Origin of the sequence: Actinotalea alkalitolerans (assembly GCF_023369855.1) — a bacterium.
Classification (GTDB): Bacteria; Actinomycetota; Actinomycetes; order Actinomycetales; family Cellulomonadaceae; genus Actinotalea.
In genome coordinates, this window is sequence record NZ_JAMBPP010000013.1 from 1 (window position 1) to 56,746 (window position 56,746).

The following is a 56,746-nucleotide window of genomic DNA, read 5'->3' on the forward strand; positions in this document are numbered from 1 at the left end:
GTCCCAGACGCCTCCGCCCCACCGCTGCGGACGCGGCAGGCCCAGGTGCACCCCGATGTCGAGCACCACCCGGGCGGTGCGCAGCCGCTGCCCGTCGAGCATGCCGAGCCGGTCACCCGGGTCGTCGAGGAAGCCGAGGTCGGCCATGAGCCGTTCGGCGTACAGGGCCCAGCCCTCACCGTGACCCGGCACCCAGCAGGCCAGCCTGCGCCAGCGGTTCAGGACGGCCCGGTCGTGCACCGTCTGCGCGATCTGCAGGTGGTGGCCCGGGACACCCTCGTGGTAGACGGTCGTCTTCTCGCGCCAGGTCGTGAAGGTCGTCACCCCGGCCGGGACGGACCACCACATCCGCCCCGGCCGGGAGAAGTCGTCCGAGGGTCCGGTGTAGTAGATGCCACCGGTCTGGGTCGGGGCGATGCAGCACTCGAGCGTCAGCACGGGTCCGGGGATGTCGAAGTGCGTCCCAGACAGGGCCGCGACGGCCACGTCCGAGGTGGTCTGCATCCAGGTACGCAGCGCTGCGGTGCCCTCGAGCACCCGGCTCGGGTCGGCATCGAGCACCGCGACGGCCTGCTCGATCGTCGCTCCCGGCCCGGCGACCTGCGAGGCGACGGCCTCCTGCTCGGCGATGACCAGCTCGAGCTCGTCCAGGGCCCAGCGATAGGTCTCCTCGAGGTCGATCGTCGCGCCCAGGTGGAACCTCGACCACAGCGCGTAGCGCTCGGAGCCCACGGCGTCGCGCTGCGGAGCCTGGGGCAGCAGCTCGTCGCGCAGCACGACCACGAGGTCGGCGTAGGCCTGGCAGGCGGCGTCCGCGCCGGCACGCAGGTCCCTGCGCAGCAGGTCGTGCGTGCCGGCGAGTGCGGCCTCGACCGCGGGCCCGGTCGTCAGCGTCGTGAAGAAGGACGTCTCGGGGTCGGCGAGCTCGAGCGCCTGCTCGACGCACGCGGTCACCTGGCGGGCTGCGGCGACCCGTCCACGGGCTGCTGCCAGCCGCAGGGACTCGAGGTAGCCGGCCATGGCGGCCGGGAGGGCGGCCAGTCGTGCGGCGACGTCCTGCCAGTCCCGGGCCGTCGTCGTGGGCATGATGTCGAAGACCTCGCGCAGCGCCTGGACCGGGGAGGCGATGACGTTGAGCTCGCCGAGCAGCTCGTCGGACTCGATCATCTCGAGCTCGACGCCCACCCGCTCCTGCATCGCCGTCAACGTGACCCGGTCCACGTCGTCGACCGGGGTCTGCGCAGCGAGCTCGGCGAGCACCGCGCGGGCGGCGTCGGCGCGTGCCTGCCAGCCTGCCGGAGACAGGTCGGTCATCAGGTGGTCGTACCCGTCGATCCCGTGGGCGGTCGCCCAGAGAGGGTGCAGCGTGGCCGACGTCGTGGTGTAGGCGTCGGCCACGGCGTCGATGGCGGTGGGCACCCGGGGGGAGGCGGTCGAGGTCATCCCCGGACCCTAGCGCCGAGGCACCGCGAGCTCCGACGGCACGGCAGCGGCCGACCGGCCGTGCACCGGTCGCGGTCAGCGCAGCGTGCTCCACCGCCAGGCGTCAGGGCCCGGGGTCAGCGGGGCGAGGCGCTCTGCGCCGTCCCGCCACCGGCGGTGCCCCGAGCGGGCGGCCTCCTCGTGGTCGTGGCCGCGCGCCTGGTCGTGGCCGTTCGCGGCGTTGGCCGCCAGGCCCGCGACCAGGGCCGCGAGCTCGTCGTCGTCGGGCGCGCCGCGCACCACCTGGACGTCGGGGGGCGTCACAGCGGGATGTTTCCGTGCTTCTTGACCGGCAGCGCCGCACGCTTGGTGCGCAGCGCCCGCAGCGCGCGGACCACCTGGACCCGGGTGGCCGAGGGGGCGATCACCGCGTCGACGTAGCCACGGTCGGCCGCCTCGTAGGGGTTGACCAGGGCCTCCTCGTACTCCCGGGTCAGGCGGGCCCGTTCGGCCTCGACGTCCCCGCCCGCCTCCGTGACGCGCTTCAGGGCCCCGCGCTGCAGGATGTTGACCGCGCCCCCGGCGCCCATCACGGCGATCTGCGCCGTCGGCCAGGCCAGGTTCACGTCGGCACCCAGCTGCTTGGACCCCATCACGATGTACGCCCCGCCGTACGCCTTGCGGGTGATCACCGTGACGAGCGGGACGGTGGCCTCGGCGTAGGCGTAGATGAGCTTGGCCCCGCGTCGGATGATGCCGTTCCACTCCTGCTCGGTGCCGGGCAGGAAGCCCGGGACGTCGACGAAGGTCAGCACGGGGATGTTGAACGCGTCGCAGGTCCGCACGAAGCGGGCGGCCTTCTCGGCGGCGTTGATGTCCAGGGTGCCGGCCATGTGCGTGGGCTGGTTCGCCACGACGCCCACCGGCCGGCCCTCGACGTGACCGAACCCGATCAGCACGTTCTGGGCGTAGAGGGCCTGCACCTCGAGCAGCTCGCCGTGGTCCAGCACGTGCTCCAGGACCGTGCGCATGTCGTAGGGCTGGGAGTCGGAGTCCGGGACGATCGCGTCGAGCTCGAGGTCGACGTCGGAGATCTCCAGGTCCGCCTGCTCGTCCTCCCAGACGGGGGGATCGGCGAGGTTGTTCGAGGGCAGGTATCCCACCAGGGCCTTGACGTAGTCGATCGCGTCGTCCTCGTCGGCGCCCAGGTAGTGCGCGACCCCCGAACGGGCGTTGTGGGTGTGGCCGCCGCCGAGCTCCTCGAACCCGACGTCCTCGCCGGTGACCGCCCGGATGACGTCGGGGCCGGTGATGAACATGTTGGAGGTGCCGTCGGCCATGACGATGAAGTCCGTCAGGGCGGGGGAGTAGACGGCCCCGCCCGCGCTCGGCCCCAGGATCAGCGAGATCTGGGGGATGACACCCGAGGCGGCGACGTTGCGCCGGAAGATCTCGGCGAACTGGGTCAGCGCACCGACGCCCTCCTGGATGCGGGCGCCACCGCCGTCCAGGATGCCGATCAGGGGCACCCCGGTCCGCAGGGCGAGGTCCATGACCTTGGTGATCTTCTCGCCGTGCACCTCGCCGAGCGACCCGCCGAAGACGGTGAAGTCCTGGCTGTACACCGCGACCTGTCGGCCGTCCACGGTGCCGTGACCCGTGACGACGCCGTCACCCGGGACCCTCTTGTCACCCAGGCCGAAGGCTGTCGAGCGGTGCCGGACGAAGGCGTCGAGCTCGACGAAGCTGCCCTCGTCGAGCAGCGCGGCGATGCGCTCGCGGGCCGTCTTCTTGCCGCGGGCGTGCTGCTTGGCGGCGGCGCTCGCCTCGGGCCCCTCGACCGCCTGCGCGGTGCGCCGGGCCAGGTCGGCGATCTTGGCGGCGGTGGTCGCCGGGGCGTCGGTGGCGGGTGCGTCGGTCACGGGAGCGTCGGTCACGGTGTCGAGGGTAGTTGTCGGGTACCCACATCCTCAGTGCGACATCCGACCGTGTCCCCGGTCCGACATGTGCGACACCCGACAATCGCTACCGTGACGACGGTGACCACCGACCCGGACCCGTCCTCGCGTCCCCCGCTCGATCCTGCTCTCGCGGTGCGCGGTGTGCGGGCGGCGCTGCAGGCCGTCACGGGCCACGACCTGGACAGCCGGGTCGAGGTGGTGGGTCGGACGGCGTCCACCTCGAGCGACCTGGTCCGGGCGGTCTCGGCCGATCCTGCCGGCTGGCCCCACCTCTCGGTGCTGGTGGCCGACCACCAGGCGGCGGGCCGGGGTCGGGCCGGGCGCAGCTGGGACACGCCTGCGGGCGTCGCGCTGACCGTCTCGGTGCTGCTACGCCCCCGCGAGGTCCCGGTCGAGCGGTTCGGCTGGGTGCCGCTGCTCGCCGGTCTGGCGGTGGTGCGGGCGGTCGAGCAGACGACCGGGCTGCGGCCGGGCCTGAAGTGGCCCAACGACGTGCTGGCGGAGTCGGTCGACGGCGTCGTGCTGCCGGGGTGGGGCACACGACGCAAGCTCGCCGGGGTGCTCGGCGACCTGGTGGTGACCGACGACGGGCCGGCGGTCGTCGTGGGGATCGGCGTCAACGTGTCCCAGTCGGCCGACGAGCTGCCCGTACCCAGTGCGACCTCGCTGGCTCAGGTCGCGCCGCGGGTGCCCACGCGCGAGGCGCTGCTCGGGTCCCTGGTCGGTCACCTCGCGCGGGTGGTCGTGCCGTGGCAGGAGGCGCGGGGCGACGCCGTGGCGGCGGGGCTGGCGGAGCGGTGCGCGGCGATCTGCACGACCCTGGGTGAACCGGTGCGGGTCGAGCTGCCCGGGGGTGATGTGCTGGACGGGACGGCCTCGGGGATCGCGGCGGACGGTGCACTCGAGGTGACCGAGGCGTCCGGTCGGGTCCGCACGGTGCACGCGGGTGACGTGCGTCACGTTCGGGTGAACTAGCCTGGGCCGGTGCCCGACGACCTGACGCCCAGCGACGATCCCGGTCTGCGGGACTCGACGCTGGCGCGCATCGAGGAGCAGCTCCTGGGCGGGCCACGCTGCCTCGACCTGGACCAGGTCGCCGCGCGCGCCGAGGTCAGCACCGACGAGGTGCGCCTGTTCTGGCGCGCCCTGGGCCTGCCCATGCCGGCACCTGACGCGGTGGCCTTCACCGAGGAGGACGCGACGGCGCTGCGTCGGGTGGCCCGGGTCGCGCGCGAGCACGAGGTCGGGGAGCGCACCGCGGTCTCGGTGATCCGGTCGCTGGGCCACACCACCGAACGGCTCGTGCTGTGGCAGGTCGAGGCGATCGTCGAGCACCTCGCCGAGCGGTACGACCTGGACGACACCAGCGCCCGGCTCCTGCTGCTGGACCGCCTGCCCGACCTCGCTCCCGTGCTCGAGGGCCAGCTCGTGCACGCCTGGCGCCGCCAGCTCGCGGCCATGGCAGGACGCTTCGCGGCCGAGTTCGGGCAGGCCCGGGTCACGACCGACGGCGGGGACCGACTGCCCCTGGTGCGGGCGGTGGGCTTCGCGGACATCGTGTCCTTCACGACCCGGACGGCCGGGCTCGGCTCGCACGACCTGGCGGACTTCGTGCAGCAGTTCGAGTCCCAGGCCCGCGACGTCGTGACGGCGGCCGGCGGCCGGGTGGTCAAGACCATCGGGGACGCCGTGCTCTTCGTCGCCGACGACGCCGTCGCGGGGGCGCGCGTGGCGCTCGGGCTCGCCGACGCCTTCGGCGACGGGCGCGGGGTCGCCCCGGTGCGGGTCGGGCTCGTGTGGGGGCGTGTCCTCTCGCGCTTCGGCGACGTCTTCGGGCCGCCCGTGGCGCTCGCCGCCCGGCTCACCGACCAGGCCGAGCCGGGCACGGTGCTGCTCGACCACGCGACAGCCGGCCTGCTGGCGCCACGACCCGAGCTGCGCCTCACCGAGCTCCCGGAGCGGGAGACGAGCGGGTTGGGCTCGGTCCGGCGGTTCCGTCTCGAGCACGCGAGCGGGTGAGCCCCGGGTCGACGACCGGGCTCAGATCGGGCGGATGAGCTCGGGGCCGTCGGTCCCGACCCGGTTGACCAGGGTGGGTACCCGTTCGGCGAGCAGCTCGGGGTTGGGTGCGTCGAGCAGCGCGACCGCCTGGGTGGGGTCCTGGAGGGCGGGGTCGAGCCACGCGTCCCACCGCTCGGGCGGTACCACCACGGGGGTCCGGTCGTGGATCGCTGCGATCTCGGGCTGCCCGGTGGGGGCCGCGCCGGTCACGACGGTGGTGCTCACGACCCACCGGAGCGGGTCGTCGTCCGGCCGGCTGGGGTCCCGCCAGAAGGCGTACAGGCCCGCGAGGGCGAGCGGTGCACCGTCGGGCCGGTGGATCCAGAACGGCTGCTTGGGGCTCCTGGCGGGGGACCCCGGAGGTGGCGGCTGCCACTCGTAGTAGCCGTCGGCCGGGACGAGGCAGCGTCGGGTGGCCACCGCCCCGCGGAAGGCCGGCTTCTGGGCGAGCGTCTCGCGGCGGGCGTTGATCATCCGCGCACCGACGGACGGGTCCTTGGCCCACCCGGGCACCAGCCCCCAGCGGGCCAGGCGGAGCGAACGCACCGGGGCAGGGGCGTCGGGGTCGTGGTGGCTCTCCCGCTCGACGACGATCCGGACCGGGTCGGTGGGCGCCACGTTCCACGCGGCGGGCAGGTCCAGGACGTCGTCGTCGACGTCCTGGGGTGCCACCCGGAAGGCGTCGGCGAGGTCCTGGGCCTCGCGGAAGGAGGCATAGCGTCCGCACATAGGCCCAGCATGCAGGACGGGGCCGACAGTGGCGTGGGTCGGCGGCGGCCGATGGGGTCGAATCGATTTGATCCAGGTGCGACACTGGAGATGTGACTCAGCGGACCACCCCCGGCGACCACGGTGAGCGCGGCGCTCCCGCCGCCACGACCGCGCCCACCACGACCACGCCCACCACGACCACGCCCGTCGCGCGCACCCAGCCGCCGCCCGCCAAGCGCAGCAGCGCCCGCTTCGTGCTGCTCGTCGGCTCGATGGCCCTGCTGCCGGCCGTCACCACAGACATGTACCTCCCGTCCCTGCCCGACGTCACCGCCGAGCTCGCGACGACGACCGCGGCGGTGCAGTTCACCATCACCGGGATGCTCATCGGCGGGGCGATCGGCCAGCTCGTCGTCGGGCCGCTCTCCGACCGCCTGGGGCGACGGACGCCCGTCCTGGTCGGCGTGAGCATGCACATCGTGCTGTCCCTGCTGTGCGTGGTCGCGGCGACCATCGAGCAGCTCATCGCCTTGCGCATCCTGCAGGGTCTGGGCAGCGCCGGAGCCACGGTCATCGCGATGGCCGTGATCCGGGACCGCTACACCGGGGCCGACGCCGCCCGGCTCATGTCCCGGCTCATGCTCGTGATCGCAGCGGCCCCGCTGCTCGCGCCGACGATCGGCGGCCTCATCGCCGACCGGTGGGGCTGGCGCTCGGTCTTCCTGGCGCTGGCCCTCTTCGGGGTCGCCCTGGTGATCGTGGTCGCGCGCTTCCTGCCCGAGACGCTGCCGCCCGAGCGTCGCCTCGTCTCGGGCATCGGCGCCTCGATGCGCGGCTACCTGGTGCTGCTCAAGGACCGTCACTTCGTGGCCCTGGCCGCACTGCCCGGCCTGAGCATGGCCGTGATCATCAGCTACGTCGTCGGCTCACCCTTCGTCCTGCAGGAGGGCTACGGGCTCGGGGCGCAGCAGTTCGCGCTGGTGTTCGCGATCACCGGCACCTCGATGGTGGTCAGCTCGCAGGTCAACGCCGCCCTGGTGCAGCGGGTCGGACCGCTGCGGCTGCTGCGCGTCGCCCTGCCCGCCGGGGTCGTGCTCGGCTGCGGCCTGCTGGCTGTGGCCGCGACCGGTGCCGGCGGGGTCGTGGGGATCGTCACGATGCTCTGGCTGACCATGGGGATCATCGGGTTCGTGATGGCCAACGCCTCGGCACTGGCCCTCAGCCGGCACGGCGAGCGGGCCGGCACGGCCGCCGCCACGATCGGCTTCCTCCAGGCCGGCGTCGCCGCGGTGATCAGCCCGGTGGTCGGCCTGCTGGGCTCGACCGCCGTCGCGATGGCCATGGTCATGCTCGCGAGCCTCGTCGCGGCCCTGCTGGTGCTCGCCCTGGTCACCCCGGCCTACCGCGCCGGTGGCTGGCTCGGGTAGTGGCCGCCGGCCCTGCCGCCTCTAGCCTGGGACGATGAGCCCGTCGACGGTCCCCGGCCGCTGGAACGACGTCGCCCGCGGTGCGGGACTGGTGGATGCGCACGGCGCCGTCCGGCAGACCGTCTTCGCCGAGATGTCTGCGCTCGCGGTGCGCACCGGTGCGATCAACCTGGGGCAGGGGTTCCCGGACGTCGACGGCCCCGACCACGTCGCCCGTGCGGCCATCGAGGCGATCGCCGCGGGTCACAACCAGTACCCGCCCGGCACGGGCACACCCGCGCTGCGGCAGGCGGTCGCCAGCCACCAGGAGCGCTTCTACGGGCTCTCGCCCGACCCCGACACCGAGGTGCTGGTCACCACCGGGGCCACCGAGGCCCTCGCCGCGACGGTCCTGGCCCTGGCCGGCCCGGGGGACGAGGTGCTCACCCTCGAGCCCTTCTACGACTCCTACGCCGCCGTGATCGCGATGGCCGGGGCCGAGCACGTCACGGTCGGGCTGGTCGCCGGGGAGGTCGGCCCGCACGGACGACCTGCCGTGGGAGGCCGTGACGCGGCCTTCAGCATCGACGTGCCCGCCCTGGTGGCGGCGTTCTCCGACCGCACGCGCCTCGTGCTGCTCAACACGCCCCACAACCCGACCGGCACCGTGCTGACCCGGGCCGAGCTCGAGCTCGTCGCCAGGCTCGCCGCCCAGCACGACGCCGTCGTGGTGACCGACGAGGTCTACGAGCACCTCACCTTCGACGGGGTGCAGCACGTCCCGATCGCCACGCTGCCTGGGATGGCCGCGCGGACCCTGACCATCTCCTCGGCGGGCAAGACCCTGTCGTTCACCGGCTGGAAGATCGGCTGGGTGACCGGGCCGGCGGACCTCGTCGCTGCCGTCCGCACCGTCAAGCAGTACCTCACCTACGTCTCCGGGGCGCCGTTCCAGCCTGCGGTCGCCGCAGCCCTGACCGACGCCGACGGACGCACGGACGCCTACGTGCGTGACCTGGCCCGTTCGCTCGCGGCCCGCCGCGACCTGCTCTGCGACGGGCTGACGGAGGCGGGCTTCCGGGTCACGGTGCCGCAGGGCACCTACTTCGTGGTGGCAGACGGGTCGGCGCTCGGCCACACCGACGGTGCCGAGCTGTGCCGCGAGCTCCCCGAGCGGGCCGGTGTGGTCGGCGTACCGGTCTCGGCGTTCTGCCGGGCGGGATCGGCCACGGCGCGCGCGCTGGCCCCCGCGGTGCGGTTCACCTTCGTCAAGCAGGAGCCCGTGCTGCGTGAGGCGGTGTCCCGCCTCACGCGTTGGCGATCATGATTCCCCAGGCTTATCCACGGGCTGTGGATTGCGGTGGTTCGGGGCGGAGTGTCCGGTTCTGGTGTGCGGCCGGGTCGTCTGCGGGCCGGTCCGACAGGCCGGGGCAGCGGCTCAGCGGGCCAACGGGCACCCCGCGCAGGTCGGCGGAGCCGCCTGATGTGGCGGGCAGGTGCCGCACCCTCGGGCCGACGCAGCGGGAGCCGCGACCCCGACGGCACGGAGCTCGTCGATCATGGCCTCGGCGAGGTCGACGGGGATCCCGAGGCGGGCGGCCACCACCTGCGCGGTGACACCGGTCCTGGCCTCACCGACAACCCGTCGCAGGGTCGTCGGCGCTGCCGCAGGTGCCCGTGGCGCCTGCGGCACCGAGATCGGCGTGGTGCGGCGGGCCGGGCGCCTCACAGCAGCCTCGCGACCTGGAAGACCAGCACGGCGAGCACCCAGGCGACGACGAGCTGTACGCCGACGGCTCCCAGGGTCCACGCGGCCCCGAACCGACGCCACTGCTCGGCAACCGTCGCCAGGCACGGGGTGTAGCCCAGCACGAAGACCATGAAGGCCAGGGCGGCAGCGCTCGCGTGGCCGCCCGAGGTCTCCTCGAAGGTCGTGCGGAGTTGGTTGCTGAGCGTCGGGGCACCGGCACCGTCGCTCTCCTGGCCCACGGCAGGACCGTCGGTCCCGGCGACGGCCTCGGAGGTCGGGACGGGCTCGGGTGCTGCGACGGCGTCGGGAGCACCGACGTCCTCGGGCTCGGCGACCGCGTACGACTGGGCGAGCGCCCCCACGACCACCTCCTTGGCGACGAAGCCGGTCGCCAGGGCTGCGGTGAGGTGCCAGTCGCCGAAGCCGGCAGGGGCGAAGACCGGGGCAGCCCCCTGGGCCGCACGTCCGTAGAGGCTCTCCTGGACCGGGACGTCACCCACCGGGTGGTCGCCCGTGGCGGGCACGGCCATCAGCACCCACACGACCGTGAGGGTCACCACGATGATCCGGCCGGCCTTGGAGGCGAACGAGCGCACCCGGGAGGCCACCGAGGTCAGGATCGGGCGGAGCCGGGGTCGCTGGTAGGCGGGGAGCACGAGCAGCAGGGGCTCGTCGGTGAGATCGCGGAACAGCGTCCTGCGCAGCAGCAGCCCGCCTCCCACGACCAGGACGACGCTCAGCACGTACATCGCGAAGATCGCGGTGCCCGCGTGCTCGGGGAAGAAGATGCTCGCCAGCAGGATGTACACCGTCAGGCGGGCGGCGCACGACGTCCACGGGACGAGCAGCCCGGTGAGCAGTCGCCGACGGGCGTCGGGCAGGGTGCGGGTGGCTGCGAGCGCCGGGACGTTGCAGCCGAAGCCGATGATCAGGGGCAGCATCGCGCGCCCGTCGAGCCCGATCGCGCGCATCGCGCGGTCGGCGAGGAAGGCTGCTCGGGCCATGTAGCCGCTGTCCTCGAGCAGGGCCAGCGCCGTGTACACGATCGCCATGAGCGGCAGGAAGGTCAGCACCGTCCCGACCCCGGCGAGCACCCCGTCCACGACCAGGCCGACCAGCCAGGACGGCGCCCAGCCCTCGAGGAGGGCCCCGGCCGCGGTCAGCACCGGACCGTTGATGACGCGGTCCACCAGGTCCATCACCGGGGTGGCCGCACGGGTGGTGAGCTCGAACAGCGCCCACAGCGTCGCCAGGAAGACCGGCAGGCCGAGCCACGGGTTCAGCAGGGCGCGGTCGACCCGGTCGGTGCGGGTGCGTCGCACCGTCGGTCGTCCGCCGAGCGAGCCGACGACCTCCTCGACCCAGGCGAAGTGCACCTCGGCCGCCGCGAGCTGGGAGGTGAGGTCGTCCGTCGGTGCCGTGTCGGCCCCGGGGTGGATCCCGCGGACCCGGATCCCGCCGTGGTCCCGGACAGCGCGGGCGAGGTCCTCGAGCCCGCTGCCCGTGCGAGGGTCGACCGCGGCGACCGGTACACCGATCCTGCTCGCCAGCGCGGCCACGTCCACCGGGGTGCCGTGTGCCCGGGCGACGTCGAGCATCGTCACGGCGACCACCACCGCGACCCCGGTGCGGGCGACCTGGGCCAGCAAGTACAGCGAGCGGGACAGGGCCGTGGCGTCCAGGACGACCACGGCGACCCGGAGGTCGGGCCCCCCGGGCGTATCGCCCCGCAGGGCGTCGCAGACGACCTGCTCGTCGGGTGACCGCGCGACGAGGCTGTAGGTCCCGGGGAGATCCACGACGTCGAGCGGCGCAGCCGACCCCGTCGGGTGCCACGACCCGGTGCTCAGCTCGACCGTGGTGCCCGGGGCGTTCATGACCCGCTGCCGGGCACCGGTCATCGCGTTGAACAGCGTCGACTTGCCCACGTTCGGGTTGCCCACGAGCAGCACCCGGGTCTGTGCCTCACGGGAACCGGGGGCGCCCGCGGGCGAGGTCTCGTGGCAGGCGGTCACGGCCGGACGGCGACGTCGATCAGCCCCGCCGTCGAGCTGTCGAGCGCGATCCGGGACGCACCCACGGCCACGACCCGGCCGCCGAAGGGTGCGACATGGGTGACCCGGACCGTCGCGCCGGCGCGCAGGCCCACCTCGTGCATCCGCAGGTGCAGGGCCACCGGGGTGAGGACCGAGAGCACCTGCAGGTCACGATCCATGGGGCACCGGTCCAGTCGCATGCCTCCACGCTAGGCCCGGAGGTTAGGCAATCCTAAGAGACCAAGGTCCCGTCCGTGGGTCCCACACCGAGCAAGCCGGCCAGGCGCTGGGCGTCAACAGGCGCGCGCACCTTGACGTCGTTGTCGAAGTACACCAGGACGTCGTGGCCGGCCTCGGCCCACGTGCGCACCCGCGCCGCCCACCGGTCGAGCGCGACGTCGTCGTACCCGCTCACGTACAGCTCCTTGTCGCCGTGCAGGCGGACGTAGACCAGGTCGGTGGTCACCTCGGTCAGGAAGGGCCACCTGCCCGCCGTGTCGGCCACCACGAGGCCGATCCCGTGCCGTCGCAGCAGCTGCGTGAACCCCGGGACCTCGTAGGACGCGTGCCTGACCTCCAGGACGTGCCGGATCGGCCGGTCGACCTCCGTGCGCACCCACGCCCTGCCCTCGACCTTGGCGTCGTGGGCAGACGCGAGCCGGACGGCATCGGCCGTCGTGCGGGGGAGCAGGTCGAAGAACGCGGCCAACCGGTCCGGCTCGTAGCCGAGCGTGGCAGGGAGCTGCCACAGGATCGGGCCCAGCTTCGCCTCGAGCGCCAGGACCCCCGAGGCGAAGAAGTTGGCCAGCGCCTGGTCGGCACCGGCGAGCCTGAGCATGTGGGTCACGTAGCGACCACCCTTGACCGAGAACAGGAAGTCCGGCGGGGTCTGCGCGGACCACGTCCGGTAGCTCTCGGGTCGTTGCAGGGCGTAGAACGAGCCGTTGATCTCGATGGTCCGCAGCAGACGCGAGGCGTGCTCGAGCTCGCGGCGCTGCACCAGCCCCGGCGGGTAGAAGGTGCCCCGCCACGGCGCGTAGCGCCACCCGGAGATGCCGATCCGGACCTGTCCCACCTGCCGACCCTAGGCACCCTGGCCGTGCGACGCACGACGGCCCGACGTCCGCGGGCAGGAGGTCCGCGGTGCCCGGGCCGCGGGGGCTCTACGGTGGTCCCCGACGCCACAGCGGGAGGACGACCAGTGACCACCACACCCATCGACGCCACCACCACGAGTGCCTGGGCCGGGCTCACCGCCCACCAGGGTGAGCTCGTCCCTGACCTGCGCGGCTGGTTCGCCGCCGACCCCGAGCGCGCCACGCGCCTGAGCCGCTCCGTGGCAGACCTGCACGTGGACCTGTCCAAGAACCTCGTCACCGACCAGACCCTCGAGCTGCTCGTGGGACTGGCCGACGAGGTCGGCCTCGCCGGTCGGATCGGCGCCATGTTCGCCGGTGAGCACATCAACGTCACCGAGGACCGCGCCGTCCTGCACACCGCGCTGCGTCGTCCCGCACCGGCCGACGGCGCCGCGCCGGCCCTGGTGGTCGACGGCCAGGACGTCGACTCCGACGTCCACGCCGTGCTCGCCAAGGTCTACGACTTCGCCGAGCAGGTCCGCAGCGGACGGTGGACCGGTGTCACCGGCGCGGCCGTGCGCACGGTGGTCAACATCGGCATCGGCGGTTCTGACCTGGGCCCGGTCATGGCCTACGAGGCGCTCAAGCCCTACGTCGCCGAGGGCATCGAGGTCCGGTTCGTGTCGAACATCGACCCGACCGACGTCGCCGAGACCCTGGCCGGCCTCGACCCGACCACCACGCTGTTCATCGTCGCCTCCAAGACCTTCACCACCCTGGAGACCCTGACGAACGCGCGCCTGGCCAGGACCTGGCTCTGGGACGGGCTCACGCGGGCCGGGGTGCTCGAGGACACCGAGGAGGCCCGTGCGCGAGCCGTCGCACGGCACTTCGTCGCGGTCTCCACGGCCCTGGACAAGGTCGAGGCCTTCGGCATCGACCCCACGAACGCCTTCGGGTTCTGGGACTGGGTAGGTGGCCGGTACTCGGTCAGCTCGGCGATCGGGACCTCGCTGGCGGTCGCCGTCGGCCCGCAGGCCTTCGCCGACCTCCTCGAGGGCATGCACGCCGTCGACGAGCACTTCCGGACCGCTCCCTTCGAGCAGAACGTCCCTGTGCTGATGGGCCTGCTCAACGTCTGGTACGTCAACTTCCTGGGTGCGCACACCCATGCCGTGCTGCCCTACGCACAGCACCTGCACCGGTTCCCGGCGTACCTGCAGCAGCTCACGATGGAGTCCAACGGCAAGTCCGTGCGCTGGGACGGGTCACCGGTGACCGCCGCCACCGGCGAGGTCTTCTGGGGGGAGCCCGGCACCAACGGCCAGCACGCGTTCTACCAGCTGATCCACCAGGGCACCCGGCTGGTCCCGGCCGACTTCATCGCCGTCGCGAGCCCCGCGCACCCGCTGCAGGACGGCGAGGCCGACGTGCACGGGCTGTTCCTGGCCAACTTCTTCGCCCAGACCAAAGCCCTGGCGTTCGGGCGGACGGCCCACGAGGTCCGCGCCGACGGGGCTGCCGAGGACGTCGTCCCGGCGCGGGTGTTCAGCGGCAACCGGCCGACCACCTCGATCATGGCTCCCGCGCTGACACCGTCCGTGCTGGGGCAGCTCATCGCCCTGTACGAGCACATCACCTTCGTGCAGGGGATCGTCTGGGGCATCGACTCGTTCGACCAGTGGGGGGTCGAGCTCGGCAAGAAGCTCGCGATGGAGATCGCACCGGCCGTGGCGGGGGACACCGCCGTCCTGGCGGAGCAGGACCCCTCGACCCAGGGCCTGGTGCGCTACTACCTCGAGCACCGCCGGTAGGTCGGGAGGGACGCACCGGCCCGCTCGGCAGGCCGGTTCGGGCCAGGCTTCGTAGGGTTCGGTGATGGACGCTCACCGGCCCCGGACCTCTCTCTGGCACGACAGCCTCGGGCGTGCGGCGACCCGGAGCGCGCAGCTCCTGCTCGTGCTGATCCTCGTGAGCATCCTCGTGTGGGGGCTGCGCCAGGTCACCCTCGTGGTGATCCCGGTGATCATCGCCACGATCCTCGCGGCGGCCGTGAGCCCGGTGGTGAGCTTCCTGCGTCGGCGGGGGGTGCCGAGCGGTCTGGCCACGGTGCTGTCGATGGCGGTCGGGCTCGGCGCGCTGGGCACCGTGCTGTGGTTCGTGGGACGCGCGGTGCGCGACGAGTGGGGTGAGCTCGTCGCGGCGGCAGGGGAGGGGCTCGACCAGCTCCAGGAGTTCCTGACCCAGGGGCCGTTCGACCTGGGGGAGGAGCCCTTCGCCGAGCTGCGCGACCAGGCGACCGAGCTGGCCACCAGCGACGCTGTGCAGACCGGTGCGGTGGCCGGGGTCACCGCAGCGGTCGAGATCGCCACCGGCACCGTGCTGGGCCTGGTCGTGCTGTTCTTCCTGCTGCGCGACAGCCGCACCATCTGGTCGTTCTTCCTGCGGCCGCTCGACGCCGCGCACCGGGCGCGGGCGGACCGGATCGGCAGCGAGGCCGTCGACGTGCTGGGCGGGTACGTGCGCGGGACGGCGATCGTGGCTGCGGTCGACGCGACCGTCATCGGCGCGGCCCTGTTCATCCTGGGCATCCCGTTGGCCCTGCCGCTGGCCACGATCGTGTTCCTGGGAGCGTTCATCCCGCTGCTGGGCGCCACGCTGGCCGGCACCCTGGCGGCCCTGGTCGCACTCGTCTCGGACGGTCCGGTGACCGCGCTGATCGTGGTGGCCGTGGTGATCGGCGTGAACCAGCTCGAGGGGAACCTGCTCGAGCCCGTGGTGCTGGGCCGCGCGCTGCACCTTCACCCGCTCGCGATCTTGCTGGCACTGACCGCGGGCACCATCCTCGCCGGCATCGTCGGTGCGCTGCTGTCCGTGCCGATCGCCGCGGTGGCCTGGACGGTGGTCAGCGCGTGGCGAGCGCCGCAGGACGAGCCCGACGAGGCCGGAGCCGACCCGGGTGAGCCCGGTAGGAGCGACGTGGCCGTGGAGTCGATGGGCAGCACGGTCGCCGACGGCTGAGGCTGCCCATGGTGTGGCGGGCGGGCGAAGGCCCCGGTGGACGGTGTCCTCAGGGGTGGACGACGTCCGGTGCGCTGCGGAACCGCTCGGCCCGCTCGACCACGCGACCCACACCCGACGCGGCGTCCCAGCGGTAGACCGTGCGGCCGCCGATCAGCACCTGCTCGGCGCGCGAGTGCACGTCCAGCGGGTCGCCCGACCACACCACGACGTCACCGTCCAGCCCCGGCTGGAGCGACCCGACGCGCCCCTCGAGCCCGAGGAAGGTCGCGGGGTTGACGGTCAGGGCCTCGAGGGCTGTCTGCGGGGGCAGCCCCTCCTTGACCGCGAGGGTCGCCTGGTGCACGAGGAAGTTGATCGGGACCACGGGGTGGTCGGTGGTGATCGCGACCCGGACCCCCGCGGCGGCCAGGGTCGCCAGGTGCGAGATGTCCCGGTCCCGCAGCTCGACCTTGGCACGGTTGGTGAGCATCGGGCCGAAGATCACGGGGATGTCCCGATCGGCCAGGACGTCGGCGATCTTGTGCGCCTCGGTGCCGTGGTTGATCACGAGCCGGTAGCCGAACTCGTCCGCGAGACGGATCGCGGTGGCGATGTCGTCGTGCCGGTGGGCGTGCTGGTCCCAGGCCAGCTCCCCGTCCAGCACACGGGCGAGCGTCTCCAGGGCGAGGTCGACGGCGAACGGCTCACCCTTCTGCTCGGCGGCCGCCCGTGCCGCGCGGTAGTGCTGGGCCGCGGTGAACGCCTCGCGGATGACCATGGCGGTGCCGAGCCGGGTCGAGGGGGTCTGCTTCTTCTCCGCGTAGACACGCTTGGGGTTCTCGCCCAGCGCGGACTTGACGCTCACCGCGTCGCTGATGACCTGCTCGTCGACGGTGCGTCCGCCCCACGACTTGAGGGCGACGGTCTGCCCGCCGATGGCGTTCCCCGAGCCGGGCTTGACCACGATCGAGGTCACGCCGCCGAGCAGCGCGTCCCGGAAGCCCTCGTCGTCGATGTTGATCGCGTCGATCGCCCGGACGCCGGCCATCGCGGGGCCGGTCATCTCGTTGACGTCGTCGCCCGCGACGCCCTCGCCCTCCTCCCAGATGCCGACGTGGCCGTGGGACTCGACGAAGCCCGGGAGCACCCACCTGCCGGTGGCATCGACCACCTCGGCGCCCTCGGGCACCGCGACATCGGCGCCGACGGCGGTGATCCGCCCGTCCACGATGAGGACGGTGCCCCCGGGGACGGGCGCACCCACCACGGGGACCACGTGCCCTCCGGTCACGGCGACGACGGACGGTGTGCGAGGGGGCGCAGGAGTCATGGGACCACCGTAGGCCGAGGTCGCGTCGCGCGGTCGGGCTTAGGCTCGGGCAATGGCGACGGACGGCACGGTGGGCACCACCCGGGTCGACCGCTGGGTGTGGGCCGTGCGCCTCTTCCGGACCAGGTCGCTGGCCGCCGCGGCGTGCCGGGCGGGCCACGTGCGCGTCAACGGCGACCGGGCCAAGCCCGCCGGTCACGTCAAGGTCGGGGACGAGGTACGGGTGCGGGTGGGCGGCACCGAGCGGATCGTCGTGGTCGCCCGGGTGGTCGAACGCCGGGTCGGGGCGACCGTCGCGGTCGACTGCCTCGTGGACCGCACCCCACCCCCGCCGCCACGCGAAGAACGGCCCGCGGTGCCCGTGAGGGACCGGGGCGCCGGTCGCCCCACCAAGCGGGAGCGACGCGAGATCGAACGGCTCAGGGGCCACTGAGCCGGGCACCTCGCGTTCGGGGCGGTGAGGCGCCCCGTCGATCAGTGCGCGCCGGCTCCGGCCGGTCGCGGGAACCAGCTCACCGGGCCGACGATCCGTACCCCGACCATCTCGGTCTGCGGGAGATCGCCCTGGGTGCGGCACATGACCGGCAGGAGCACGTCACCCGGGCACCGCACCTCGAGCAGCACGTTCGCGTCGTGGCCGTAGAACACGGTGTCCAGGACCCGCGCGGGCAACCCGTCGCGCTCGTCGACGATGATCACCTGCTCGGGGCGCAGCACCGCCGTGCCCACGCCGTCGGCCGCGACGTCGATGATCGGCAGCGACCCCAGGGCGGTCCACACCACGCCGTCGCGCACCGTCGCCGGGATCACCACGGCCTCACCCACGAAGCGGGCGACGTCAAGGTCCTGCGGCACGCGGTACACCTTCTGCGGGGTACCGGCCTGGACCACCACGCCGTCGCGCATGACCGCGACCAGGTCGGCGGTGGACAGCGCCTCCTCCTGGTCGTGGGTGACCAGCACACCCGTGGCACCGGTGGCGTGCAGGGCGGCGCGGACGTCGGCCCGCACGCTCGCCCGCAGCCCAGCGTCCAGGGCGGAGAACGGCTCGTCGAGCAGCACGACCTGCGGGTCGGGGGCCAGGGCTCGAGCCAGGGCCACCCGCTGCTGCTGCCCGCCCGAGAGCTCGGCGGGCATCCGCCGCTCGTAACCCTCCAGCCCGACCAGCTCGAGCAGCTCACCGACCCGCCCCCGGCGAGCCGGGTCACGGCGACGCAGCCCGAAGGCGACGTTCTCCGCGACCGACAGGTGCGGGAAGAGCGCACCCTCCTGCGGGACCACGGTGATGCGTCGCTTCTCGGGCGGGACGTGCGTCCCGGGCCCGACGATCTGCCGGCCACCCAGGGTCACGGTCCCCCCGCCGGCGCGCTCGAAGCCCGCGACGACCCGGAGCAGGGTCGTCTTGCCGCAGCCCGACGGGCCGAGGACGGCGGCCAGGGCCCCGGAGGGGATGTCGAGGTCCACCCCGCGCAGCACGGCCTGGCCGTCGAAGGACTTGGTGATGCCGCGGAGCTCGAGCAGGCTCATCGTGGTCCTCCTTCGGTGCGGTCGGGCAGGTCGGTGCTCGGCACGACCGGACCGACCTGGCCACCCTCGGTGGCGCGCCGGGCCTGAGCCCCGGTGAGCAGGAAGGTCGGCACGGCGGCGAGCAGGACGAGCACCACGGCGTACGGGGCTGCGGCAGCGTAGGCACCGCTGCCCGTCTCCGTCCACAACCTCGTGGCCAGGGTGTCCATTCCGGTGGGGCGCAGGAGCAGGGTCGCCGGGAGCTCCTTCATGCAGGCGAGCAGGACCAGGGCGGCGCCGGTGGCCACACCCGGCCCGGCCAGCGGCAGGGTCACCCTGCGCAGCGTGGTCCACTGCCCGGCGCCCAGCGAGCGTGAGACGTCCTCGAGCCTGCGCGGGCTCTGCGCGACCGACGCGCGGACGGCGCCGACCGCTGCCGGCAGGAAGAGCACCGCGTAGGCGATCACCAGCAGCGGGGTGCGCTGGTAGATCGGCTCGGCGTAGCGGATGCCGAAGAAGACCAGGGCGAGTGCCACGACGATCCCCGGCAGGGCGTGGCCGGCATAGCTCGCGTGCTCGAGACCGCGGACGACGGGGCCGCGGTAGCGGGCGGCCAGGACCCCGACCGGGATCGCCAGGGCTGTGGTGAGGACGGCGCCGAGCACCGCGACACCGACCGTCGCCCCTGCGGCGTCGACCAGACGCGTCGGGTCGAGCGACGCCGACGTGCCCCGGAGCAGCCAGTAGCCCAGCGAGACCAGCGGGAAGCCGAGGGCGACCGCGGCGACCACGACGGACGGGCCCACCGCGACCGCCCGAAGCCGACCGAGCCGGACCGGGGTGACGGCGCGCGGCACCCCGCTGCCGACCCTCGCATGACCGGCCCGGCCCCGTGACCGCGTCTCGGCGACGGTGATCGCGACCGTCAGGACCACCAGGAGCAGGGACAGGACGGCCGCGGGCGTCCGGTCGAAGCTCGATCGGTACGAGGCATGGATGACCCGGGTGAACACGTCGTAGCGCATGAGCGAGGGGGCGCCGAAGTCGGACAGCACGTAGAGCGCGACGAGCAACGCGCCGGCCGCCGCGGCGGGGCGGACCTGCCGGACGGTCACCGCGAGGAAGGTCTGCCGCGCCGAGCGGCCCAGTGAGCGGGAGACCTCCTCGAGCGAGGGGTCGGTGCGGCGCATCGCCGCGGCGACGGGCAGGTACACGTAAGGGTAGGTGCATGCCGTCAGGACCAGGAAGGTGCCCCAGAAGCCCGCGAGCGCGGGGAGCGCCGAGATCCAGGCGTAGGCGGCCACGTAGCTCGGCACGGCCAGAGGGAGAGCCGCAAGGACACCCAGGCCACGCCGGCCGGGGACGTCGGTGCGGGTCGTCAGCCAGGCGAGCGTGATGCCGATCACCAGGCAGGCGAGCGTGACGCTCACGGCCAGGCCGACGCTGCGCAGCACGAGCCAGAGCGTGCGTTCCCGCAGCAGGATCTCTGCGGCGGTTCCCGGCCCGCCCTCGGTGGCACGGACCGCGAGGTAGACCAGCGGGAGCAGCGCCACGGCCGCGGCGAGTGCCGCGAGCGCGACGAGGACCGCGGGGGGCCGCTCGGCGTCCGAGCGACCACCCGCGGCCCTGATCAGTCGTGCGGTCAGGCTCAGGTCAGGCCCACCGAGTCGAGCAGGGCGAGTGTCGTCTCGAGGGACTCGAGCTCGTTGAGGTCGATCTGGTGCGCGTCGAGCTCGCTGAGCGGCTCGAGCTCGAAGACCTCGCTGGTGACCCCGTCGACGACCGGGTACTCGGCGGTCTCGTCGGCGAAGTACTGCTGGATCTCGTCCGAGAGCAGGAAGGCGATGGCTGCGGTGGCAGCCTCCACGTTGTCCGAGGTGGACAGCACTCCCGCGCCGGCGACGTTCACCAGGGCACCGGGGTCGTCGCTGTCCAGGAAGTGGATGCGGGCGCTGACGGCGTCGGCTCCGAGCTCGGCGACCTTCTGGTACCAGTAGTAGTGGTTGATGAGACCGACCGCTGCCTGGCCGCCGTCGACGGCGTCGAGCACCGCGTTGTTGTTCTCGTAGGTGGCAGGTCGCAGGTCGGCCAGCTTCTCGAGCCACTCGCGGGCGCCGTCCTCGCCGCGGTCGATCCGCAGGGCGGTGACGAAGGCGTGGAAGCTCGCGTTGGTCGGTGCGTAGGCGATCGATCCGGCGAGGGCGGGATCGAGGATCTCGTCGATCCCGGTGAACCCGGCCACCTGGGGTGCCTGCTCGGGGTCGTAGGCCAGCACGCGCGCCCGGCCCGAGGTCGCGACCCACCGGCCCTGCGCGTCCTGGTAGTCGGCGGGGACGAGGTCGGTGACCGTGGTGTCGAGCGGGGCGAGCATGCCGGCCGACGCGAGGGCTCCCAGTGCCCCGGCGTCCTGGCTGAAGAAGAGGTCGGCGCTGCTCGCGTCGCCCTCCTCGAGGAGCTGCGCCGCGAGCTCTCCGGACGAGGCGTACCGGACCTCGACCGGCAGGCCGACGGCCTCCTCGAGGCGTTCGAGCACCGGCCCGACGAGGTTCTCGTTGCGTCCCGAGTAGATGACCAGCGTGTCGCCGGCGGGTTCTTGCTCACCGGTCGAGCCGGGGTCGGGAGCCTGGCCGGTGGTGTCGGCGCCGCAGCCGGCGAGCGCCAGTGCCAGCGTCAGGGTCAGGGTGGGCACGAGCAGGCGACGGGACCGCACAGAACAGCTCCTCGAAGGTCGGGACAGGGACAGCGTCGCACACGCTACGCAGGTAAGCCTTACCTTGGAACGGTCGTCCCATGGGTTGGTCGGGTCCCGTCGTGGAGGCTCTCGTGGTGCGCTCGAGGGTCAGGACCGCCAGGATGCAAGGGACAGCCCCCCTCGGACACGGAGGTCATGATGACCAGCTCGGACCTCGACCAGAAGAAGTCCTCGACCCCGGACGAACCCCCAGGTGATGCCCTGGGCCAGGGATCGCCCATCTACGAGGAGCTCGTGACAGAGCGTGGTGACCCTGCTGCCGGTCACGACCACGAGGACCAGTCGCACTAGGACGCCTGGGGGGCAGGTGACGAGGCGGTCTCGAGCGAGGGGCGACCCACCGGTCGCGGTGGTGACCGGCGCCTCGAGCGGGATCGGCCGTGCCGTCGCGCACCGGCTCGCGGCACGCGGTGCCCGGGTGGTCCTCCTCGCGCGGAGCGCCGAGACGCTCGAGAAGGTCGCGCGCGAGTGCGACGACCGGGGTGGGCACGGTCTGGCCGTGCCCACCGACGTGACCGATCAGGTGGCCCTGCGTGCGGCCGTGGCACAGGTGCTCGACACCTTCGGGCGTATCGACGTCTGGGTCGGCGCCGCAGCGGTCTGGAGCTACGGGCGCTTCGAGGACACCCCGGACGCCGTGTTCCGCCAGGTGGTCGAGACCACCCTGCTCGCGCAGGTCGCCGCTGCCCGGACGGTCCTGCCGACCTTCCGCGCGCAGGGCACGGGAGTGCTGGTCCACGTCGCGTCCGTCTACGGCGTGCTGAGCTCGCCGTACGTGACGCCGTACGTGACGGCCAAGTGGGGACTCGTGGGCTTCACCCACGCGCTGCGTCACGAGCTGCGAGACGCACCGGGCATCGCCGTGGTCGGTGTGCTTCCTGGCGCCGTCGACACGCCCGTGTACGCCCATGCGGCCAACCGCGTGGGCCGTGAGATCCGACCGCTGCCGCCGGTGACGTCACCCGAGCGTGTGGCACGGGCCGTCGTGCGGGCCGTCGACCGCGGGAGGAGCGCCACCGTCGTGGTGGGGCGCACCCAGTACCTCGGCGTCTGGGTCCAGCGACTGGCGCCCCGGCTCTACGACCGCCTGGTGGGCCCTGTGGTGAGCTCCCTCACGCTGCGGCGCGGGCGGGTCCCGGTGCACGACGGGACGGTCTTCGCCCCGGACCCACCGAGCAACGCCGTGCGCGACGGCTGGCGTGCGCACGACCGCCGATCGGCCGGGGTCGCCGCGGCCGTCCTGGGCGTCACCGGGGCAGCGGTCACGGCGCTCGCGGGTCGTCGCACCTCGCGCCGAGGCCGCGCGTGATGCCGCGGGGCCCGACGCCCACGCCGGTCGGGACGAGTGGCGTGAGGCGTGCACCGGGCCCCACCGGTTGCGGGATGCCTCGCACGGCGGTCTGATCGGGTCACCCCCGATCATTGGAGTTGCTCGACATGGATGACCAGACAGTGGTGTGGATCGTCGTGGCAGTGGTGGTGCTCGCGCTCATCGTCGTGGTGGCGCTGGTGCTGAACCGCTCACGCTCCTCGCAGAAGGTCGACAAGCAGCGTCGCGAGGCCCAGGAGCTGCGCGAGCGTGCCGAGGCCGAGCGGATCGAGGTGCAGCGTCGGGAGGCAGACGCCGCGCGGGCCGACGCCGAGGCACGGATGGCGCAGGCCGAGGCCGACGCACAGGCGGCCGATGCCCGCACCCGTGCTGCTGAGGCGGCCAGGCTCCAGTCCGAGGCGCAGGGACGGGCGCAGCGGGTCGAGGAACCGCGTGCGGACATGGAGGAGCACCTGCGCCGTGCCGAGGAGATCGACCCCGACACGCACCACGCAGGGCCCGCGGCCACCGGACCGGCGACCGAGCGGCGCCTCGCAACCCCCGACGACCCGCCCCGTCAGCCCTGACCGGCCCGACCGTCGGGGCGGGAGCCGCGCCGTGGGACGACTGCGCACCGCGCTGACGGTGGCTGCTGTCGTGGGCGGCGTCGTCCTGGTCGATCTCGTGCTCGCTGGGGACGCCCCGCTGCCCAGGGACACGGACCACCAGGTGCTCGTGGTGCGTTCGACCTTCGACCACGGCACCGACGGCTGGCAGGCGCTCGGGCCTGCGGACGTGCGCCGGACCGACAACGCCGCCCGGGCAGGTGAGGGCAGCCTGCTCGTGGTGGACCGGTCCGAGCCGTGGAACGGGGCACAGCTCGACATCACCGACCTGGTCGTGCCCGACCGGACCTATCGGGTGTCGGTCTGGGCCCGCCTGGCACCCGATGCCGAACCGGCCGACCTCCAGCTGACCGTCGAGCGCTCCGCAGGCGGTACGCAGCACTTCGACCACCTCGTGCGGCGCACGGTGACCTCCCGGGAGTGGGTCGAGCTCGGCGCGCAGTACACGATGCCCGCGGGCACCGGCCAGGCACGGCTGTACCTCGAGTCGCTCGACTCGGTCGCGGACCTGCTGCTCGACGAGGTCAGGGTGAGCCACGAGGCGCCGCCGATCCAGGAGGACCTCCCGGCGCTGCGCGACGTGCTGGCCGACCGGTTCGATGTCGGGGTGGCGGTCGGGCCGCAGGACCTCGCAGGGCCCTCGGGGCTGCTGGTGCGACGCCACTTCGGCGCGGTGACCCCCGAGAACGCCATGAAGCCCGCCTGGATCCAGCCGCTCGAGGGCGAGCTGAGCTTCGAGGCCTCCGACCAGGTCACCGACTTCGCCGTGATCCACGGGCTGGACGTGCACGGTCACACGCTCGTGTGGCACCGCTCGACGCCCGACTGGTTCTTCACCGGCCCTGACGGGCAGGACCTGACCAGCAGCCCGCAGGACCAGGAGCTGCTGCTCAGCCGCCTCGAGACCCACACGCGCGCAGTGGCCGAGCACCTGCGCGAGCGGTACGGCGACGACGACCCGGTCCGTTCGTGGGACGTGGTGAACGAGGCGATCGACCCGACACAGCCGGACGGGCTGCGCCGCAGCAGGTGGTACGACGTGCTGGGTCCCGACTACCTGGCGCACGCCTTCCGCATCGCTGACGAGGCGTTCCCCGAGGCCGCGCTCTTCCTCAACGACTACGACACCGACTACCCCGGCAAGAGGCGTGCGATGGCCCAGGTGGTCCAGGACCTGCTCGACCAGGGGGTGCCGATCGACGGCGTGGGGCACCAGCTGCACGTCAACCTGGACCGGCCCGTCGAGCGGATCGGCCAGACCCTGGACGAGCTCGCCTCGCTGGGTGTCCGGCAGGCCGTCACCGAGCTCGACGTGGCCCTGGCCGCACCGGGCAGACCCGGCTCGGGACTGCCCACCCCGGAGCTGCTCGAGGAGCAGGCTGCCTACTACGGCCAGGTGATGGACCTCCTGGTCGCGCGATCGGCGGACATCGACACGGTGAGCGTGTGGGGGGTGCACGACGGCCGCAGCTGGCTGCGCACCTGGCGCGAGAGCCGCCGGCTCGAGGCGCCGCTGCTCTTCGACGACGAGCTCCAGGCCAAGCCCGCCTTCTGGGCGGTCGTGGAGTCCGCGCGCGAGGCGCGCTGACCGCTCAGGGGTCGCTCAGGGGTCGGGGCGGTCCGGCTCAGGGACGGATCAGGGACGGGTGGGGGGTTCACCCCATGTCGCCCGGGTGCGCCCCGGTGCCAGTCTGATCTCGGCACCCGACGACCCGCCACGACCGAACGAGGACGAGATGACCCAGCGCCCCCTGCGCCCCCTGCTCACCGTCACGATGACCGGCGCGCTCGCGCTGGTCCTCGCGGGGTGCGGCGCGCTCTCCTACGGCTCGTCCTCGGTGGACGTGGGCCCGAGCACCACCGAGGAGCGCGAGATCTCCGACGTCACCGGGGTCGAGCTTGCGACCTCGGGGACGGTCACGATCGAGCACGGCGACGGTCCCGCGCTCACGGTGACCGCGGGCGAGAAGGTGCTGCCGCACCTGACCAGCGAGGTGCGCGACGGCGTCCTGGTGCTGGGGACCACGGGCGGCTCACGGTGGGGGATCCGTGGCCCGATCAGCTACCACCTCGTGCTGGAGGAGCTGGATGCGATCAGCATCCGTGGGTCGGGTGACGTCCACGCCGACGCGGCGTCGGGGGACGGGCTCGCGGTCACCGTGAGCGGCTCGGGTGACGCACGTGTCCAGGACGTCGCGGTCGACGACGTCGCGGTCGAGATCTCCGGGTCGGGTGACGTCGAGCTCGCGGGGGTCGCACGCCGCCAGCAGATCTCGATCAGCGGCTCGGGCAGGTACGCCGGTGGAGGGGTGAGCAGCGACCACGCCCTGGTCGCGGTGCGTGGCTCGGGTGGTGTCGCGGTAGACGTCACCGGAACCCTCGACGTGGTGATCAGCGGCAGCGGGTCGGTCACCCACACCGGTGGCGCGCAGGTCACCAGCACGGTCGTCGGCTCGGGGAGCGTGCGGCAGGGCTGAGGGCGCACCCTCGTCACGGCCGACCCGCCCTCAGCGTGCCCCTGACGGCTGCTGCGACCGACCCGTGGCGCTCGACGCGCGCGCGGCACGGGTCGCTGCTAGCCTCCCGGCGTGTTGAGCCTGGACGAGGGGGTCGGGGCGACGTCACCGCCGCGCGACGGAGCGCGGCACGTGCCGTTCGGTGCGCCTCCAGAGACGGAGTGACATGAACGCGCTGTTCCTCATGGTCGTCGGGCTGGGTGTGATGGCACTCGGCTACGTCTTCTACTCGCGCTTCCTCGCGACGCGCATCTACCGGTTGGACGCCTCCTACCGGACCCCGGCGCACCAGCTGCGCGACGGGGTGGACTACGTGCCCACGCACCGGATGGTGCTCTGGGGACACCACTTCACCTCGGTGGCGGGTGCCGCGCCCATCGTCGGACCGGCGATCGCCGTCATCTGGGGCTGGGTGCCCGCGTTCCTGTGGGTCACCCTGGGCACCGTCTTCTTCGCCGGCATGCACGACCTCGGTGCGCTGTGGGCCAGCGTCCGCAACCGCGGCCAGTCGATGGGGGCGCTGTCGGGCCGGTACATCGGGGCGCGCGGGCGCAACCTCTTCCTCGTCGTGATCTTCCTGCTGCTGCTCATGGTCAACGCGGCGTTCGCCGTGGTGATCTCGAACCTGCTGGTGGCCACACCGTCCGCGGTGATCCCCACGTGGGGGGCGATCGCCGTCGCCCTGGTGATCGGTCAGCTGATCTACCGCTACAAGGTCGGCCTGCTCTGGCCCTCGATCGGCGGGGTCGTCGTGCTCTACGCGCTGATCCTGGTCGGGAACCAGTTCCCCGTGGTCCTGCCCGAGACGGTCCTCGGGCTCAGCGCGGCGTCGTTCTGGATCATCGTGCTGTTCGCGTACGCGGGGGTCGCCTCCCTGCTCCCGGTGTGGGTGCTGCTCCAGCCCCGCGACTACATCAACGGCCTCCAGCTCTTCGTCGGCCTGGGGATCCTGTTCGGGGCGGTGCTGCTCTCCGGACCGACCATCGTGGCCCCGGGCTTCAACACCGAGGTGCCCGCCGGCACCCCGAGCCTGGTGCCCCTGCTCTTCGTGACCATCGCGTGCGGGGCCATCTCTGGCTTCCACGGCATGGTCGCCTCGGGCACCACCTCCAAGCAGCTCGACACCGAGACGGACGCACGGTTCGTGGGCTACTTCGGTGCTGTCGGCGAGGGCATGCTCGCCCTCGGCGCGATCATCGCCTGCACCGCGGGGTTCGCGACCCTCGCCGACTGGCAGGAGGTCTACAGCGAGTTCGGGGCCGGAGGGGTCAACGCCTTCGTGGCCGGTGGCGCCTCGATCCTGAGCGCTGGGCTGCCCATCCCCAGCGGGCTCGCCGCGACCATCCTGGCGACGATGGCGATCCTCTTCGCGGCCACGACCATGGACACCGGCCTGCGGCTCCAGCGCTTCGTGGTGCAGGAGGCCGCCGGGCTGGCCGGGGTGCGGGTCGGCAAGGGGGTCGGCACCCTGGTCGCACTGGTCGTGTGCCTGGCCCTGGCCTTCGGCGCGGGGGCCGACGGCGCGGGTGGCATGGTCATCTGGCCCTTGTTCGGCACCACCAACCAGCTCCTGGCGGCACTGACCCTGTCGATCGTCTCGGTCATCCTGATCCGCAAGGGACGCAACCCGTTGCCGGCGATGGTGCCGCTCGCGTTCGTGCTGGTCATGTCGGTGTACGCCCTGGCCGTCCAGGCAGTCTCCTTCTGGGACACCCAGAACTGGTTGCTGTTCACCATGGACGTGGTGATCTTCGTCGCCGCGGTGTGGGTGGCCTTCGAGGCGGTCGTCGCGATGAGCCGGCGCGGGCAGGTCGCCGAGGCCCAGGACGCCGACACGGTGCACGACGAGGAGGCAGCGGCGACCGCAGCGCGGGGTCCGGGCCGAGGGCCGGTCGACGGGCGTGGTTGACCCGACGGGCCTCGGTGCGCAGCTGCGTCGTCTCGCGGCGCTGCGCGCCGAGGTCGGGTCCGGGCTGCGGGAGTACTACGGGGGACCGTACCGACGCGGCGTGGCCCGGGCCCGGCGGGACGAGGAGGACCTGCTGACCCTGCTGCTCCTCTCGGAGTCGCTGGGCGTGCCCGACCCCGCGAGCTACTACACGCTCGAGCTGCTGCCGGTGCTCTACGAGGAGGTGCACGACTGGCACCGCCGGCTCGGGATGGACCGGTCGCCCCTCGACCACGTCGCATGCTGCTAGAGCTCGCCGCCTCGCGGCGGGTCCTGGTGGTCGGGGGCAAGGGAGGGGTCGGCAAGACCGCCGTGGCCTCGGCGCTCGCGCTGTCGCAGGCGCGGCGGGGGCGCCGAGTCCTGCTGGTCTCGACCGACCCGGCGCACAACCTCGGGCACCTGTGGCAGCAGGTGGTCGGTGACCGCGGCAGCGCACTCGCCCCGGACCTCGACGGGGTCGAGGTCGACCCGGTGGAGACCACCCGCGCACACCTGACGGCGGTCGGTGAGACGATGCGGCGGCTGATGCCCGAGCATCTGGCCGGTGAGGTCGACAGGCACCTGGCCCAGGCCCAGGACGCCCCCGGGATGCACGAGGCCGCGATCCTCGAGAGGGTCGCCGAGACCCTCGACGAGGCCACCGACTCCTACGACCTGTGCGTCGTGGACACCGCCCCCTCGGGTCACACGACACGTCTGCTGGGCCTGCCCGCGAGCCTGTCCACCTGGACCGAGGGACTGCTGCGCCGACAGGACCGCGCCCAGCGCTTCACCACCGCGGAGCACAACCTGGGCGAGCCCCGTGCCGAGCCGTCCCGTGCCGCGCGCGACCAGGAGATCCGGCGGGTGCTGCAGCGGCGGCTGGACCGGTTCGACCGGTTGCGCGCCACCCTGGTCGACCACGCCGGCACCGCGTTCGTCGTCGTGCTGGCCGCCGAGCGGCTACCCGTGCTCGAGACCGTCGAGCTGACCCGTGAGCTCAGACGGACCGGTGTGGACGTCGCGGCGGCGGTCGTCAACAAGCGGTCACCTGCCGACGCCGGTGCGTTCCTGGCGGGTCGGCGGGTCCAGGAGGAGGTGCACCTGCGCACCCTGCGGGCCGAGCTGCCCGACCTGGCGACCATCGAGGTGCCGCTGCTCGCCGAGGACGTCCTGGGTCACGACGCGCTGGTCCGGTTCGCCGCCCACCTGGGTGGGCCGCCCGGCCCTGCTGGCTAGGGTGGACCGGCCCACCGAGGAGAGTGACCGTGTGATCGCAGTCGACGCCGTCGTGGTGACGGCCATGCCCGACGAGTCCGCCCCGTTCCTGGACCGTGCCGCCTTCGTGGGACGGTCGCTGCAGGTCGGCCACGCGGTCCACCGGGTGCTGTCCCTCGAGGGTCACGACGTGCTCCTGGTGCAGTGCGGGATCGGGCTGGTCAACTCCGCGACCGCCGCCGCGGTCGCGATCAGCGGCACGAGCCCGCGCGTGCTGGTCAGCGCGGGCAGCGCGGGGGGTGTCGCGCAGGAGGTCGGCGTCGGCGACGTCGTCGTCGGCGCGCGCTACGTGTACTCGGGAGGGGACTCACGCGTCTTCGGCTACGCGCTGGGCCAGGTTCCCGGGATGCCCGCCGCCTACCCGGGCGACGAGGCGATGCTCGAGGCGGCCGCCGCGCTGGACGGACCTGAGCAACGGGTCCACGCCGGGATGATGCTCTCCGGGGACGTCTTCGTGGACCACACGACGGTCGACCACATCCGGGCGTCCTTCCCGGGGTCGTTGAGCACCGACATGGAGTCCGCCGCGCTCGCCCACACCTGCCACCTCTACCGGGTCCCCTTCCTGGCGGTGAGGGGCATCTCCGACCTGTGCGGGCCGCGGGCCGGCACCGGCTTCCTGACCCACGTCGACGACGCCGCCGACCGCTCGGCGTCGGTGGTGACGCGGATGCTGCACGACCTCGGGCCGAGTCAGGACGCGGTGGACCGCACCGCCTGACCGTCGGCAGCCTCCGGCACGGGCAGCCGCAGGGTCGCACGCAGACCGCCGTCGGCCGAGGTATCGAGCCGCACGTCGCCACCGTGCTCGCGCGCGATCTCCCGTGCGATGGCCAGGCCAAGACCACTGCCTCCCGCCTCGCGCTCACGGGCGTCGTCGAGCCGTACGAACCGCTCGAAGACGCGCTCGCGGTCGGCCTGCGCCACCCCCGCGCCGTCGTCCTCGACCGTCACCCATCCCTCGCCCACGGTGACCACGACCCTGGATCGCGCGTGGCGGACCGCGTTGTCGAGCAGGTTGCGCAGCACCCGCCCGACCGCGGGACCGTCTCCGCACGCCCGGCCCACCCCGCGGATCTCGACCCGGACCGAGCCGTTGCCCGGCCGCGCGGCACCGGCCGCGTCGTGGGCCACGTCGGCGAGGTCCAGCACGGTGCGCACGGTCGGTCTCGAACCGACCCGGGCGAGCAGGAGGAGGTCGTCGACCAGCGCCTGCATCCGCAGCACCTCCGACTCGAGCTCGGTCGCGAGCTCGGCGCTGCTGTAGGCGTCGGGGTGGCTGCGGGCCACCTCGATGCCGGCGCGCAACGAGGCCAGCGGTGAGCGCAGCTCGTGGGCGGCGTCGGCCACGAAGGTCCGCTGCCGCGCGGCGCCCACCTCGAGCCGGTCGAGCATCTCGTTCAGGGTCCGGGCGAGCGCCCCGAGCTCGTCGTCCGCGCGGTGCACCGGCAGGGATCCCGGCCCCCCGGTGCGCGCGACCTGAGCGGCGGCCCGGCGCAGCTGCTCGACCGGGTGCAGCGCCCTGCCCAGCACGACCCAGATCGCCCCGGCGAGCAGGGCTGTCAGCACCGGGACCACCATGACCAGCGAGACGCGCAGCGCCGCGAGGAGGCTCTGGACCTCGCCCAGCGGCACCGTCGCGACCACCGTCACCTCCTCGCCGCGGACCGCGACCGGGAGCACCGCGACCCGGGCCGTACGGTCGTAGGCGCTGAGGTCCGTCGTGGTCACCACGACGCCGTCCGCGGGCTGTGGGCGCAGCTCGGCCACCACCTCCGGGGGCAGCACCGGCAGGGTGCGGCTCGCGCTCAGCGACGAGGAGACCACCCGCCCTGACGGGTCGATCACCTGGACCACCTCACCCGGCTCGGCGACCGGAAGAGCTGGTGGGACACGGTCCTCGGTGACCAGGGCGGCGACGGTCGTGACCCTGTCCCGGACGATCTCGTCGAGCGCCGCGACACGGCTTCTCGAGAGCACCGTGGTCAGAGCGACCGCGCCGGCCACCAGGGCCAGGCACAGCAGCCCGGAGGTCAGCAGGGTCAGCCGCAGGCGCAGCGACCGACCACCCCAGCCCCGTACGGCAGGGCCGGCGGACCCGACGTCGACGGCCACGACCGACCGCCTCAGCCGACGACGCGGTAGCCCGCGCCCCGGACCGTCCGCACCGCGTCGCGACCCAGCTTGCGGCGCAGGTACCCCACGTACACCTCGACCACGTTGAGGTCCTCCCCCGAGGAGTCCCACACGTGGTCGCGCAGCTCGACCTTGCCCACCACCCGGTCGGCGTGACGCATCAGGTACTCGAGCAGCGCCAGCTCCCGGGTGGTCATCTCGACCTCGACCCCGGCGCGGGTCACCGTGCGCGTCGAGGGGTCCAGCACGATCTCGCCCACCCGCAGCACCGCGGGCCGTGCCTGGGCCGGACGACGCAGCAGGGCGCGCAGGCGGGCCACGAGCACCACGAAGGAGAAGGGCTTGGTCAGGTAGTCGTCGGCGCCGACGTCGAGCCCGTCGGCGACGTCGTGCTCACCGTCCTTGGCGCTCAGCATCAGCACCGGGGTCCACACGTCGCGCTCGCGCAGGGCCGTGACCACGTCGTAGCCGTTGCGTCGGGGGAGCATGACGTCCAGGACGATGGCGTCGTAGTCGTTGTCCGTCGCGAGGTCCAGGCCGGCCTCGCCGTCGTGGGCGACGTCGACCGCGAAGCCCTCGGCGGTGAGCCCCCGCAGCAGGGCGCGCGCCAGACCACGCTCGTCGTCGACCACCAGGACCCGCACCACCGCAGCATGCCACCGACCACCCGCGCCCGGGCACCCGGTGCGCCGGCACCTCTCAGCGTGCTCTCAGCCACCCGGGTGCACAGTGGTCCCATGACAGAGCAGACAGTCCTCCCGACCACCCCCCGACGCTCTGCGCTGCGCTCGCGGTGGACGGCGCCGGTCGCCGTGGCCGCGGTGGTCGCCGGCGCCTTCCTGGCACCGCCGCTGATCGCCTCGGCCGGCCCTGCCGACCTGCCCGACGTGACCCCCGAGCAGCTCCTCGCTGCCGTCGCCGAGGCCGAGCCGCTGCCGATGTCCGGGACGGTGGTCTACACCGCACGGCTCGGCCTGCCCGAGATCCCCTTCGCCGAGGTGTCCGGTGCGGACCCGATCGCCCTGCTGGGCGGGAGCTCGACGCTGCGGGTCTGGACCGACGGCACCGAGCGCTCACGCGTCGCGCTGCTCGGCTCGACCTCGGAGTACTCGGTGGTGCGTGACGGCGCGGAGGCGTGGACCTACTCCAGTGCCGAGGACGCCGTGGTGCACTACTCCCTCGACGAGGCCGACCAGGCGCGGTACGACGCCCTCGCCACGGACCTGCGCTCGGGGAACGTGCCCGAGCTCGCGGGCGAGCTGCCCACCCCTCAGGAGGCCGCACGCCTGGCACTGGCCCGCGCCGAGGAGTTCTCGATCGTCTCGCTCGACGCGCACACGACCGTCGCGGGTCGCGACGCCTACCAGGTGGTGGTGACCCCGCGCACCAGCGCGACACTGGTGTCCAGGATCGTGGTCGCGGTGGACGCCGAGACCTCGACGCCGCTGCGGGTCCAGACCTGGAGCGTGCAGGACACCACGACACCGGCCCTGGAGATCGGGTTCACCGACATCACCCTGGCCACCCCCAGCGACGCGATCCTGGCGTTCTCGGCCCCGGCCGGAGCCAGCCTCAAGGAGGTCGTGGTGCCTCTCCCCGACGCGCCCGACGGCGCCGAGGCCCACGACGGGAGCCTGCCGGACGGTCTGACGATCACCGGATCGGGCTGGGAGACGGTCGCCCAGTGGGTGGGTCTGGACGTCGCGGCCCTGGTCGCCGGCGACCCGGCGGCGCTGACCGGGTTGCCCGGGGCCGAGCGCACCATCGGGTCGGAGAGTGCCCAGGAGCTGATCGAGGAGTTCATGCCGAGCGACGGCTCCGGGCACCCCGGGGCGATGACCCTGGACACGACCGCCCTGTACGACCAGCTGACCGTCGAGGTTCCCGAGGGCCTGCTGCTCAGCTCGACCCTGCTGAACGTGCTGGTCACGAACGACGGCCGGGTGCTGGTCGGCTCGGTGCCCGCCGAGACGCTGCGCGGGATGGCGTGACCACGACGCAGGTCGCGAACGCCCTGGCGACAGGCCCGGTGGTGCGGACGCAGAGCGAGGGGACTGGCCCGCTCGCCGTCCGCACCGCCGGGCTGACCAAGCGGTTCCGCTCGGGTCAGGTCGCCGTCGACGGGATCGACCTCGTCGTGCCTCGCGGGTCGGTCTACGGGTTCCTCGGGCCCAACGGATCGGGCAAGACGACGACGATCCGGATGCTCCTGGGGCTCGTGCGCCCGACCAGCGGGAAGGCCTGGCTGCTGGGTGAGCCGATGCCGGAGGCGGCCGGCGCGCTCCTCCCCCGGGTCGGTGTGCTGGTCGAGGGCCCGGCCTTCCAGCCGTACCTGAGCGGACGGGCCAACCTCGCGCGGCTCGACGCGAGCGACGCCACGGCCGATCCACGCACCGCGCGACGACGCAGCGAGGAGGCCCTCGAACGGGTCGGCCTGACCGCTGCCGCGGGCAAGCCCTACCGCCAGTACTCGCTGGGGATGAAGCAGCGGCTCGGCCTGGCGGCCGCGCTGCTCCGCCCGCGCGAGCTCCTCGTGCTCGACGAACCGACCAACGGTCTCGACCCGCAGGGCACCCGTGAGGTGCGGCACCTGGTGCGCGAGCTGGCCGATGCGGGCACCACGGTGCTGGTCTCCTCGCACCTGCTCACCGAGATCGAGCAGGTCTGCTCCCACATCGGGATCATGGGACGGGGTCGCCTCCTGCTCCAGGGAGAGCGCCACGAGCTCACCGGCCGGGGGGTCGCCAGCGTGGCCGTGACGACCAGCCCGCACCAGGTGGGGACCGCGGCCCAGGTGCTCACCTCGTTGGGTCTGCGCGACGTCGTCGTCGACGGTCCCGGTCTCGAGGCGCCGTTGGGCGACGTCGCCCCCGAACGGGTCTCGGCCGCGCTGGTGCACGCCGGCGTGGACCTCGTCGGGCTCGAGGTCCGCCGCCCGAGCCTCGAGCAGCTCTTCGTCCGGCTCACGGGGGAGGGGTTCGATGTCGCCCGCTGACGTGCTCGACCCACCGGCGCCCGGCTCACGGGCCCCCGCCCCCGTCCTCGTACCGCAGGCCACCGTGGCCCACCGGGGCGCGTGGGGCCGCCTGCTGCGCAGCGAGATGCGGCTGGTGTTCGGACGCCGTCGCAACATCGCGCTGCTCTCGGGGCTCGCGGCCGTCCCGCTGCTCCTGGGCGTCGTGCTGTTCGTCACGCAGGACTCGGCGCTGGGAGGTCAGGGACCCGGCTTCGTGGGGAGGGTCACCGGCAACGGGCTGTTCCTGGTGATCGCGGCGCTGTTCATGTGCCTGCCCTTCCTGCTGCCCCTGACCATCGGCGTCGCCTCGGGCGACGCGATCGCGGGGGAGGCCCAGGCCGGGACCCTGCGCTACCTGCTGGCCGTGCCCGTGTCCCGGACACGACTGCTCGCGGTCAAGGCCGTCGCGGTGCTGACCTTCGTGGGGGCCGCGGTGCTCGCGATCGCCCTCGTGGCCCTGGTGACGGGCGCGGTCCTCTTCGGGCTGAGCGACATCACCCTGCTCTCGGGGACCACGGTGCCGCTGGCCGACGGCCTGCTCCGGGTGGCCGGCGTGGCCGCGTACGTCGCGCTGTCGCTGACCGGTCTGGTCGCGGTGGGCCTGTTCCTGTCCACCCTGACCGAGGTCCCCGTGGGGGCGATGGCCGCGACCGTCGTCGTCGCCATCGTCTCGGCGGTGCTCGACACACTGCCCCAGCTCGCCGTGATCCACCCCGCCCTGCTCACCCACCACTGGCTGGACGTCGCCGAGTTCCTGCGGGTGCAGGTCGACTGGGGCGTGCTGGGTCAGGGTCTGGCCGTGCAGGGGGCGTGGGTGGCGATCTTCGGGGCCCTCGCGTGGAGCCGCTTCACCACGGCCGACGTCACGTCCTGACCGAGGGCCCGGGGGTGGGTCCGTGGCCGCCGCCCGGTCGCGCACGGGCAGCGGCCACGGGGGTCAGTGGACCAGGCCGTCCTTGGTGACCGACAGGTGGACGACGTCGTCGGTCACGTCGGTGATCTCGTCACCCGCGGCCCACCGGTCGCCGGCGAAGAGACCCTTGGCGTTGATCCGCAGGTACCCGACCCGCAGCAGGCGCTCGCGCGCCCCGGCCGGTGGCCCCTCGTCGCCCAGCAGGTCCGAGCCCTGGCCCTGCGCGGTGGCGGCGTCAGGGTCACCGAGCCGGACCTCCTTGACCGTGCCGATCGTGTCACCGGCCGGGTCGACCACCGTCATGCCGCCCCGGACCTGCTCGATCACCCGGGAGCCTCCGAAGGGATCCGTGGTCATGGCAGCCTCCTCACCTCGGGCCGCGCACGGTCTCGTGCCCCGGCCGGTTGGGCGCGTCGCCACGTCGGTCCGACGCCTCGACGCCTGACCTCCAGTGCACACCAGGTGGGGCCGTCCCGCTCGTCGGGAGGCTCAGGGTGTGACGTCGAACCCGGTGAGGTGCTCGGGATCCTCGGTCGTGACGGTCACGTGGTCCACGCGGGCGTGGCGTGGGCCGCGGGCTGCCCAGTCGAGCACGCGCTGCACGCCGACCCCGTCGCCCTCCAGGACCATCTCGACCGTACCGTCCGGTCGGTTGCGGACCCATCCGGCGACACCGGACCGGTCGGCCTGCTGGGCGCAGGACCACCGGTAGCCGACCCCCTGGACCAGTCCGTGCACCACCGCACGACGTCGCACGACCTCCGCGTGCTCAGTCACGGCTCACCTCCTCGTGGCTGCTCGGCGCCCGGTCGAGCAGCACCTCGATCATCCCGGCGAGCAGCGCCGTGCGCTCGGGCAGGTAGGACAGGTCCACGTGCTCGTCGTCGGCGTGCGGCCCGCCGCCCACGCCGCCGAGGCCGTCCAGGGTCGGGACGCCGGCCCCTGCGGTGAGGTTGCCGTCCGACGCGCCGCCCACCGCGAGACCCACGAAGGGGCGGATCCCCAGTCCCGTCGCGACCTGCTGCGCGAGGGCGAGCAGGCGCCGGGACATCTCGGGCTCCATCGGAGGTCGGTTGATCTCTCCCTCGACGTCGACCCGCGCCCCGACGGTGCGAGCGGTCAGGGCGCGGAGGTCGTCCTCGACCCGGTGCTGCTCCTGGGCGGTCGCGGCCCGCACGTCGACCCACACCTCGGCGTGGGCGGGGACGGTGTTGGTGGTCGTGCCGATCTGTCCGCTGGTGGGGGTCACCGTGGTCCCGAGCGCCGGGCGTGCCAGTGCCGCGACGGCCGGGATCTGGCGGGCGAGCTCGACCCCGGCGTTGATGCCGGCCTCGGGCTCGAGCCCGGCGTGCGCGGCCCGACCCGTGACCCGCACCCGATAGGCGGACGTCCCCTTGCGGGCGGTCTTGAGGGCGCCGCCCGGGCCTGCGGCCTCCAGGACGAGCACGGCCTCGCACCCGGCAGCCTCACGTTCGACCAGGTCGCGGGAACCGGGCGAGCCGACCTCCTCGTCGCTCGTGACGAGCACCGTGACCCCGTCGAGGGCCTCGAGGCCCTGGCGCTCGGCGACGAGGGCGCACGCGGTCAGGGCCTGGACGATCCCGACCTTCATGTCCAGGCATCCCGGCCCGCGCAGCACGCCGTCGGCCACGACACCCGGCAGCCGGTCCAGGGTGCCGATCGGCCACACCGTGTCGTGGTGCCCGAGGAGCAGCACCCGGCGAGGTCCGGACCCGAAGCGCCAGGCGAGGTGCGAGCCCCCCTCGGCGCCCACCCGTGCGGGGGCGGTACCGACGATCTCCGCACCGACCCGTGCTACCAGCGCGGCCGAGCCCTCGAGCGCCGCGGCGTCGTGCGAGGGCGACTCGCAGGCCACGAGGGTCAGGGCATGACGGACCATCTCCGGCAGCCGGGACCGGGCCGCGGCGAGGTGACCGGGGGTGGCGTGCCCCGTCCCACCCGCCTGCGTCACGAGGTGCGCCCCGGCCGGGAGGGCGCCCGTGTCCACTCCGAGCGCACCGTGACCTCCTCGAGCCGCACCGGGTCGACCTCGACGCCCAGGCCGGGGCCGGTCGGGACGGCGATGCGTCCCTCGTCCAGCACGAAGGGGGCGGTGATGTCCTGGGCGTAGAAGCGGTCGGAGGCCGAGATGTCACCCGGCAGCGTGAAGCCCGGCAGGGCCGCCAGAGCCGCGTTGGCCGCGCGTCCGATGCCCGTCTCGAGCATCCCCCCGCACCAGGCGGGGATGCCGTGGGCCAGGGCCACCTGGTGGATGCGGGCCGCCTCCAGGTACCCGCCGACCCGTCCGGCCTTGATGTTGATCGCCTGGGTGGCACCCAGGACGATCGCGTCGGCGGCGACCTTGGCCGAGACGATCGACTCGTCCAGGCAGATCGGGGTGCGCAGCTGCTTGGCCAGCTCGGCGTGCTGGCGCAGGTCGTCCTCGGCCAGGGGCTGCTCGATGAGCAGCAGGTCGAGGTCGTCGAGGCGCCGCAGCAGGCGGGCGTCGGCCAGGGTGTACGCGGCGTTCGCGTCGACCTGCAGCAGCAGGCCGTCGCCGAAGGTCTCCCGCAGCAGCCGGGTCGGCTCGACGTCCCACCCGGGCTTGATCTTGATCTTGATCCGGGCGTAGCCCTGGTCCAGGTAGTCCTGGACGGTGGACAGCAGCTCGTCGAGGGTCGACATGATGCCCACCGAGACCCCCGACGGCACGAACGTCCGCTCGGCCCCCAGGAAGCTCGCGAACGACTCGCCCGTTGCCCTCAGGCCGGCGTCGACCAGCGAGAGCTCGACCGCAGCCTTCGCCATCCGGTGGCCGACGACGTGCTCGAGGCGCCCGGCGACCAGGAGCGGGTTCACCGGTCCGTTCCCCAGCAGCGCCGGGTAGAGGAACCGGTGCAGCACGTCCCACGCACCCTCGGTGTGCTCCGAGGAGTACAGCGGCACGGGCATGGTCACGCACTCGCCCCATCCCTCGGCGTCCTGGGTGACCGCACGCACCAGGATCACCTCCCGCTCGGTCTGCCGTGCGAAGGAGGTCTCGAACGGGGTGACCAGCGGGATGCGCAGCACCCGGGTCTCGAAGCCGGTGGGGGTCAGGGGGATCATCGTGAGCCTTCCATCAGGTAGTGGCCGTCGAGGGTGAACCCCGTCACTGCGAGACCGTCGGCGAGCAGCGGCACGAGCGTCCCGTGCAGCGCGGCTCGCCACTCCCGGGCCAGGTCGGGCTGCCGAGCGCGCAGCGACTCGACGTCGCGGGGGACGGCGACCAGGACCCGGTCCGCGCCCGAGGGCACCGCGCGGGTCGACGGGGCGCCGTCGGGCGAGACGGCGAGGACCACCGGTGTCCCGGGTGGTCGCTCGGCAGGGGTCCCTGGCGCCCACGGCCGGGCGATGTCCCACACGACCTCGAACCTGTCGGTCGGACCGTCGGCGTTGACCAGGTCGCCCGTCGCCCCGTAGAAGTCCGGGAGGTAGGCCTCCACCCGTGCGCCGAGCCTGGTCAGGTTCAGGTGGGCGTTGCGGCCCACGAGCGGGTCGAAGGTCCAGCTGATCGCGTCCAGGCCCCGTTCGAGCGCCCAGGCGCGCTGATGCAGCTTGAGAGCCGTGCCGACGTGCCGACCGCGACGGTCGGCACGCACCCCCGTGACGTGCGAGTGCAGCCGCCGGTGCTGCGGTGCGGCGAAGAACGCCGCGCTCGCACCGACCACCACCGCGGGGTCGGCCGGCTCATGGACCGTCATCACGTAGCCACCGACGTGCTGCAACGCGCGCATCGCGGTCGCCGAGAGCGCGTCGGGCTCACCCCAGATCTCGCGCAGCACCGCGACCGCGCGCGCGACCTGCGCCGGGCCCTCGGGGGCGGACACCGCGACACCGGCTGCGCGGCACAGGTCCTGCGCCTGCGCCCACGCCTCGGCGAGCAGACGAGCACCGGGTGCGGGTGGCCCGCCGTCGTCCGTCATGGCGACCATCATGCACGGGCGGTCCCCGCCGCCGGGCGTGTGCGGGTGTCGCTGCGGGCCCGGGGCGAGGAAGATGCCAGCGTGACGATCACCGAGAGCACCGACAGCACCGAGAGCACGCGCCGCCTGCGGTGCGCCCTGTTCGTGGACTTCGACAACGTGTACCTGGGGCTGCGCCGGCTCGACCCGGCCGCGGCCGAGGCGTTCGCGGGCTCGCCCGCGCACTGGCTCACGGCCCTGGAGACGGGCAGCGACGCCGACGGTGAGTTCTCCCGCAGGTTCCTGGTCCGGGCCTGCTACCTCAACCCGTCGGCCTTCTCGCAGTTCCGGCCGAACTTCACCCGGGCCGGTTTCAGCGTCGTGGACTGCCCCTCGCTGACCCAGCAGGGCAAGAGCAGCGCCGACATCAACCTGGTGCTCGACGCCGTGGACGCGCTCAGCGGCCACACCCGGTACGACGAGTTCGTCATCCTGTCGGCCGACGCCGACTTCACCCCCCTGGCTCTGCGCTTCCGGGCGGCCGACCGCCGGGTCACGATCATCACCGCGGGCCCGGCCGCCAGCGCGTACCGGGCCGTCGCCGACACCGTCATCACCGCCGACGAGCTCGCCGAGCTGGTCAAGCCCCCCGCCGCGCTGCCCGACGAGCCCGCCGCGGTGGTCCCGCCGACCACGCAGACCCCCGCCCCCGACGCCCCCGGGCGCCGGGGCTCCGGCTCCGGCGGGTCCCAGACCCGCGGCACGCAGCCCGCGGCCTCGCCGGCCCGCAAGGCCGTGCTCCGGCTCGTCCGGTCGGCCGACCGTCCGCTGACCGGCTCGGACGTCGCCCAGGCGGCGCAGCGCTCGGACCCGTCGCTGCTGACCTCGGGCTGGGACGGCGCCAAGACCTTCTTCCCCTGGTTGGCACGCACGGTGCCCGAGCTCGGCGCCGCGTCCCGCCCGGCCCCGGGCTTCGTGTGGGACCCCAAGCGGTTCAGCGAGGCCGACCTGCCCACCGCTGACGGGGTCGCCCTGCCGCCGCTGCAGCGTCAGGTCGTCGAGGTGACCGACATCCCGAACCTGCCGACCGAGCGGTACCGCATCCTGCTCACCGCCCTGGCCGACGAGGTGAGCACCACCCCGTTCGACCGGCCAGAGACCGCGCGCCGGGTCCGGGACGCCTGCCAGGCGGCCGGTGAGCCCATCGGGCGCGCCTCGGTCAACACGGTGATCTCCGGGGTCCTGTACTCCGGGCTCGACCTGAGCATGAGGACCACCGCGAAGAAGGTCGCGGAGACCTGGGCGGACAACGTCATCGGACTGTGCCGGGGCGCGCGGATGGAGCTCAGCCCCGCGGACGTGGGGGCCATCCGCACCTGGGTCAGCGGCGGGCTGCTCAAGCGGTGAGTGCGGTGGCCGTCCGTCTCGGGGTCCTGGATGTCGGCTCCAACACCGTTCACCTGCTGGTCGTGGACGCCACCCGGGGTGGGCCGCCGCTGCCTCAGTCCTCGCACAAGTCGGTGCTGCGACTCATGCGCTACCTCGAGCCCTCGGGACGGATCAGCGACGAGGGTGTCCGTGCGGTGGTCGAGGCGGTGGCGCAGGGGGCGGCCAGGGCCGCTGAGGCCGGTATCGACGAGCTGCTGGCCTTCGCGACCTCAGCGCTGCGCGAGGCCCCGAACGGCCCTGAGGTGCTCGACCTCGTCGAGGCGACCACGGGCGTCCGGCTCCAGGTCCTGACCGGGGAGGAGGAGGCCCGGACCACCTTCCTCGCGGTGCGCCGGTGGTACGGCTGGTCCGCCGGCGACATGCTCCTGCTCGACATCGGCGGGGGATCGCTCGAGATCGCCGCGGGGGACAGCGAGGTGCCCGACCTCGCGGTCTCGCTGCCGCTGGGTGCCGGGCGCTCCACCATCGGCTTCCTGCACGACGACCCGCCCACGGGTGAGCAGACGGCGGCGTTGCGCGAGCACGCGGCGGCCCTGCTGGCCGGGACGGTCCGGCAGTTCGCCGACCTGCCCCGCCCCGAGCACGTCGTGGGGTCGTCCAAGACCATCCGGTCGTTGGCCCGGCTGGCCGGTTCGACCTCGGACGGCGTGGGTGCCCGGGACCGGCTCATGCTGCGCAGGTCAGCCCTGGAGGACTGGGTCCCGCGCCTGGCGAAGATCCCCGCCGAGGCGCGTCCCGCGCTCCCGGGGATCACGGTGGACCGGACCTTCCAGATCGTCGCCGGCGGCATCGTGCTGGCCGAGACCCTGCGCGCCTTCAAGGTCTCCGAGCTCGAGGTCTCCCCCTGGGCCCTGCGCGAGGGACTGATCCTGCAGTACCTGGACCGCCTGATCTGAGCCCTCCGTCTCCGCGAGGTCGCACACTCGCACCGAGGACGCACGGGCACCCGTGCGTCCTCGGTGCAGATGTGCGACCTCGGGAGGGTGTCGTGCGGGGTGGGTGGGGTCAGAGGTGGGTGAGGGTGGTGAGGTGGTGGTGGAGGGCGGCGGCCAGCGCGTCGGCCTCGGGGACGATGTCGGGGTCGGTCACCACGCTGACGGTCAGCGTGCCAGCGCAGGACAGAGCAGCGAAGGCGACCCCGACGTTCCCCGCGGTGGGCGTGAGCGGGACCGTCCGCAGCACCGGGGCGCCGGCCAGGGAGAGCGGCTCCACGGGCCCGGGAAGGTTGGTCAGGAAGGAGTTGACCAGCCGCTGCCGGTTCACGAACCACCCGAACGCCCCGGTCGCGGCCAGCAGCCGGAAGACCGGTCGCACCAGAGCCGCGGAGTCACCCCGCACGTGCGCCTTGCGGGCCCGGGTCACCCGCGAGACCGCCGCGAGGCGTTCGACCGTCGACCCGTGCAAGGGGACCCGCACGGGCATCACGCCGGTCCGGTTGCCCAGCTCGCGGTCGGTGGTCGAGGTCCTCGCCGAGACCGGGACCGGGACCACCAGGGCCTGCGGGTGCTCCCCTCGCACCGCCAGGACGTGCCCCATCGCCCCGGTGACGGCGACGAGCAGCAGGTCGTTGACGGTCGCCCCGTGCCGTCGCCCGGCTGCCCGGAGCGGGCTCAGGTCGACCTCGACCACGACCACGTGCCGACGCGGGCCGGTCGGAGCGTTGAGGGAGCACCGTGGCGCTGCCTCGGGTCGTCCCTGACCGACGAGCTCCGAGCGTCCCCGACGCAGCCGTGCCAGGGCGCGGGGCACCCTGCGCAGCGCACCGCGCACCCTGCGCAGACGCTCGGCCGTGACGTCCACGAGCAGCTGGGTGGGCCCGGGTGCGGGACGCGGGGGAGCGGGTGGACCCCACTGCCCCGCGGCGGTGGCCACGCCGGGGTCGACGCCGCGGTCGGCTCCCGGGTCGACGAGGCGGGCGAGGACCGACAGCCCCCCGATCCCGTCGGCCAGCACGTGGTGCATCACCACGACCACACCCAGGGCACCGCCGGGCAGACCGGTCAGGACCGTGGCTCGCCACAACGGCCGGTCCATGGGTAGGGGGGTGGTCACGACCTGTACCGCGGCGGCGACGACCGTGGCGTCCGTCGCTGCTGCCGCCGGGCAGGCGACCCTCGAGACGTGCTTCGCAACCTCGAACGATCCGTCGTCGACCCAGAACGGGCGGCCCAGCCCCCAGGGCGCCCGCTCGAGGCGCTGACGCAGCCGCGCGACGGTGACCATCCGTTGCATGAGCGCCGCCTCGAGCGTCGCGGCGTCGACGCCGGGTGCCGCGCCGCAGACCAGGAGCACCCCGACGTTCGTGGGTACCGGACCGGAGTCGGTCGCGAGCTCGGCGACGTCCGCGGCGCTGAGGCGGTCGACCGGCGCGTTCCCCATCTGCTGAGCGTCGCAGGCACGCCCCGGCCCGCGCTGTGACGAAGGTCGCACCCGGTGCGCAACCCACCCATCGCGGTCATAGTGCTCATGCGAGGTGCCAGCGTGTCGATGGTGAAGGACGAGGCGGGTCGCGACGACGTGAGCTCCGCAGGACCGACCGGGATGATGACGCATGGGCCACCAGCACAGCGATGACACGGGAGGCGACCTCCCCGCGCCGGGTGTGCCCGAGGACGGTTCGCGCGCCGGTGGTGACCAGCCGTCCGCAGCTGACCTGGAGGCGCTGGTCGCCGCGCAGGCCGACCGCATCGCCCAGCTCGAGGCGATCATCGAGCTCGCCCCGGTCGGGATCGGGATCGTCGACCTCGAGGGTCGTGCCCCGATCACCAACGACACCCTGCGCAGGTTGCTGGGCTACTCCGCGGAGGAGTTCGCCCGGATGCCTTTCAGCGAGTTCTCCCATCCGGTGGACAACGAGGAGAACCTGCGTCTCTTCGCACGCCTCGCGGCGGGCGAGATCGAGCGCTTCGCGATGGAGAAGCGGTTCTTCCGGGCCGACGGCGAGGTGCTGTGGTCGGCGTTGACCGTCTCCCTGATGCGCGACGCGGACGGGTCACCCGCCTACGCGATCGGCATGATCCAGGACATCAGCGAGCGCCGCGCCCTCGAGGACGACCTCCGGGCGGCCGAGCGTCACTACCGGCTGCTCGTCGAGCGGGTCCCTGCGGTGGTGTACACGGCTGAGGTCGGCGCGACCGGTCGCTGGCACTACGTCAGCCCCCAGATCGAACGACTGCTCGGGTTCACCCCGCAGGAGTGGACGGCCCGCGAGGGACTGTGGCTCGACCGGATCGTCGAGGAGGACCGGGACCGGGCGCTGTCCGCCGAGGACAGGGTGGGCGTCACGACCGGCAGCCCATCGCTGTGGGTGACCTACCGGATGCGGCATCGCGACGGCAGCATCGTGTGGGTCCGTGACGCAGCCGTCGCACGGCCCGGGCGCGGTGGGGCCGTCGTGCTCAACGGGGTGCTCGTGGACGTCACGCAGGAGAAGATCCTCGAGGAGGCGCTCGCCTGGCAGGCGGTGCACGACCCGCTGACGGGGCTCGTCAACCGGGCGCACTTCCGTGAGCGGCTGGACGAGGCGCTGCTCGACCCTCGGTCGGACGGCACGTCCGTGGCGGTCCTCTTCGTCGACCTGGACGGCTTCAAGGCCGTGAACGACACCCTGGGGCACGGTCCGGGTGACGACGTCCTGGCGGCCGTGGCGGGTCGCTTCGCCGCAGTGACACCCGCGGGCTGCACGTTGGCCCGGCTCGGTGGTGACGAGTTCGCCCTGCTCGTCCGGGGTAGGTGGTGCGAGCGGCTCGAGGAGCTCGCCGGTCGGCTGATCACCTCCCTCGGGTCTCCCGTGGAGGTCCAGGGCGGGGTGGTCCAGGTGGGGGTGAGCATCGGGGGCACCGTCGCCGGTCCGGCGGACACCACCGACCTGCTGCTGCACCACGCCGACCAGGCCATGTACCGCGCCAAGGCCGAGGGAGGGGCACGGCTCGTCCTGCACGCGGGCTGAGGCACGCTCTCGCCCCGCACGCGGCTGAGGGTCTCGCGTCGCGGGCGGGGTCGGTGTGCCCGGGCCCGGCTGTCACCATGGTCGGGTGCCCCGGTCCCAGCCCACCCGCGCCACCGGCCCCTCGGGGCTACGGCGCAGCGTGGTGTCCGCCGTCCGGGCGCCGGACAGGTTCGACCGCCTCGAGGCTCTCGCCGAGCGCCACCCCTGGACCGTGGGCCGGTACAACCTTCCGCTGGTGACCGTGCGCGGCTGGCGGCGGGTGATCGACGTCCGGGTGACCGGGCTGGCCGCCGAGATGACGTACTACGCGATGATCTCCCTGATCCCGCTGGTCACCGCGCTGGGTGCGGCCCTGGGATACCTCGAGCGGCTGGTCGGTGCCGAGCAGGTCCAGGACATCGAGTCGACGTTGGTCAACGCGCTCGCCGAGATCTTCGACCAGCAGGTCACCGCTGACGTCCTGGCGCCCCTGGTCGAGGGACTGCTCCGGGAGGAGCGCGGCGGGGTCGCGGTGAGCAGCCTCGCCGTCGCCCTGTGGCTGGCCAGCAGGATGTTCCGCGCTGCCATCCGTGCGCTCGATGACGCGTACACCGTGCCCGAGCGGCGCGGGCTGGTCTCGCAGTGGGCCCTGGGGCTCGGTCTGGCCCTGGGGGCGGTGCTGACCTCGGTCGTGCTGCTGACACTGGTCGTCGTCGGGCCGCTCCTGGGCGGGGGGCGGGTGCTGGCCGAGCGCCTCGGGCAGAGCCAGACCTTCGAGACGGTGTGGGGGGTGGCCCGCTGGCCCGCTGTCGGCCTCGTGTGCGTGGCCTTCCTCGTCGTGCTCTACCGCTACGGGCCGAACGTCAGCAACACCTGGCGCGACTGCCTGCCCGGTGCGTTGCTCTCCACGGTGTCGCTGGTCGCCGTGTCGGTCGGCTTCCGCGCGTACCTCGACGCGGCGGGTCCCACCGCACCGCAGGTCGGCCAGGCGGGCGAGGCGGTGACGGTGGCCGCGCAGACCATCGGAGTGATCCTGGCCGGGGTGCTCTGGGCCTGGCTGAGCAGCATCGTGGTCCTCACCGGAGGGGTCGTCAACGCCGAGCTGCAGCGTGAACGGGCGCGCACCGCACCCAGCCGCTGACTCAGCCCGAGGCGACCTCGAGCGCGGCGATCTCGCCCGGGTCGAGCTCGAGGTCGGTCGAGGCGATCAGGGAGACCAGCTGCTCGGGGGTCCGAGCGCTCGCGATCGGAGCGGTGACGGTCGGCTGCGCCCGCAACCAGGCCAGGGCCACGCTCGCCACAGCGACACCCTGAGACTGAGAGACCTCGTCGAGCGCTGCGAGCACGCGGCGGCCGCGGTCGTCGAGGTACCCGCCTGCCGCGCCGGCGCGCGGGCTGTCGACCGCAGGGCCGCCCTCGCGGTACTTGCCTGCGAGGAACCTCTTGGCCAGGGCGAAGTAGGGGAGCACGCCGAGGTCGTGGGACTCGGCACGGTCGCGCAGACCGCCCTCGAAGTCACGTTCGAGCAGGTTGTAGTGCGGCTGGAGGGCCACCGGACGGTGGAACCCGTGGCCGGTCGCGACGTCCATCCATGCGTCGATCCGGTCCGGGGCGTAGTTGGACAGTCCGATGTACCGGACCAACCCGTCGTCGACGAGCCTCGAGAAGGCCTCGACGGTCTCCTCGAGCGGCACCGAGGTGTCGTCGACGTGGGCGTAGTAGAGGTCGATGCGGTCGGTGCCGAGCCGGCGCAACGACGCCTGCGCCGCCGCGCGGACCGTGCTCGCGGCCAACCCGTGGAGCTCGGGGTGGGTGCTGACCTTGGTGGCGATCACGACGTCGTCGCGTCGACCGCTGCGTTCCAGCCACCGGCCGATGACCGTCTCGCTCTCACCCCCGGTGTGACCCGGCACCCAGTGGGAGTAGCCGTCGGCGGTGTCGACCATCGACCCCCCGGCACCGACGAAGGCGTCCAGGACGGCGAAGGAGTCGGTCTCGTCGGCGGTCCAGCCGAAGACGTTGCCTCCCAGCGCGAGCGGAAGGACGTGCAGGTCCGAGCGACCGACCTGGACCTGGTTCGTGACGGCGGGCATCGGCGGTCTCCTCGTAGCAGGGCTGGGTGCGTGCACACCCTGCCAACCGGTGCGCACGGGCCCACATTCCACAGCGTCCGGGCGCCCCGCCTCAGCCGACGGTCGGGCTCCCGCCCTGTGCCAGGCGGTCCAGCGCGAGGCCGGCCAGGACGGCGGCCGCGACCGGCAGCACCGAGTCGTCGAACCGCGCCCGGGGCGAGTGGTTGTACGGGGCGGTGGCGGGGTCGGCATCCTGCGGCGTGGCGCCCAGGAAGAGGAAGGCCCCGGGGACCTCCTGGAGCACGTAGGAGAAGTCCTCCGCGCCCGAGACGGGGCGCTGGGCGGTCACGTACCGGTCGGGGCCGAGCAGCGCCGTCGTGACCCGTTCGGCGCGCGTGACCTCGGTGGGGTCGTTGACCGTGACGGGGTAGCCGCGCTCGTAGACCACGTCGGCGGTCAGGCCGTGCGCGGCGGCGATGTGCTCGACCGCCCGGGTCAGCCGTCCCGGGACGACGGCGTGCTGCTCGGGGGAGAAGGTGCGCACCGTCGCGTCGAGCTCCGCGGTGGCGGGGATGACGTTGTCCACGGTCCCTGCTGCCAGGCGTCCGACCGAGACGACGACGGGGTCGTGCGCGTCGAGCTGGCGGGTCACCACCGTCTGCAGGGCCAGGACGATCTCGGCCGCGACCGTGACCGGGTCGGCCGCGAGGTGAGGCATCGAGCCGTGACCGCCCCGGCCCTGGACGGTGACGTACAGCTGGTCCGAGGCGGCCATCGCGGTGCCCGGGCGTGCTGTGACGACGCCGTTCGGGACCATCGAGGACACCACGTGCACGCCGTAGGCGGCGACCACCCGTTCGCCCGCGGCGTCCAGCACGCCCTCCTCGATCATCAGGCGTGCACCGTGCGGGCCCTCCTCGCCGGGCTGGAACATCAGGACCACCGACCCGGCGATCTCGTCCCGCCGGGCCACCAGGAGGTGGGCGGCGCCGACCAGGCCGGCGACGTGCAGGTCGTGCCCGCAGGCGTGCATCGCGCCGTGGTGCTCGCTCGTGAAGGGCTCCCCGGAGTCCTCGGTCACGGGCAGGGCGTCCATGTCCCCGCGGAGCAGCACGGCGGGCCCCGGTCGTGCGCCGCGCAGCACGGCCACGACCGAGCTGAGCCCGGTCCCGGTGGTGATCTCGAGCCCCAGCCCCTCGAGGGCGGTGAGGACCCGCTGCTGGGTCTGGGGGAGGTCGAGCCCGATCTCGGGGATGCGGTGCAGGTCCTGCCGTAGCGCGGTCAGCACGGGGGCCAGTGCGCTCGCCTCCCTGAGCAGCGCGGTGGTGTCGGGAGGGCTGTCAGGGCTCATGCGTCGGTCTCCCGGGTCTCCGTCCGGTGCGGGGTGCGACCGGTCGTGGCTCGACGCTACCGCCGTCCTGGTGACCGGGTCCGGGACGGTGGTGCCCCGGTCTCACTCGAAGGCGCTGTCGGTGACCTGCGCACCGGCGAGCGTCTGGGGGTTGAGGGTCGCCCGCCGGAAGCTCGATCCCGAGATCGCAGCACCGGTGAACCGTGCGCCGGTCAGGTCGGCGTCGTCGAAGGAGGTCGCGGAGATGGTCGCGCCGGTGAGGTCGGCCCCGTTCAGCCTCGCCCCGGCGAAGCTCACCCCGGTCAGGGTCGCGCCGCTCAGGTCGGCCCCGGCGAGGTCGGCTCCCGAGAAGTCACCGGTGACCGTGCGGCCCGACAGGTCGCAGCGACCGAGCTGGGCTCCTCGTTGGTCACCGCCACCTCTGGCCAGCGTGCAGGGGGACTCGGGCTGCACAGGGGCGCTCGGGGCGCCGTTCGTCGCTGCGGGCGGGCCGGTCGTGGGCGTCGCACCGGGCCGCTCGGGTGGAGGCCCCGCGTCGGGTCGGGCGGAGGGAGCTGGGGCGCCGGGCGGCGACGGGGCCGACGCCGTCGCGGACCCGTCGGTGCTGACGTCGCGCGTCATCGGGGCAGGGTCTGCCGGCACGGCGGTCGGGTCGGCCTGGCCGACTGCGTCGGCGGGTTGTCCGGAGGGGTCGGCGGCCTGTGCGGAGGTGTCGGACGGGTCGGTCGCGAGCGTCCCGCTCGGGCTCGCGTCGGTGTCGCCCGGCACGGCGACGCTGCCCGGCGCCGAGGCCCGCTCAGAGATCTCGGCGGTCAGGGCCGGGGGCGCGGGCACGGGGCCGCTCGCCTGCGCGTCGGGCGAGAACGGACCTGTCAGCGTGAGGGCGGTGCCCACGACCGCGGCGGTGGCCATGGCCGTCCCGGTCGCGACCGAGGAGGTGCCGCCGGACACCACCGTGCCGACCTGCGGCAGCCCCATCGAGTGCAGCGCGGGAATCCCCGAGAGCACGGAGAGCGGACCCGCCGCGAGGCGCAGACGACCCAGCCCGACCGCGAGGAAGGCGCGGACGACCTCCGGGTCGAACTGGCTGCCGGCGCACCGCGCGAGCTCGGCACGTGCCGCTGCAGCGGACAGCGGCCTCTTGTACGAGCGGGCGGAGGTGATCACGTCGTACGCGTCGGCCACCGCGACGATCCGCGCTGCCCGACTGATCGCGGTGCCGGCCAGACCCTGCGGGTAGCCCGCACCGTCCCACCGTTCGTGGTGCTCGCCGATCGCGCCGAGCCACGGCCCGAGCCACGCGGCGAGCGGTGCGGCGATCTCGGCCCCGTGCGACGGGTGCCCCGCCAGGACCTGCCACTCCTGGGCGTCGGGCCGGCCCGACTTGTTGAGGATCTCGGCCGGGACCCGGAGCTTGCCGACGTCGTGCAGCAGCGCAGCCCAGCTCAGCTTCGCGGCGTCCTGCGCGGACAGGCCCAGCTCGGTGCCGATCAGGGCCGAGTACGCCTGCACGCGCTCGCAGTGTCCCCGGGTGGTCCGATCGTGCTCGCTGATCGCCGAGACCAGCTCGAGGAGCTGGACAGCGTGCTGGTACTCCTCGGTCAGCGGTTCGCCTCCGCCCACGACGGCGTCGATCCGGTCGCGCAGGACCTGCGGGGAGTGATGGCGAACGGTCACGGCCAGGCGTGAGGGCGCCCGGTCGGGGAAGTACAGCGTGAGCCGCAGCAGCGAGGTCAGCGGGAGCAGCTTCCGCGCGACCCGGTCGCCGAGCAGGAACAGCGCGGTCGACAACGCGACCTGCACGGGCAGCCACACCCAGGGGCTCCAGCCCAGGCGCTCCGGCGGCATCCAGGACACCACGGCCCAGCCGAAGCCGATCGCGAGCGCGATCGGCAGGACGCGCAGCGCGATGCGGACCACCACGGCCAGCGCAGGGTGGGGCTTCCAGCGGCCGAGGGTGACGTCCTCGTAGTTCTGGGTGGGTCCGGACGCCATGCATCGATCATCGACCATGCGGGGGCGCGTCAGGCCCGCTGAGCGGGTGGTTTTGTGGCGCGTCCGGGTGAACCACAGCGGCCGACCGTCCGGCGAGGGTGTGGAGGGCGGTCCGCAGGTTGGCGGCGGCGCTCGCCCGGTGCCCGTCGAGCCAGTCACCGGTGTAGCCCCGCGGTGCGATCTCGACCAGCAGGACCAGGCTCATCCAGACCCGGTAGAGCAGCAGCCGTGCCCGTCCGCCGGGCGATCCTGCTCGCAGGTCGCCGCCCTGCGACGCGTAGCCGTCCAGCAGCGCGTCGGGTGGCTCGGCCCGCCACAGCTGGTCGGCGCCGACCAGCTCGAGCAGCGGGTCGCCCCACACCGAGCGCTCGGGGTCGATCACGCCGGTGAGCGATCGGGTGACCGGGTCGACGAAGAGGTTGGCGGGCCACAGGTCGGTGTGCACCAGCGACGGGGTCGTGACCTCGGCGAGCGCGTCGTGGTGCCGTGCCAGCGCGGACCGGACCTGGTCCGAGGGCAGCGGGGTCCCCCAGCGGTGGGCGTCCTCGAGCAGGGCGTCGATCATCCGGCCGAAGGCCTCGGGCCAGCTCGCCCCGTGCAGCCCCGCCGCGAGGTTGGGGTAGCCGAAGTGCTCTCCCTGGACCGTGTGCAGCCGGCCCATGTAGGCGCCGAGCTCGCGCTGCACGGCGGCGTCGACGTCGGTGGGGAGTGGGCCGAGCTCGGGCAGCGGCACCCCTCGAGGTGCGTCACGACGAGCACGTCGCTCGGCAGGACCGCGCGGGTGAAGTCGGTGAGCAGGACCCTGGGCATCAGCAGGTCGGGCCGGTCGGCCGCGAGCCGGTACACGGCGGCCTCGGTGCGCACCAGGTCGAGCTCGTGGGTGAGCAGTCGGTCGGTCTGGGTGGGTGCGGTCTTGACCACCACGCGGGTCGTCCTGCCGGGCCTCGTGCCCTGGAGCGTCACGCGGTAGGTGGTCGCGAACATCCCGCCGGTGAGACGCTCGACCCGGTGCACCACGCCCAGGGGCGCGAGCACCGTTGCCAGCGCGCGGACGACGGTGGGCTCGACGCCGTCGTCGGGGCTCGTGAGCACGTCGGCACTGTAGTGCGCGGCTCGCGCATGCGTCAGGCGTCCAGGTCCGCGAGCCGCAGCAGCTCGACCAGGGTGCGGGTGACGCCGTCGTCCAGGTTCGAGGGTGCGCGGTACCGGGCCCGGTCGAGCACCTGCGGGTGGGCGTTGGCCATCGCGAAGGACATGCCTGCGGCGTCCAGCATCTCGAGGTCGTTGAGGTGGTCGCCGAACGCCACGGTCTGCTCGCGGCTGATCCTGAGCCTCTCGTGGACCCGCACGAGCGCGGCGCCCTTGGTCGTCCCCCGGTGCGTCAGGTCGGTCCAGTGCTCACCGGACAGCACGAGGGTGTGCGTGGCGGCGAGCGGCCCGAGCGCGCGGAACGCGGACTCCTCGACCGGGCCGACGTCGTGCACGGCGACCTTGAGGACGTCGTCCCGGACGGCGAGCAGGTCCTCGACCTGCTCGAGGCGGGCGTAGTACCTGGACGCCTCGGCGAGGAAGGCGTCATCGGTGCTCTCGACATAGGCGGAGCGGGTGGTCGAGACCACCGTCCCGACCCGTGCCCCTGTCGTGGCCAGGACCCGGACGGCCTGGACGGCCTGCTGGACGGCGGGTCGGTCGATCGCCGCTGCGCTCACCAGCCGACCGTGGTGCACCACGTGCGCGCCGTTCTCCGCGATGAACAGCAGGTCGTCGCCCAGGTCGCCGAACATCCGGGCGAGGGTCGCCTGCTGCCGACCGCTCGCCGCGCACAGCACCACCCCGCGGGACAGCAACGACGCCGCGACCGGCCAGAACCCCTCGGGGACGCGCTTCTCGCCGTCGAGCAGCGTCCCGTCCATGTCGAGCACGACCAGGCGGAGGTCTGCGGCCTGCGCCGACGTCGGGAAGGTGGCGGGGGCGTCGGTGGGGATCACCGTCCCAGTGTCCCCGACCACCGCACGGGTCAGCGTCGCTCGAGCAGGGTCAGCACCTCGTAGTGCGCCGTCTGGGGGAACATGTCGAGCAGCTGAGCGCGTCGCGGGGCCAGCGACGGCATCGCCGCGAGGTCACGAGCGAGGGATTCCGCGTTGCAGCTCGAGTACACCACGTGCTCGACCGAGGACCGCTCGAGCCACCCGGCGAGCTCTGCGCCGATCCCACGGCGGGGTGGGTTGACGATGACGAGTGCGGGCGCGGGACCTCCCGCGAGGGCGTGGGCCGTGGCGTCACCGGCCGTGAAGCGGACGCCCCCAAGACCCGCCTCGCGCGCGCTCAGCGTGGCGCTCGCGACCGCCTCGGCGCTGACCTCGACTCCCAGGACCTCGCGCCCGGGGGCCGCGCAGTGCAGGGCGAAGCCGCCGACACCGCAGTAGAGGTCCCAGACCGAGGGCGGTGCCAGCTCCTCGACCCACGTCCGGGCCTGGCGGTACAGCGCTGCGGCGACCTCGGTGTTGGTCTGGAAGAAGCTCTGCGGGCGCAGGTGCAGGTCGATGCCGTTGACCCGCAGGGTGATCGTGGACCTCTCGGTGAGCACGATCTCGCGCTCGCCCTCCAGGACGGCGCGGTGCTCGGGCAGCAGGTTGACCGACGCGACCACGAGTCCGGGCAGCGTCTGCAGCAGCCAGGGCAGGTGCTTGCGGATGCGTGCGACCGGCTCCTGCGATCGCAGCACGAAGCGGACCATGAGCTCACCGTCGGGTGACTCGGTGACCAGCAGGTGCTTGAGCTCACCTGTGCGCGAGGACAGGTCGTACGGGGTCAGGGCAGCGCGGACGACGAACGCCGCGAGCACGCCCAGGCTCGCCTGGAGGCTCTCGGGGTACAGGCCGCAGTCGCGCAGGTCCACGCCGTGGCCGCGCGGGTCCAGGATGCCCAGGGTCGGTTCGCGGACGGTACCGCCGACGACCATCTTCGCCTTGTTCCGGAAGGCCCGTTCCGGCCCGGTCACCGGGGGCAACCAGGACATGTCACCGCCCAGCAGGTCCTGGCAGTGGCGCTGCTTGTCCGAGACCTGCACGGGGTGCGGGGTTCCCATCAGCGTGCACGACCGGCAGCGGGCCGCGTCGAAGTGGGGGCACCGCATGGGTGGGACTCTACGTCGCGCGGCGGTCCGGGTCAGGGCGCGGGCGACCAGCTGGTCGCCTCGTCCAGACCCGTCGACAGGCCCGCGGTGCCCGTCACGACGAGCCAGTCCTCGATGGTGCCGGTCACCGGGTCCATCACCTCAAGGATGTCCGTCGCCCGCTCGACCGTGGCCCCGCTGGCCAGCACCAGGCGACCGTGCGAGGCACCGACGGGGTGCTGGGTGAGCAGCGGGAGCGCTGTGGTGGTGCCGCTCGGCACGTCGTGCAGCCCGTAGAACGGCGGTCCGTCCTCGTGCTCGACCAGCAGGGTCTCCTGGTCGAGCCACGGGTTGTGGACCCACACGAGCGTCATCGGCAGCCTGCGGATGACGGTGCCGTCGGTCCCTGCCACGACCGTCGCGTACCAGTCGTCGTCGTCCTCCTGGGGATCTCCCCCCAACCCGATCCCGGTGAACGCCACCAGGTCGCCGTGAGGCGAGTAGTGCACGCGGCCCGGGCCGTCCACCCACAGGTCAGGGACGACGACGACCTCACGTCCGAGACCGGTCGCCACGTCGATCTCGTGCAGCGCCGCGTACGAGCGGTGATCGTCACCGCACGAGGAGACGACCACCATCCGTGCGCCGTCCGGCGAGACGTCCAGTGCGTCCGGTCGGCAGTCCAGCCCTCGCACGCCCGGGACCTCGAGGTCCGTGGTGACCCCGGTCGAGAGCTCGACGATCCGGACCCGGTGGCCCAGCACCTGGGCGACCCACCGGCCGCCCGGTGAGAGGCGCGCACCGGCCAGCGGGACGAGGCCGATGTCCTCGGGCAGCTCGGCCCAGACCACCGCACCGTCCGCGGCGTCCACGGCGAGCAGCCGTGCGTGGAGACCCTCGGCATCCGCGTGGCTCAGCAGAGCGGTCCCCACCGCCCGCTCGACCAGGCGCGCAGGGATCGCCTCGAGGTCGATCTCGGCCGGTAGCACGACCTGCCACAGCGCCGGCTCGCTGTGCGGAGGGTCGACCAGGCCCAGGGAGACGGTGCCGGTGGCGGGCGGCGGGTCGGGCGGCGCCCATGGCTCGGGTGCCGGCACGGGAGCCACCCCGACGGTGGGGAGACCTCCGGGTTGCTCCACGGCCCACCGACCCACGATCAGACCCACGAGCAGGAGAGCCACCACCCATGGCAGGGCGTCGGCGAGCCGCGTCCGCAGTCGTTGCCGGCCGACGTCGCTGGATCGGTACCGGTCGCCCGGGCGGTAGGTCACGCAGGAGTCATCGGCGCAGGGCGAGGGGTGGTTGAGCGTCGGTGACCGGGGTCTCGACCTGGGCGTCTACTCGACGGGGACCGTGGACAGCCACGCGCTCAGGGTGTGCGGGACGTCGACCTGGTAGACGCGCTGGTCGTGCCCCGTGCCGACCGGGACGCGCAGGACCGCGTTCGTCGGGTTGCGCAGCAACGCGCCGATCATGACGGCGAGCGGGCCCCCGGTGCCGTGGTGGACCCGGGCACGACCCGACCAGATCGCCTCGACGACCGCGGTGACGTCAGCGCGCGGGACCTCGAGCACGTAGCACTCCTCGAGGGTCACCGAGTCGTTCCCGTCGGCCTCGAGCGCGATGCGCATCTCCGGCTGCCCGTCGACCACCAGCACGGCGCGGCCGTCGTGCAGGCCCAGCCCGTTCGGGTCGGCCGTGACGGTCTCGACGCTGCGGCCGTGGGTGATCGCGAGGTTCTCGACCTGCTGCAGCGTCGTGGGTGTCGTCGATGCGGTGTCCATGCAGCGACGCTACTCCCGCCGAGGACCGGGCAGGCCCAGCCCGTCGGTCCGCCCGGGCGTGCCACGATGGCGGCCATGTCGTCGACCAGGGCCCCGCTCTGGTCGCGGGACTACGTCCTGGCCCTCGTCGTGGGCTTCTTCCTGTCGATGGTCTTCTACCTGCTGATGACCACCATGGCGCTGTACGCGGTGGACAGGTTCGCGGCGGGCGACGCACAGGCCGGGCTGGCCTCGTCGATGTACGTGGTCGGGGCGCTGGTCTCCCGGGTGTGGGCCGGTGCTGCCGCCGACACGCTGGGCCGGCGCCGGGTGCTGCTGGCCGGTCTCGCCCTCTTCGTCGCAGCGTCGTTCAGCTATCCGGCGGCCGACAGCCTGCTCCTGCTCCTGGTGGTGCGCTTCGTGCACGGTGTGGCCTTCGGTGCGGCTCACACCGCGGTGTCGGCGATCGTCCAGTCGCTCGTCCCGCAGTCCCGGCGGGCCGAGGGCACGGGCTACTACGGGGCGGCCGCGACGCTGGCCACGGCGGTGGGTCCGTTGCTGGCCATCGTGCTGGTCGACCGCCAGGGCTACCCGGCGCTCTTCACCGCGACGGCGGTCGCCTCGGTGCTCGCGATGGGCGCCGCACTGCTGCTGCGTGCCCCGCAGGAGCGTCGCCCGCCGGGGGACCGGCTTCCGGCGCGACAGGCGCTCGGCTCGCTGGTCGACCCGGCGGCGCTGCCGATCGCCTCCGTGGCGCTGGTGATGGGGGCGGCGTTCTCGGGGATCCTGACCTTCGTCAGCTCCTATGCGCAGAGCCTGGACCTCGCCGCCGCGGCAGCGGCCTTCTTCCTGGTGTACGCGGTGGTCGTGCTGGTCACCCGCCTGTTCGCGGGCCGGGTGCAGGACGTCCACGGCGACGACGTCGTCGTCTACCCGGCGATCGTGCTGCTCGCCGGGGGGATGATCGCGCTGGCCGCCACGACGGGTCCGGTGCTGCTGCTGGTCGCCGGGGGGCTGGCCGGGGCCGGGTTCGGGACCTTCATGTCCGCCGGGCAGGCCATCGCCGTCTCGGCGACCGCGCCCGTGCGGGTGGGACGGGCGGTCTCGACGTACTTCCTGCTGCTCGACCTCGGGACGGGGGTCGGCCCCATCCTGCTCGGTCTGGTGATCAGCACAGGCGGCTACCGGGTCATGTACGCGGTGCTCGCGGGGGTGGTCCTCTTGGCAGCGGTGCTCTACCGTCGGGTCACCCGCTAGGACGCCGGAACGGCGTCGTGGACTCGACCAGGTCGCCCGACGGGGCGGCAGGCGGAGGCTGAGATGGCTGAGGTCGTGCTCTTCCACCACGCGCACGGTCTGACCCCCGGCGTGGTCGCGCTCGCCGAGGTGCTGCGTGAGCAGGGACACACCGTGCACACCCCCGACCTGTACGAGGGGCGGGTCTTCGAGTCGCTCGAGGAGGGGGTCGCCCACGCGGGGCGGATCGGCTTCGATGAGGTCGTGTCCCGTGGTGTCAGCTCGGTCCAGGGGCTACCCGCCGGGCTGGTGTACGCGGGGCTCTCCCTCGGGGTGCTCCCGGCCCAGACCCTCGCCCAGACCCGGCCAGGTGCCCGCGGCGCGCTGCTGCTGCACTCGTGCGTCCCGCCCGCCGAGCTCGGGACGGCCTGGCCCGAGGGTGTGCCGGTCCAGGTGCACGCGATGGACGCCGACCCGTACTTCGTGGACGAGGGCGACATCGACGCGGCCCGCGACCTGGTCTCCGAGGTGCCCGAGGCCGAGCTGTTCCTCTACCCGGGCGACCAGCACCTCTTCACCGACAGCTCGTTGCCCGGGTACGACGCCGCGGCGAGCGCGCTCCTGACCCAGAGGCTCTTGGGCTTCCTGGCCGGCCGGTGACGGTGTCAGTCGGGAACGACCGTGTAGTTCGCGACGGCGGCCTCGCGCGCGTCGGCGACCTCCTGCGGGGTGGCGGTTCCGGAGGTCTCGATCGTCGTGGTCCAGCGGTCGATGGATCCCCGGTTGAACTCGACCACCTCGGGTGAGTTGGCGAACGCGACCGGGTCGTCCGGGGGCGTCCCGTCCAGGTCGGTCCCCAGTGCCAGCAGCGCCCCGTCCCAACCCGGCCCGACGTGCAGCGCGCCCGCTCCGCTGCCGGCCAGGGCGAGCGCGACGGTGTGCGTGAGCTCGACCGTGGTGTGCCCGTCGGTGTGGGCGAGCCTGACGTCGACGATGCTGTCGGGGCTGCCGAAGGTCACCTGGAGCTGCGTCGGCGGGTCGCAGCGCAGGATGTCACCGCCGGCGTTGTTCTCGATCTGGTAGCTGCCGCCGGGCTCGAGGTCTCCGGTGACCGGGCTGAACCACCGGGGCAGGCGCTCGGCGTTGGTCAGCGCG

The 56,746-nt window shown here is 73.4% G+C and carries 54 protein-coding genes (1 of these 54 cut by a window edge); 25 read left to right on the forward strand and 29 right to left on the reverse strand.

Annotated elements, in window-relative coordinates:
• The 3 genes from M1R94_RS15595 to M1R94_RS15605 all read right to left on the reverse strand — a co-directional run.
• Window positions 1-1,443: DUF885 domain-containing protein (locus M1R94_RS15595; RefSeq protein WP_249382642.1), on the reverse strand; the 1,443-nt coding region annotated here is incomplete at its 3' end.
• A gap of 75 nt (window positions 1,444-1,518) precedes the next feature.
• On the reverse strand, window positions 1,519-1,746 hold the full coding sequence (locus M1R94_RS15600; protein WP_249382643.1) for an acyl-CoA carboxylase epsilon subunit: 228 nt from the start codon (window positions 1,744-1,746) through the stop codon (window positions 1,519-1,521).
• The gene (locus tag M1R94_RS15605; RefSeq protein WP_249382644.1) at window positions 1,743-3,359 is read right to left on the reverse strand and encodes an acyl-CoA carboxylase subunit beta; all 1,617 of its coding nucleotides are present in this window, start codon (window positions 3,357-3,359) and stop codon (window positions 1,743-1,745) included. Before M1R94_RS15605 ends, M1R94_RS15600 begins: the two co-directional genes overlap by 4 nt.
• 102 nt (window positions 3,360-3,461) lie before the next feature.
• On the opposite strand from M1R94_RS15605, the gene M1R94_RS15610 reads away from it, so the two are divergent.
• Both M1R94_RS15610 and M1R94_RS15615 read left to right on the forward strand, forming a co-directional pair.
• On the forward strand, window positions 3,462-4,358 hold the full coding sequence (locus tag M1R94_RS15610) for a biotin--[acetyl-CoA-carboxylase] ligase (protein ID WP_249382645.1): 897 nt from the start codon (window positions 3,462-3,464) through the stop codon (window positions 4,356-4,358).
• A 9-nt stretch (window positions 4,359-4,367) separates the two neighbouring features.
• Window positions 4,368-5,402, forward strand: a complete 1,035-nt coding sequence (locus M1R94_RS15615; RefSeq protein ID WP_249382646.1) for an adenylate/guanylate cyclase domain-containing protein — start codon at window positions 4,368-4,370, stop codon at window positions 5,400-5,402.
• Window positions 5,403-5,423: 21 nt separating this feature from the next.
• Here the strand turns inward: M1R94_RS15615 and M1R94_RS15620 are convergent, their stop codons facing one another.
• Complete coding sequence (locus M1R94_RS15620) at window positions 5,424-6,173, reverse strand: SOS response-associated peptidase (protein ID WP_249382647.1); 750 nt, start codon at window positions 6,171-6,173, stop codon at window positions 5,424-5,426.
• A gap of 92 nt (window positions 6,174-6,265) precedes the next feature.
• On the opposite strand from M1R94_RS15620, the gene M1R94_RS15625 reads away from it, so the two are divergent.
• On the forward strand, window positions 6,266-7,582 hold the full coding sequence (locus M1R94_RS15625) for a multidrug effflux MFS transporter (RefSeq protein WP_249382648.1): 1,317 nt from the start codon (window positions 6,266-6,268) through the stop codon (window positions 7,580-7,582).
• A gap of 34 nt (window positions 7,583-7,616) precedes the next feature.
• Window positions 7,617-8,888 carry a pyridoxal phosphate-dependent aminotransferase gene (locus M1R94_RS15630; protein WP_249382649.1) on the forward strand — a complete coding sequence of 424 codons (1,272 nt, stop codon included), beginning with the start codon at window positions 7,617-7,619 and terminating at the stop codon, window positions 8,886-8,888.
• A 398-nt stretch (window positions 8,889-9,286) separates the two neighbouring features.
• On the opposite strand, the gene feoB is transcribed toward M1R94_RS15630, so the two are convergent.
• The 3 genes from feoB to M1R94_RS15645 are packed head-to-tail and all read right to left on the reverse strand — an operon-like array spanning window position 9,287 to window position 12,422.
• Complete coding sequence (gene feoB / locus M1R94_RS15635; protein ID WP_249382650.1) at window positions 9,287-11,326, reverse strand: ferrous iron transporter B; 2,040 nt, start codon at window positions 11,324-11,326, stop codon at window positions 9,287-9,289.
• Window positions 11,323-11,547, reverse strand: coding sequence for a FeoA family protein (locus tag M1R94_RS15640; RefSeq protein WP_249382651.1), 225 nt, complete (start codon window positions 11,545-11,547; stop codon window positions 11,323-11,325). The genes feoB and M1R94_RS15640 overlap by 4 nt, the downstream gene beginning before the upstream one ends.
• A gap of 32 nt (window positions 11,548-11,579) precedes the next feature.
• Window positions 11,580-12,422, reverse strand: a complete 843-nt coding sequence (locus tag M1R94_RS15645) for a DUF72 domain-containing protein (RefSeq protein WP_249382652.1) — start codon at window positions 12,420-12,422, stop codon at window positions 11,580-11,582.
• A gap of 126 nt (window positions 12,423-12,548) precedes the next feature.
• On the opposite strand from M1R94_RS15645, the gene pgi reads away from it, so the two are divergent.
• Window positions 12,549-14,240 (forward strand): glucose-6-phosphate isomerase, encoded by a 1,692-nt coding sequence (gene pgi, locus M1R94_RS15650; protein WP_249382653.1) that lies wholly within the window; start codon window positions 12,549-12,551, stop codon window positions 14,238-14,240.
• 64 nt (window positions 14,241-14,304) lie between these two features.
• Window positions 14,305-15,447, forward strand: coding sequence for an AI-2E family transporter (locus M1R94_RS15655; RefSeq protein ID WP_249382654.1), 1,143 nt, complete (start codon window positions 14,305-14,307; stop codon window positions 15,445-15,447).
• A gap of 49 nt (window positions 15,448-15,496) precedes the next feature.
• Here M1R94_RS15655 and M1R94_RS15660 read toward each other — a convergent pair whose 3' ends face one another.
• The gene (locus tag M1R94_RS15660; protein ID WP_249382655.1) at window positions 15,497-16,759 is read right to left on the reverse strand and encodes an amidohydrolase; all 1,263 of its coding nucleotides are present in this window, start codon (window positions 16,757-16,759) and stop codon (window positions 15,497-15,499) included.
• A gap of 52 nt (window positions 16,760-16,811) precedes the next feature.
• On the opposite strand from M1R94_RS15660, the gene M1R94_RS15665 reads away from it, so the two are divergent.
• Window positions 16,812-17,192, forward strand: coding sequence for an RNA-binding S4 domain-containing protein (locus M1R94_RS15665; RefSeq protein WP_249382656.1), 381 nt, complete (start codon window positions 16,812-16,814; stop codon window positions 17,190-17,192).
• Between the two features lie 41 nt (window positions 17,193-17,233).
• Here M1R94_RS15665 and M1R94_RS15670 read toward each other — a convergent pair whose 3' ends face one another.
• The 3 genes from M1R94_RS15670 to M1R94_RS15680 form a co-directional block, all read right to left on the reverse strand.
• Window positions 17,234-18,286, reverse strand: a complete 1,053-nt coding sequence (locus tag M1R94_RS15670; RefSeq protein ID WP_249382657.1) for an ABC transporter ATP-binding protein — start codon at window positions 18,284-18,286, stop codon at window positions 17,234-17,236.
• The gene (locus M1R94_RS15675) at window positions 18,283-19,818 is read right to left on the reverse strand and encodes an ABC transporter permease (RefSeq protein WP_249382658.1); all 1,536 of its coding nucleotides are present in this window, start codon (window positions 19,816-19,818) and stop codon (window positions 18,283-18,285) included. The genes M1R94_RS15670 and M1R94_RS15675 overlap by 4 nt, the downstream gene beginning before the upstream one ends.
• A 95-nt stretch (window positions 19,819-19,913) precedes the next feature.
• Entirely contained in the window at window positions 19,914-20,975 is a 1,062-nt protein-coding gene (locus tag M1R94_RS15680; RefSeq protein WP_249382659.1) for an extracellular solute-binding protein, read from the reverse strand.
• Window positions 20,976-21,155: 180 nt separating this feature from the next.
• Here M1R94_RS15680 and M1R94_RS15685 point away from each other — a divergent pair, with 180 nt between their 5' ends.
• The 9 genes from M1R94_RS15685 (at window position 21,156) to mtnN (ending at window position 29,394) form a co-directional block, all read left to right on the forward strand.
• Window positions 21,156-21,308 carry a hypothetical protein gene (locus tag M1R94_RS15685; RefSeq protein WP_249382660.1) on the forward strand — a complete coding sequence of 51 codons (153 nt, stop codon included), beginning with the start codon at window positions 21,156-21,158 and terminating at the stop codon, window positions 21,306-21,308.
• Window positions 21,309-21,369: 61 nt separating this feature from the next.
• Complete coding sequence (locus M1R94_RS15690) at window positions 21,370-22,326, forward strand: SDR family NAD(P)-dependent oxidoreductase (RefSeq protein WP_249382661.1); 957 nt, start codon at window positions 21,370-21,372, stop codon at window positions 22,324-22,326.
• Window positions 22,327-22,454: 128 nt separating this feature from the next.
• Window positions 22,455-22,913: a hypothetical protein gene (locus M1R94_RS15695; protein ID WP_249382662.1), complete on the forward strand. Its 459-nt coding sequence runs from the start codon at window positions 22,455-22,457 to the stop codon at window positions 22,911-22,913.
• Between the two features lie 31 nt (window positions 22,914-22,944).
• Window positions 22,945-24,540, forward strand: a complete 1,596-nt coding sequence (locus tag M1R94_RS15700; RefSeq protein ID WP_249382663.1) for an endo-1,4-beta-xylanase — start codon at window positions 22,945-22,947, stop codon at window positions 24,538-24,540.
• Window positions 24,541-24,688: 148 nt separating this feature from the next.
• On the forward strand, window positions 24,689-25,429 hold the full coding sequence (locus M1R94_RS15705; RefSeq protein ID WP_249382664.1) for a GIN domain-containing protein: 741 nt from the start codon (window positions 24,689-24,691) through the stop codon (window positions 25,427-25,429).
• A gap of 205 nt (window positions 25,430-25,634) precedes the next feature.
• Window positions 25,635-27,377 (forward strand): carbon starvation CstA family protein, encoded by a 1,743-nt coding sequence (locus M1R94_RS15710; RefSeq protein WP_249382665.1) that lies wholly within the window; start codon window positions 25,635-25,637, stop codon window positions 27,375-27,377.
• Entirely contained in the window at window positions 27,370-27,666 is a 297-nt protein-coding gene (locus M1R94_RS15715; protein WP_249382666.1) for a cory-CC-star protein, read from the forward strand. Before M1R94_RS15710 ends, M1R94_RS15715 begins: the two co-directional genes overlap by 8 nt.
• Window positions 27,657-28,634: an ArsA family ATPase gene (locus tag M1R94_RS15720; protein ID WP_249382667.1), complete on the forward strand. Its 978-nt coding sequence runs from the start codon at window positions 27,657-27,659 to the stop codon at window positions 28,632-28,634. The genes M1R94_RS15715 and M1R94_RS15720 overlap by 10 nt, the downstream gene beginning before the upstream one ends.
• Window positions 28,635-28,665: 31 nt before the next feature.
• Window positions 28,666-29,394, forward strand: a complete 729-nt coding sequence (gene mtnN / locus M1R94_RS15725) for a 5'-methylthioadenosine/S-adenosylhomocysteine nucleosidase (RefSeq protein ID WP_249382668.1) — start codon at window positions 28,666-28,668, stop codon at window positions 29,392-29,394.
• Here mtnN and M1R94_RS15730 read toward each other — a convergent pair.
• Together M1R94_RS15730 and M1R94_RS15735 are read right to left on the reverse strand one after the other, a co-directional pair.
• Window positions 29,367-30,788 carry a sensor histidine kinase gene (locus tag M1R94_RS15730; RefSeq protein WP_249382669.1) on the reverse strand — a complete coding sequence of 474 codons (1,422 nt, stop codon included), beginning with the start codon at window positions 30,786-30,788 and terminating at the stop codon, window positions 29,367-29,369. The two genes, mtnN and M1R94_RS15730, sit on opposite strands and share 28 nt — an antisense overlap.
• 11 nt (window positions 30,789-30,799) lie before the next feature.
• Window positions 30,800-31,453, reverse strand: coding sequence for a response regulator transcription factor (locus tag M1R94_RS15735; protein WP_249382670.1), 654 nt, complete (start codon window positions 31,451-31,453; stop codon window positions 30,800-30,802).
• Window positions 31,454-31,546: 93 nt separating this feature from the next.
• Between M1R94_RS15735 and M1R94_RS15740 the strand changes: the two genes are divergently transcribed.
• From M1R94_RS15740 to M1R94_RS15750, 3 genes are read left to right on the forward strand one after another with little or no spacing between them, the layout of a single operon-like run.
• Window positions 31,547-32,800: a hypothetical protein gene (locus M1R94_RS15740; RefSeq protein WP_249382671.1), complete on the forward strand. Its 1,254-nt coding sequence runs from the start codon at window positions 31,547-31,549 to the stop codon at window positions 32,798-32,800.
• A 23-nt stretch (window positions 32,801-32,823) separates the two neighbouring features.
• The gene (locus tag M1R94_RS15745) at window positions 32,824-33,804 is read left to right on the forward strand and encodes an ABC transporter ATP-binding protein (RefSeq protein WP_249382756.1); all 981 of its coding nucleotides are present in this window, start codon (window positions 32,824-32,826) and stop codon (window positions 33,802-33,804) included.
• Window positions 33,791-34,699: an ABC transporter permease gene (locus M1R94_RS15750; protein ID WP_249382672.1), complete on the forward strand. Its 909-nt coding sequence runs from the start codon at window positions 33,791-33,793 to the stop codon at window positions 34,697-34,699. The genes M1R94_RS15745 and M1R94_RS15750 overlap by 14 nt, the downstream gene beginning before the upstream one ends.
• A gap of 63 nt (window positions 34,700-34,762) precedes the next feature.
• Here the strand turns inward: M1R94_RS15750 and M1R94_RS15755 are convergent, their stop codons facing one another.
• The 5 genes from M1R94_RS15755 to M1R94_RS15775 form a co-directional block, all read right to left on the reverse strand.
• A complete protein-coding gene (locus tag M1R94_RS15755) occupies window positions 34,763-35,095 on the reverse strand; it encodes a hypothetical protein (protein ID WP_249382673.1) in 333 nt (110 codons plus the stop codon).
• Between the two features lie 132 nt (window positions 35,096-35,227).
• Window positions 35,228-35,515, reverse strand: coding sequence for an acylphosphatase (locus M1R94_RS15760; RefSeq protein WP_249382674.1), 288 nt, complete (start codon window positions 35,513-35,515; stop codon window positions 35,228-35,230).
• Window positions 35,508-36,746, reverse strand: coding sequence for a M20 family metallopeptidase (locus M1R94_RS15765; protein ID WP_249382675.1), 1,239 nt, complete (start codon window positions 36,744-36,746; stop codon window positions 35,508-35,510). The genes M1R94_RS15760 and M1R94_RS15765 overlap by 8 nt, the downstream gene beginning before the upstream one ends.
• On the reverse strand, window positions 36,707-37,846 hold the full coding sequence (menC, locus tag M1R94_RS15770; protein ID WP_249382676.1) for an o-succinylbenzoate synthase: 1,140 nt from the start codon (window positions 37,844-37,846) through the stop codon (window positions 36,707-36,709). The genes M1R94_RS15765 and menC overlap by 40 nt, the downstream gene beginning before the upstream one ends.
• Window positions 37,843-38,703 carry a hypothetical protein gene (locus tag M1R94_RS15775; RefSeq protein ID WP_249382677.1) on the reverse strand — a complete coding sequence of 287 codons (861 nt, stop codon included), beginning with the start codon at window positions 38,701-38,703 and terminating at the stop codon, window positions 37,843-37,845. Before M1R94_RS15775 ends, menC begins: the two co-directional genes overlap by 4 nt.
• A gap of 81 nt (window positions 38,704-38,784) precedes the next feature.
• On the opposite strand from M1R94_RS15775, the gene M1R94_RS15780 reads away from it, so the two are divergent.
• Together M1R94_RS15780 and M1R94_RS15785 are read left to right on the forward strand one after the other, a co-directional pair.
• Window positions 38,785-40,089 carry an NYN domain-containing protein gene (locus tag M1R94_RS15780; protein ID WP_249382678.1) on the forward strand — a complete coding sequence of 435 codons (1,305 nt, stop codon included), beginning with the start codon at window positions 38,785-38,787 and terminating at the stop codon, window positions 40,087-40,089.
• 5 nt (window positions 40,090-40,094) lie between these two features.
• The gene (locus M1R94_RS15785) at window positions 40,095-41,027 is read left to right on the forward strand and encodes a Ppx/GppA phosphatase family protein (protein ID WP_249382679.1); all 933 of its coding nucleotides are present in this window, start codon (window positions 40,095-40,097) and stop codon (window positions 41,025-41,027) included.
• 109 nt (window positions 41,028-41,136) lie between these two features.
• Here the strand turns inward: M1R94_RS15785 and M1R94_RS15790 are convergent, their stop codons facing one another.
• Complete coding sequence (locus M1R94_RS15790) at window positions 41,137-42,510, reverse strand: wax ester/triacylglycerol synthase domain-containing protein (protein ID WP_249382680.1); 1,374 nt, start codon at window positions 42,508-42,510, stop codon at window positions 41,137-41,139.
• A 172-nt stretch (window positions 42,511-42,682) separates the two neighbouring features.
• On the opposite strand from M1R94_RS15790, the gene M1R94_RS15795 reads away from it, so the two are divergent.
• Entirely contained in the window at window positions 42,683-44,080 is a 1,398-nt protein-coding gene (locus M1R94_RS15795; RefSeq protein ID WP_249382681.1) for a diguanylate cyclase domain-containing protein, read from the forward strand.
• Window positions 44,081-44,165: 85 nt separating this feature from the next.
• The gene (locus tag M1R94_RS15800) at window positions 44,166-45,200 is read left to right on the forward strand and encodes a YihY/virulence factor BrkB family protein (RefSeq protein ID WP_249382682.1); all 1,035 of its coding nucleotides are present in this window, start codon (window positions 44,166-44,168) and stop codon (window positions 45,198-45,200) included.
• A gap of 1 nt (window position 45,201) precedes the next feature.
• Here the strand turns inward: M1R94_RS15800 and M1R94_RS15805 are convergent, their stop codons facing one another.
• From M1R94_RS15805 to M1R94_RS15845, 9 genes are all read right to left on the reverse strand, one after another.
• Window positions 45,202-46,152, reverse strand: a complete 951-nt coding sequence (locus tag M1R94_RS15805; RefSeq protein ID WP_249382683.1) for an aldo/keto reductase — start codon at window positions 46,150-46,152, stop codon at window positions 45,202-45,204.
• A gap of 91 nt (window positions 46,153-46,243) precedes the next feature.
• Window positions 46,244-47,482, reverse strand: a complete 1,239-nt coding sequence (locus M1R94_RS15810) for a M20 metallopeptidase family protein (RefSeq protein ID WP_249382684.1) — start codon at window positions 47,480-47,482, stop codon at window positions 46,244-46,246.
• Between the two features lie 102 nt (window positions 47,483-47,584).
• Window positions 47,585-49,477: an HD domain-containing phosphohydrolase gene (locus M1R94_RS15815; protein ID WP_249382685.1), complete on the reverse strand. Its 1,893-nt coding sequence runs from the start codon at window positions 49,475-49,477 to the stop codon at window positions 47,585-47,587.
• A 7-nt stretch (window positions 49,478-49,484) separates the two neighbouring features.
• Window positions 49,485-50,138: a phosphotransferase family protein gene (locus M1R94_RS15820; protein ID WP_249382757.1), complete on the reverse strand. Its 654-nt coding sequence runs from the start codon at window positions 50,136-50,138 to the stop codon at window positions 49,485-49,487.
• The gene (locus tag M1R94_RS15825; protein WP_249382686.1) at window positions 50,039-50,569 is read right to left on the reverse strand and encodes a phosphotransferase family protein; all 531 of its coding nucleotides are present in this window, start codon (window positions 50,567-50,569) and stop codon (window positions 50,039-50,041) included. Before M1R94_RS15825 ends, M1R94_RS15820 begins: the two co-directional genes overlap by 100 nt.
• A gap of 32 nt (window positions 50,570-50,601) precedes the next feature.
• Window positions 50,602-51,465: an HAD family hydrolase gene (locus tag M1R94_RS15830; RefSeq protein WP_249382687.1), complete on the reverse strand. Its 864-nt coding sequence runs from the start codon at window positions 51,463-51,465 to the stop codon at window positions 50,602-50,604.
• Window positions 51,466-51,494: 29 nt separating this feature from the next.
• Window positions 51,495-52,613, reverse strand: coding sequence for a 23S rRNA (uracil(747)-C(5))-methyltransferase RlmC (gene rlmC, locus M1R94_RS15835; RefSeq protein WP_249382688.1), 1,119 nt, complete (start codon window positions 52,611-52,613; stop codon window positions 51,495-51,497).
• Window positions 52,614-52,645: 32 nt separating this feature from the next.
• Window positions 52,646-53,863 (reverse strand): serine/threonine-protein kinase, encoded by a 1,218-nt coding sequence (locus tag M1R94_RS15840; RefSeq protein ID WP_249382689.1) that lies wholly within the window; start codon window positions 53,861-53,863, stop codon window positions 52,646-52,648.
• 66 nt (window positions 53,864-53,929) lie between these two features.
• Window positions 53,930-54,376, reverse strand: a complete 447-nt coding sequence (locus tag M1R94_RS15845) for a hypothetical protein (protein WP_249382690.1) — start codon at window positions 54,374-54,376, stop codon at window positions 53,930-53,932.
• Window positions 54,377-54,451: 75 nt separating this feature from the next.
• On the opposite strand from M1R94_RS15845, the gene M1R94_RS15850 reads away from it, so the two are divergent.
• Window positions 54,452-55,612 (forward strand): MFS transporter, encoded by a 1,161-nt coding sequence (locus M1R94_RS15850; RefSeq protein ID WP_249382691.1) that lies wholly within the window; start codon window positions 54,452-54,454, stop codon window positions 55,610-55,612.
• 63 nt (window positions 55,613-55,675) lie between these two features.
• Window positions 55,676-56,251, forward strand: a complete 576-nt coding sequence (locus M1R94_RS15855; RefSeq protein WP_249382692.1) for a dienelactone hydrolase family protein — start codon at window positions 55,676-55,678, stop codon at window positions 56,249-56,251.
• Between the two features lie 5 nt (window positions 56,252-56,256).
• On the opposite strand, the gene M1R94_RS15860 is transcribed toward M1R94_RS15855, so the two are convergent.
• A protein-coding gene (locus tag M1R94_RS15860; RefSeq protein WP_249382693.1) for an SRPBCC family protein crosses the window boundary here: on the reverse strand, window positions 56,257-56,746 show its 3' portion. It continues 122 nt past the right edge of the window; the window shows 490 of its 612 coding nt (coding positions 123-612); its start codon lies beyond the right edge, outside the window; the stop codon is at window positions 56,257-56,259.

Coding starts and splice junctions, on each gene's coding strand:
- M1R94_RS15620 (WP_249382647.1), bottom strand. CDS start 6,173: ATGTGCGGACGCTATGCCTCCTTCCGCGAGGCCCAGGACCTCGCCGAC.
- M1R94_RS15630 (WP_249382649.1), top strand. CDS start 7,617: ATGAGCCCGTCGACGGTCCCCGGCCGCTGGAACGACGTCGCCCGCGGT.
- M1R94_RS15640 (WP_249382651.1), bottom strand. CDS start 11,547: ATGCGACTGGACCGGTGCCCCATGGATCGTGACCTGCAGGTGCTCTCG.
- M1R94_RS15655 (WP_249382654.1), top strand. CDS start 14,305: ATGGACGCTCACCGGCCCCGGACCTCTCTCTGGCACGACAGCCTCGGG.
- M1R94_RS15660 (WP_249382655.1), bottom strand. CDS start 16,759: ATGACTCCTGCGCCCCCTCGCACACCGTCCGTCGTCGCCGTGACCGGA.
- M1R94_RS15665 (WP_249382656.1), top strand. CDS start 16,812: ATGGCGACGGACGGCACGGTGGGCACCACCCGGGTCGACCGCTGGGTG.
- M1R94_RS15670 (WP_249382657.1), bottom strand. CDS start 18,286: ATGAGCCTGCTCGAGCTCCGCGGCATCACCAAGTCCTTCGACGGCCAG.
- M1R94_RS15685 (WP_249382660.1), top strand. CDS start 21,156: ATGACCAGCTCGGACCTCGACCAGAAGAAGTCCTCGACCCCGGACGAA.
- M1R94_RS15695 (WP_249382662.1), top strand. CDS start 22,455: ATGGATGACCAGACAGTGGTGTGGATCGTCGTGGCAGTGGTGGTGCTC.
- M1R94_RS15705 (WP_249382664.1), top strand. CDS start 24,689: ATGACCCAGCGCCCCCTGCGCCCCCTGCTCACCGTCACGATGACCGGC.
- M1R94_RS15710 (WP_249382665.1), top strand. CDS start 25,635: ATGAACGCGCTGTTCCTCATGGTCGTCGGGCTGGGTGTGATGGCACTC.
- M1R94_RS15720 (WP_249382667.1), top strand. CDS start 27,657: ATGCTGCTAGAGCTCGCCGCCTCGCGGCGGGTCCTGGTGGTCGGGGGC.
- M1R94_RS15740 (WP_249382671.1), top strand. CDS start 31,547: ATGACAGAGCAGACAGTCCTCCCGACCACCCCCCGACGCTCTGCGCTG.
- M1R94_RS15750 (WP_249382672.1), top strand. CDS start 33,791: ATGTCGCCCGCTGACGTGCTCGACCCACCGGCGCCCGGCTCACGGGCC.
- M1R94_RS15755 (WP_249382673.1), bottom strand. CDS start 35,095: ATGACCACGGATCCCTTCGGAGGCTCCCGGGTGATCGAGCAGGTCCGG.
- menC (WP_249382676.1), bottom strand. CDS start 37,846: ATGATCCCCCTGACCCCCACCGGCTTCGAGACCCGGGTGCTGCGCATC.
- M1R94_RS15775 (WP_249382677.1), bottom strand. CDS start 38,703: ATGACGGACGACGGCGGGCCACCCGCACCCGGTGCTCGTCTGCTCGCC.
- M1R94_RS15790 (WP_249382680.1), bottom strand. CDS start 42,510: ATGGGGAACGCGCCGGTCGACCGCCTCAGCGCCGCGGACGTCGCCGAG.
- M1R94_RS15795 (WP_249382681.1), top strand. CDS start 42,683: ATGGGCCACCAGCACAGCGATGACACGGGAGGCGACCTCCCCGCGCCG.
- M1R94_RS15805 (WP_249382683.1), bottom strand. CDS start 46,152: ATGCCCGCCGTCACGAACCAGGTCCAGGTCGGTCGCTCGGACCTGCAC.
- M1R94_RS15810 (WP_249382684.1), bottom strand. CDS start 47,482: ATGAGCCCTGACAGCCCTCCCGACACCACCGCGCTGCTCAGGGAGGCG.
- M1R94_RS15815 (WP_249382685.1), bottom strand. CDS start 49,477: ATGGCGTCCGGACCCACCCAGAACTACGAGGACGTCACCCTCGGCCGC.
- M1R94_RS15820 (WP_249382757.1), bottom strand. CDS start 50,138: ATGGGCCGGCTGCACACGGTCCAGGGAGAGCACTTCGGCTACCCCAAC.
- rlmC (WP_249382688.1), bottom strand. CDS start 52,613: ATGCGGTGCCCCCACTTCGACGCGGCCCGCTGCCGGTCGTGCACGCTG.
- M1R94_RS15845 (WP_249382690.1), bottom strand. CDS start 54,376: ATGGACACCGCATCGACGACACCCACGACGCTGCAGCAGGTCGAGAAC.
- M1R94_RS15850 (WP_249382691.1), top strand. CDS start 54,452: ATGTCGTCGACCAGGGCCCCGCTCTGGTCGCGGGACTACGTCCTGGCC.
- M1R94_RS15855 (WP_249382692.1), top strand. CDS start 55,676: ATGGCTGAGGTCGTGCTCTTCCACCACGCGCACGGTCTGACCCCCGGC.